Origin of the sequence: Kitasatospora sp. NPDC051853 (genome assembly GCF_044452665.1) — a bacterium.
Classification (GTDB): domain Bacteria; phylum Actinomycetota; class Actinomycetes; order Streptomycetales; family Streptomycetaceae; genus Kitasatospora.
Map to the genome: position 1 here is coordinate 173,015 of NZ_JBITBY010000007.1, position 55,554 is coordinate 228,568.

General features: G+C 73.4%; 53 protein-coding genes (2 of these 53 only partly in view). 28 read left to right on the forward strand and 25 right to left on the reverse strand.

Translation table 11 applies throughout. The features are described 5' to 3' along the window. Both ACIA8O_RS21200 and ACIA8O_RS21205 read right to left on the reverse strand, forming a co-directional pair. Nucleotides 1-363, reverse strand: the 5' portion of a protein-coding gene (locus tag ACIA8O_RS21200; protein WP_396295477.1) for an HAD family hydrolase. Its footprint begins 294 nt before the window's first position; only the first 363 of its 657 coding nucleotides appear in the window; it begins with the start codon at nt 361-363; the stop codon falls past the left edge of the window. Between the two features lie 67 nt (nt 364-430). Then, nucleotides 431-2,503, reverse strand: a complete 2,073-nt coding sequence (locus tag ACIA8O_RS21205; RefSeq protein WP_396295478.1) for a prolyl oligopeptidase family serine peptidase — start codon at nt 2,501-2,503, stop codon at nt 431-433. Nucleotides 2,504-2,586: 83 nt separating this feature from the next. On the opposite strand from ACIA8O_RS21205, the gene ACIA8O_RS21210 reads away from it, so the two are divergent. Then, nucleotides 2,587-3,756: an aminotransferase class V-fold PLP-dependent enzyme gene (locus ACIA8O_RS21210; RefSeq protein ID WP_396295479.1), complete on the forward strand. Its 1,170-nt coding sequence runs from the start codon at nt 2,587-2,589 to the stop codon at nt 3,754-3,756. Nucleotides 3,757-3,928: 172 nt separating this feature from the next. Here the strand turns inward: ACIA8O_RS21210 and ACIA8O_RS21215 are convergent, their stop codons facing one another. From ACIA8O_RS21215 to ACIA8O_RS21230, 4 genes are all read right to left on the reverse strand, one after another. Further along, nucleotides 3,929-4,261, reverse strand: a complete 333-nt coding sequence (locus tag ACIA8O_RS21215) for an ArsR/SmtB family transcription factor (RefSeq protein WP_396295480.1) — start codon at nt 4,259-4,261, stop codon at nt 3,929-3,931. A gap of 25 nt (nt 4,262-4,286) precedes the next feature. Beyond that, on the reverse strand, nt 4,287-4,664 hold the full coding sequence (locus ACIA8O_RS21220) for a hypothetical protein (protein ID WP_396295481.1): 378 nt from the start codon (nt 4,662-4,664) through the stop codon (nt 4,287-4,289). Between the two features lie 220 nt (nt 4,665-4,884). Beyond that, complete coding sequence (locus ACIA8O_RS21225) at nt 4,885-5,832, reverse strand: hypothetical protein (protein WP_396295482.1); 948 nt, start codon at nt 5,830-5,832, stop codon at nt 4,885-4,887. 32 nt (nt 5,833-5,864) lie between these two features. Beyond that, nucleotides 5,865-6,266 (reverse strand): peptidase inhibitor family I36 protein, encoded by a 402-nt coding sequence (locus tag ACIA8O_RS21230; protein WP_396295483.1) that lies wholly within the window; start codon nt 6,264-6,266, stop codon nt 5,865-5,867. 385 nt (nt 6,267-6,651) lie between these two features. Here ACIA8O_RS21230 and ACIA8O_RS21235 point away from each other — a divergent pair, with 385 nt between their 5' ends. Further along, entirely contained in the window at nt 6,652-9,525 is a 2,874-nt protein-coding gene (locus ACIA8O_RS21235) for a DEAD/DEAH box helicase (RefSeq protein ID WP_396295484.1), read from the forward strand. Between the two features lie 59 nt (nt 9,526-9,584). On the opposite strand, the gene ACIA8O_RS21240 is transcribed toward ACIA8O_RS21235, so the two are convergent. Beyond that, on the reverse strand, nt 9,585-10,502 hold the full coding sequence (locus tag ACIA8O_RS21240) for a 5'-3' exonuclease H3TH domain-containing protein (RefSeq protein ID WP_396295485.1): 918 nt from the start codon (nt 10,500-10,502) through the stop codon (nt 9,585-9,587). Nucleotides 10,503-10,553: 51 nt separating this feature from the next. Further along, the gene (locus ACIA8O_RS21245; RefSeq protein WP_396295486.1) at nt 10,554-11,564 is read right to left on the reverse strand and encodes a cation diffusion facilitator family transporter; all 1,011 of its coding nucleotides are present in this window, start codon (nt 11,562-11,564) and stop codon (nt 10,554-10,556) included. Between the two features lie 116 nt (nt 11,565-11,680). On the opposite strand from ACIA8O_RS21245, the gene chrA reads away from it, so the two are divergent. Further along, on the forward strand, nt 11,681-12,832 hold the full coding sequence (gene chrA, locus ACIA8O_RS21250; protein WP_396295487.1) for a chromate efflux transporter: 1,152 nt from the start codon (nt 11,681-11,683) through the stop codon (nt 12,830-12,832). A gap of 66 nt (nt 12,833-12,898) precedes the next feature. Here chrA and ACIA8O_RS21255 read toward each other — a convergent pair whose 3' ends face one another. Next, complete coding sequence (locus ACIA8O_RS21255; protein ID WP_396295488.1) at nt 12,899-13,606, reverse strand: gamma-glutamyl-gamma-aminobutyrate hydrolase family protein; 708 nt, start codon at nt 13,604-13,606, stop codon at nt 12,899-12,901. Nucleotides 13,607-13,795: 189 nt separating this feature from the next. Between ACIA8O_RS21255 and ACIA8O_RS21260 the strand changes: the two genes are divergently transcribed. After that, complete coding sequence (locus ACIA8O_RS21260; RefSeq protein ID WP_396295489.1) at nt 13,796-14,848, forward strand: DUF2510 domain-containing protein; 1,053 nt, start codon at nt 13,796-13,798, stop codon at nt 14,846-14,848. Between the two features lie 64 nt (nt 14,849-14,912). Here ACIA8O_RS21260 and ACIA8O_RS21265 read toward each other — a convergent pair whose 3' ends face one another. Genes ACIA8O_RS21265 through ACIA8O_RS21275 form a run of 3 tightly spaced genes read right to left on the reverse strand, consistent with a single transcriptional unit; the run spans nt 14,913 to nt 17,522 of the window. Beyond that, a complete protein-coding gene (locus ACIA8O_RS21265; RefSeq protein WP_396295490.1) occupies nt 14,913-15,278 on the reverse strand; it encodes a hypothetical protein in 366 nt (121 codons plus the stop codon). 59 nt (nt 15,279-15,337) lie between these two features. Continuing rightward, a complete protein-coding gene (locus ACIA8O_RS21270; RefSeq protein ID WP_396295491.1) occupies nt 15,338-16,549 on the reverse strand; it encodes an amino acid deaminase/aldolase in 1,212 nt (403 codons plus the stop codon). A gap of 43 nt (nt 16,550-16,592) precedes the next feature. After that, on the reverse strand, nt 16,593-17,522 hold the full coding sequence (locus tag ACIA8O_RS21275) for a serine hydrolase (protein WP_396295492.1): 930 nt from the start codon (nt 17,520-17,522) through the stop codon (nt 16,593-16,595). A gap of 95 nt (nt 17,523-17,617) precedes the next feature. On the opposite strand from ACIA8O_RS21275, the gene ACIA8O_RS21280 reads away from it, so the two are divergent. Then, complete coding sequence (locus ACIA8O_RS21280; protein WP_396295493.1) at nt 17,618-18,316, forward strand: SseB family protein; 699 nt, start codon at nt 17,618-17,620, stop codon at nt 18,314-18,316. 324 nt (nt 18,317-18,640) lie between these two features. Here the strand turns inward: ACIA8O_RS21280 and ACIA8O_RS21285 are convergent, their stop codons facing one another. Beyond that, a complete protein-coding gene (locus tag ACIA8O_RS21285; protein WP_345279502.1) occupies nt 18,641-19,006 on the reverse strand; it encodes a DUF1844 domain-containing protein in 366 nt (121 codons plus the stop codon). A gap of 467 nt (nt 19,007-19,473) precedes the next feature. On the opposite strand from ACIA8O_RS21285, the gene infC reads away from it, so the two are divergent. The 10 genes from infC (at nt 19,474) to ACIA8O_RS21335 (ending at nt 30,074) form a co-directional block, all read left to right on the forward strand. Continuing rightward, complete coding sequence (gene infC, locus ACIA8O_RS21290; RefSeq protein WP_396295736.1) at nt 19,474-20,226, forward strand: translation initiation factor IF-3; 753 nt, start codon at nt 19,474-19,476, stop codon at nt 20,224-20,226. Between the two features lie 115 nt (nt 20,227-20,341). Further along, nucleotides 20,342-20,536, forward strand: a complete 195-nt coding sequence (rpmI, locus tag ACIA8O_RS21295; protein WP_030286227.1) for a 50S ribosomal protein L35 — start codon at nt 20,342-20,344, stop codon at nt 20,534-20,536. A gap of 104 nt (nt 20,537-20,640) precedes the next feature. Beyond that, complete coding sequence (gene rplT / locus ACIA8O_RS21300; protein ID WP_345279500.1) at nt 20,641-21,027, forward strand: 50S ribosomal protein L20; 387 nt, start codon at nt 20,641-20,643, stop codon at nt 21,025-21,027. A 125-nt stretch (nt 21,028-21,152) separates the two neighbouring features. Next, on the forward strand, nt 21,153-22,019 hold the full coding sequence (locus ACIA8O_RS21305) for a TrmH family RNA methyltransferase (protein ID WP_396295494.1): 867 nt from the start codon (nt 21,153-21,155) through the stop codon (nt 22,017-22,019). 79 nt (nt 22,020-22,098) lie between these two features. Next, nucleotides 22,099-23,184, forward strand: coding sequence for an ATP-binding protein (locus tag ACIA8O_RS21310; RefSeq protein ID WP_396295495.1), 1,086 nt, complete (start codon nt 22,099-22,101; stop codon nt 23,182-23,184). A 227-nt stretch (nt 23,185-23,411) separates the two neighbouring features. Beyond that, on the forward strand, nt 23,412-24,533 hold the full coding sequence (gene pheS, locus ACIA8O_RS21315; protein ID WP_396295496.1) for a phenylalanine--tRNA ligase subunit alpha: 1,122 nt from the start codon (nt 23,412-23,414) through the stop codon (nt 24,531-24,533). Then, nucleotides 24,533-27,046, forward strand: coding sequence for a phenylalanine--tRNA ligase subunit beta (gene pheT, locus ACIA8O_RS21320; protein ID WP_396295497.1), 2,514 nt, complete (start codon nt 24,533-24,535; stop codon nt 27,044-27,046). Before pheS ends, pheT begins: the two co-directional genes overlap by 1 nt. A 472-nt stretch (nt 27,047-27,518) precedes the next feature. Continuing rightward, on the forward strand, nt 27,519-28,274 hold the full coding sequence (locus ACIA8O_RS21325; RefSeq protein WP_396295498.1) for a hypothetical protein: 756 nt from the start codon (nt 27,519-27,521) through the stop codon (nt 28,272-28,274). 102 nt (nt 28,275-28,376) lie between these two features. After that, complete coding sequence (locus ACIA8O_RS21330; protein ID WP_396295499.1) at nt 28,377-29,183, forward strand: chitosanase; 807 nt, start codon at nt 28,377-28,379, stop codon at nt 29,181-29,183. A gap of 96 nt (nt 29,184-29,279) precedes the next feature. Next, on the forward strand, nt 29,280-30,074 hold the full coding sequence (locus ACIA8O_RS21335) for a DUF4328 domain-containing protein (protein ID WP_396295500.1): 795 nt from the start codon (nt 29,280-29,282) through the stop codon (nt 30,072-30,074). Between the two features lie 62 nt (nt 30,075-30,136). Here ACIA8O_RS21335 and ACIA8O_RS21340 read toward each other — a convergent pair whose 3' ends face one another. Then, on the reverse strand, nt 30,137-30,772 hold the full coding sequence (locus tag ACIA8O_RS21340; protein ID WP_396295501.1) for an HNH endonuclease family protein: 636 nt from the start codon (nt 30,770-30,772) through the stop codon (nt 30,137-30,139). Nucleotides 30,773-30,964: 192 nt separating this feature from the next. Here ACIA8O_RS21340 and ACIA8O_RS21345 point away from each other — a divergent pair, with 192 nt between their 5' ends. After that, the gene (locus ACIA8O_RS21345; RefSeq protein WP_396295502.1) at nt 30,965-31,150 is read left to right on the forward strand and encodes an antitoxin; all 186 of its coding nucleotides are present in this window, start codon (nt 30,965-30,967) and stop codon (nt 31,148-31,150) included. Between the two features lie 62 nt (nt 31,151-31,212). Here the strand turns inward: ACIA8O_RS21345 and ACIA8O_RS21350 are convergent, their stop codons facing one another. Then, nucleotides 31,213-32,076, reverse strand: a complete 864-nt coding sequence (locus ACIA8O_RS21350; protein WP_396295503.1) for a 3-hydroxybutyryl-CoA dehydrogenase — start codon at nt 32,074-32,076, stop codon at nt 31,213-31,215. Nucleotides 32,077-32,371: 295 nt separating this feature from the next. Here ACIA8O_RS21350 and ACIA8O_RS21355 point away from each other — a divergent pair, with 295 nt between their 5' ends. Further along, nucleotides 32,372-33,190, forward strand: a complete 819-nt coding sequence (locus ACIA8O_RS21355) for an SDR family NAD(P)-dependent oxidoreductase (protein ID WP_396295504.1) — start codon at nt 32,372-32,374, stop codon at nt 33,188-33,190. Between the two features lie 24 nt (nt 33,191-33,214). Here ACIA8O_RS21355 and ACIA8O_RS21360 read toward each other — a convergent pair whose 3' ends face one another. Beyond that, entirely contained in the window at nt 33,215-34,855 is a 1,641-nt protein-coding gene (locus ACIA8O_RS21360) for an arylamine N-acetyltransferase (RefSeq protein ID WP_396295505.1), read from the reverse strand. A gap of 71 nt (nt 34,856-34,926) precedes the next feature. Beyond that, on the reverse strand, nt 34,927-35,439 hold the full coding sequence (locus tag ACIA8O_RS21365) for a GNAT family N-acetyltransferase (protein WP_396295506.1): 513 nt from the start codon (nt 35,437-35,439) through the stop codon (nt 34,927-34,929). A 109-nt stretch (nt 35,440-35,548) separates the two neighbouring features. Here ACIA8O_RS21365 and ACIA8O_RS21370 point away from each other — a divergent pair, with 109 nt between their 5' ends. Continuing rightward, nucleotides 35,549-36,706, forward strand: coding sequence for a methyltransferase (locus ACIA8O_RS21370; protein WP_396295507.1), 1,158 nt, complete (start codon nt 35,549-35,551; stop codon nt 36,704-36,706). A gap of 48 nt (nt 36,707-36,754) precedes the next feature. On the opposite strand, the gene ACIA8O_RS21375 is transcribed toward ACIA8O_RS21370, so the two are convergent. After that, nucleotides 36,755-37,597: an alpha/beta fold hydrolase gene (locus ACIA8O_RS21375; protein ID WP_396295508.1), complete on the reverse strand. Its 843-nt coding sequence runs from the start codon at nt 37,595-37,597 to the stop codon at nt 36,755-36,757. A gap of 89 nt (nt 37,598-37,686) precedes the next feature. Here ACIA8O_RS21375 and ACIA8O_RS21380 point away from each other — a divergent pair, with 89 nt between their 5' ends. Beyond that, a complete protein-coding gene (locus ACIA8O_RS21380; protein WP_396295509.1) occupies nt 37,687-38,157 on the forward strand; it encodes a MarR family winged helix-turn-helix transcriptional regulator in 471 nt (156 codons plus the stop codon). A 7-nt stretch (nt 38,158-38,164) separates the two neighbouring features. On the opposite strand, the gene ACIA8O_RS21385 is transcribed toward ACIA8O_RS21380, so the two are convergent. From ACIA8O_RS21385 to ACIA8O_RS21410, 6 genes are all read right to left on the reverse strand, one after another. Beyond that, nucleotides 38,165-38,467 (reverse strand): hypothetical protein, encoded by a 303-nt coding sequence (locus ACIA8O_RS21385; RefSeq protein WP_396295510.1) that lies wholly within the window; start codon nt 38,465-38,467, stop codon nt 38,165-38,167. A gap of 16 nt (nt 38,468-38,483) precedes the next feature. Beyond that, the gene (locus tag ACIA8O_RS21390) at nt 38,484-39,398 is read right to left on the reverse strand and encodes a RimK family alpha-L-glutamate ligase (RefSeq protein WP_396295511.1); all 915 of its coding nucleotides are present in this window, start codon (nt 39,396-39,398) and stop codon (nt 38,484-38,486) included. Further along, complete coding sequence (locus ACIA8O_RS21395) at nt 39,395-40,324, reverse strand: hypothetical protein (protein WP_396295512.1); 930 nt, start codon at nt 40,322-40,324, stop codon at nt 39,395-39,397. The genes ACIA8O_RS21390 and ACIA8O_RS21395 overlap by 4 nt, the downstream gene beginning before the upstream one ends. After that, nucleotides 40,321-42,219 (reverse strand): M6 family metalloprotease domain-containing protein, encoded by a 1,899-nt coding sequence (locus ACIA8O_RS21400; protein ID WP_396295513.1) that lies wholly within the window; start codon nt 42,217-42,219, stop codon nt 40,321-40,323. Before ACIA8O_RS21400 ends, ACIA8O_RS21395 begins: the two co-directional genes overlap by 4 nt. A gap of 184 nt (nt 42,220-42,403) precedes the next feature. Beyond that, the gene (locus ACIA8O_RS21405; protein WP_396295514.1) at nt 42,404-43,882 is read right to left on the reverse strand and encodes an alpha/beta hydrolase; all 1,479 of its coding nucleotides are present in this window, start codon (nt 43,880-43,882) and stop codon (nt 42,404-42,406) included. A 99-nt stretch (nt 43,883-43,981) separates the two neighbouring features. Next, on the reverse strand, nt 43,982-44,803 hold the full coding sequence (locus ACIA8O_RS21410; RefSeq protein WP_396295515.1) for a DUF1963 domain-containing protein: 822 nt from the start codon (nt 44,801-44,803) through the stop codon (nt 43,982-43,984). Between the two features lie 154 nt (nt 44,804-44,957). Here ACIA8O_RS21410 and argG point away from each other — a divergent pair, with 154 nt between their 5' ends. Continuing rightward, nucleotides 44,958-46,412 (forward strand): argininosuccinate synthase, encoded by a 1,455-nt coding sequence (gene argG, locus ACIA8O_RS21415; protein ID WP_396295516.1) that lies wholly within the window; start codon nt 44,958-44,960, stop codon nt 46,410-46,412. A gap of 109 nt (nt 46,413-46,521) precedes the next feature. On the opposite strand, the gene ACIA8O_RS21420 is transcribed toward argG, so the two are convergent. Then, nucleotides 46,522-47,631 carry a hypothetical protein gene (locus ACIA8O_RS21420; protein WP_396295517.1) on the reverse strand — a complete coding sequence of 370 codons (1,110 nt, stop codon included), beginning with the start codon at nt 47,629-47,631 and terminating at the stop codon, nt 46,522-46,524. 470 nt (nt 47,632-48,101) lie between these two features. Between ACIA8O_RS21420 and argC the strand changes: the two genes are divergently transcribed. The 8 genes from argC to argH all read left to right on the forward strand — a co-directional run. Further along, nucleotides 48,102-49,130 carry an N-acetyl-gamma-glutamyl-phosphate reductase gene (argC, locus tag ACIA8O_RS21425; protein ID WP_396295518.1) on the forward strand — a complete coding sequence of 343 codons (1,029 nt, stop codon included), beginning with the start codon at nt 48,102-48,104 and terminating at the stop codon, nt 49,128-49,130. Beyond that, complete coding sequence (gene argJ, locus ACIA8O_RS21430) at nt 49,127-50,296, forward strand: bifunctional glutamate N-acetyltransferase/amino-acid acetyltransferase ArgJ (protein ID WP_396295519.1); 1,170 nt, start codon at nt 49,127-49,129, stop codon at nt 50,294-50,296. The genes argC and argJ overlap by 4 nt, the downstream gene beginning before the upstream one ends. A gap of 76 nt (nt 50,297-50,372) precedes the next feature. Next, nucleotides 50,373-51,248, forward strand: coding sequence for an acetylglutamate kinase (argB, locus tag ACIA8O_RS21435; RefSeq protein WP_396295737.1), 876 nt, complete (start codon nt 50,373-50,375; stop codon nt 51,246-51,248). After that, complete coding sequence (locus tag ACIA8O_RS21440) at nt 51,245-52,435, forward strand: acetylornithine transaminase (protein WP_396295520.1); 1,191 nt, start codon at nt 51,245-51,247, stop codon at nt 52,433-52,435. Before argB ends, ACIA8O_RS21440 begins: the two co-directional genes overlap by 4 nt. A 24-nt stretch (nt 52,436-52,459) precedes the next feature. Then, the gene (locus ACIA8O_RS21445) at nt 52,460-53,008 is read left to right on the forward strand and encodes an arginine repressor (RefSeq protein ID WP_345283413.1); all 549 of its coding nucleotides are present in this window, start codon (nt 52,460-52,462) and stop codon (nt 53,006-53,008) included. A gap of 43 nt (nt 53,009-53,051) precedes the next feature. Continuing rightward, complete coding sequence (locus tag ACIA8O_RS21450; protein ID WP_396295521.1) at nt 53,052-53,471, forward strand: hypothetical protein; 420 nt, start codon at nt 53,052-53,054, stop codon at nt 53,469-53,471. Nucleotides 53,472-53,476: 5 nt separating this feature from the next. Next, nucleotides 53,477-54,193 carry an HAD family hydrolase gene (locus ACIA8O_RS21455; protein WP_396295522.1) on the forward strand — a complete coding sequence of 239 codons (717 nt, stop codon included), beginning with the start codon at nt 53,477-53,479 and terminating at the stop codon, nt 54,191-54,193. Nucleotides 54,194-54,272: 79 nt separating this feature from the next. Then, a protein-coding gene (argH, locus tag ACIA8O_RS21460) for an argininosuccinate lyase (RefSeq protein ID WP_396295523.1) crosses the window boundary here: on the forward strand, nt 54,273-55,554 show its 5' portion. The gene runs 143 nt beyond the window's last position; the window shows 1,282 of its 1,425 coding nt (coding positions 1-1,282); the start codon lies at nt 54,273-54,275; its stop codon lies off the right edge, out of view.

Consider the following 55,554-nt stretch of genomic DNA (forward strand, 5'->3'; position numbering starts at 1 on the left):
CTCCAGGGTGAGGTCGATCCAGGCGTGGTCGGAGGAGGAGGCCAGGCAGTACGGCACGCCCCGCTCCCGCAGCTCCCCGAGCACCGCCGCCGCGTCCGGCGTCGCCGTCAGTTCCTCCCGGAACGCGGCGAACACCCGCTCGTGGCACCGCTGCGCGAAGTCCTCCGGCAGGGTGCCGCCGAACCGTTGGGCCACCACCTGGTGGACGTTGCGCCCCGCGTTGCCGAGGAAGTCCCGGAGCGAGTCCTCCAGGGTCGTCGGGTACCCGAGCTCGGTCAGGTACCCGGACAGGATCCGGTGCGCGGTCGGCTCGCTGTCCACGAGCACGCCGTCGTTGTCGAAGATCACCAACTGGTAGGTCATCCGCGCAGGTTACCCAGCGGCCGGAGGCCCGGCGGAGGGGAGTCCGCCGGGCCTCCGTGACGGGGGGTCAGCCCAGGTGGGAGCGGAGGAAGGCCAGCTCCGCCTCGGCGACGAGCTCGTTCATGCCGTCCGGGGTCATGTGCGAGACGCCCGGGAGCGGGAGCACCGCGTGGCCGCGGCCGGCCGCGTGCAGGGCCTCGGAGAGCAGGAGGGTGTGGGAGGGGTGGACGTTGTCGTCGGCCAGGCCGTGGACGAGCAGGAGGGGGCGGGTGAGCGCCGGGGCGTCGTCGACCAGGCAGTCGGCGGCGTAGCCCTCGGGGTTCTCCTGCGGGAGGCCGAGGTAGCGCTCGGTGTAGGCGGTGTCGTAGAGGCGGAAGTCGGTGGGCGGGGCGCCCGCCGCGGCCGCGTGGAAGACGTCCGGGCGCCGCAGCACGGCGAGGGCCGCGAAGTACCCGCCGTAGGACCAGCCGCGCACGCCGACCCGGGTCAGGTCGAGGTCGGGGTGGGTCCCGGCGAGGGCCTGGAGCGCGGCCACCTGGTCGTCGATCGCGACCGCGGAGAACCGCCGGAAGATCGCCTTGACGAAGGCGGGCGAGACGAAGGGGGTGCCCCGGTTGTCGGTGGTGACCACGGCGAAGCCCTGGTCGGCCCACCACTGGCGGGCCTGCCAGCGGCGCGGCTCGTTGGCCACGGCCTGGAAGCCGGGGCCGCCGTAGACGTCGAGCAGCACGGGCAGCCGGGTGCCGGCCACGTGGTCGCGCGGGTAGACCACCGCGGTGGGCAGGCCGAGCTCGGTCACCCGGGCGAGCGCCGGGGTGACCACGTACGGCAGCGCGGCCGCGCGGTCCGGCAGGTCGAACTCCTCGCCGGAGAAGTGCAGTCGGCGCCGGATGCCGGTGGGGGTGGCGTGGGTGAACAGCAGGGTGTCGCCCGCCGCCACCACGGAGTGCACGCCGGTGCCCTCGGTCAGCCGGGAGAGCGTGCCGCTGTCCGGGTCGAGCAGGAAGACGTGCTGGTCGGCCGGGTCGTCCTGGCCGGCCTCGATCAGCAGGGAGCCCCCGTGCTGCCCGATCACCCGGCGGACCTGGGTGCGCTCGTCGGTGAGGATCTTGCCGTCCAGGGCCACCGCGCGGGCCTCGCCGCCGGGGGTGTCGGCGGAGGTGAGCAGCCGGCCGTCGGCCAGCCGGGCCGGCGTGCCGGGCAGGTCGTCGACCCAGAACTCGTCCACGGTGCGGGAGAGTTCGCGGGTCTCCCCGGTGGCCGGGTCGGCACTGAGCAGCAGCACGTTCTGCTGCAGGCGGTCGGCCACGGTGAGCAGCAGCTCGCCGTCGCCCTCCCAGCCGGCCGAGCAGACGTACGGGTACGCGTCCCGGTCCCAGGCCACCTCGGTGCGGGTGCCGTCCAGGCCGAGCACCCAGAGCCGCAGGTCGACGTTGGGCCCGCCGGCCTGCGGGTAGGCGAAGCTCTCGGGGGCCCGCTCGGGGTGGGCCGGGTCGGCGAACCACCGCAGCGGGAGGGCGGACTCGTCGATCCGGGTGGCCAGCACGGCGCGGCCGTCGGGGGACCACCAGTGGCCCCGGGTGCGGCCGAGCTCCTCGGCGGCGGCGAACTCGGCGACGCCCCAGACGGCGCCGTCGGCCGGGCTGAGCGGCCCGTCCCGGTCGGTCAGGTGCAGCGCGCCGCCGGCCACGTACGCGACGACCGAGCCGTCGGCGTTCGGGCGGGGGTCGAAGGCCGGCCCGGCGACCGGGAGTTCGGTGGTGGAGCCGTCGGCGACGGCGGTGCGGAAGATCCGGCCGTCGAGGGCGAAGACGGCCTGCGCGAGGTCGGCGGTGGCGGCGAAGGAGCCGATGCCGGGGGCCCAGAGCCGGATGCGCTCGCGCAGGCGGCGCTCAAGGACGGGCAGGTCGGCGGGGGCACCGGTGCGGCCGGGCAGCAGGACGGCGGGGTCGGCGACCAGGTGCTCCTGACGGGTGGTCAGGTCGAACAGCCAGAGTCGGTCCACCGGGTCCTCCGGGCCGGTGGAGCGGAGGAACAGCAGCCGGGTGCCGTCGGCGGAGAAGGCGACCGCGCGCGGGGCGCCGTAGGTGAAGCGGCCGGTGCGGGAGCTGAGGGCGAGGAACTGGTCGGTGTGCGTCACGGCCCGATGGTTGCCCCGGAGGGGGGATTTCGGCTAGAAGTATGCAGTGTGAAATGTCACACATCATCACCCGAGGGAGCCCCATGAGCGACGAACTGCCCCGCCAGATCCAGGGGGCGGCCTCGCTGTTCACCCTCGACCAGGGCGTGGCGCACCTGAACCACGGCTCGTACGGAGCGGTGCCGCTGCCCGTCCAGCGCGCCCAGGCCAAGCTGCGGGCCGAGCAGGAGCAGGACCCGGACGGCTGGTTCCTGGAGCTGCCCGACCGGATCGCCCGGGCCCGCGCCCGGGTGGCCACCGCCCTGAACGCCCGCCCCGACCGGATCTCCCTGGTCACCAACGTCACCGAGGGCGTGGCGGTGGTGCTGGACTCGATCCCGCTCGCCGAGGGCGACGAGATCCTGGTCACCGACCACGGCTACGGCGTGGTCACCCGCGCCGCCGAGCGCCGGGCCGACGAGAGCGGCGCCCGGGTCCGCACCGTCCGGCTCTCGGTGCACACCCCCGACCAGGAGGCCGTCCGGGAGCGGATCCTGGCGGCCGTGGACGAGCGCACCAAGGTCGCCGTGCTCGACCTGGTCACCTCGCCGACGGCCCGTCAGATCGCCGACCCGGTCCTGCTGGCCGAGCTCCGCGCCCGCGGCGTGATCACCGTGGTGGACGCCGCGCACGCCCCCGGCATGCTCCCGGTGGACCTCGGCGAGCAGGCCGGCGGCGCCGACTTCTGGATCGGCAACCTGCACAAGTGGGCCTACACCCCGCGGGCCGCCGCAGTGCTCGCGGTGGCCGGCGGCTGGCGCTCGCGGATCCGGCCGCTGATGTTCTCCTGGGAGCACGACCGCGGCTTCCCCGGCCGGGTGGAGTGGCGCGGCACCGCCGACTACACCCCCTGGCTGGCCGCGCCCACCGGCTTCGCGCTGCTCGACCAGCTCGGCGCCGAGCGGGTCCGCGGGTACAACGAGGCCCTCGCGGTGTACGGGCAGCGGCAGTTGGTGGAGCGCACCGGGCTGCGGTTCCTGCCGGGTACGGCCGGCGCGGCGATGCGGGCGGTCCGGCTGCCCCCGGGCTGCGCGGAGAGCGACCACACCGCCAAGGCGCTGATGGTGGCGATCCGCCGGCGGCTGAACGCCCGGGTGGCGATCCGCCCGTGGTCCGGCGGCGGGGTGCTCCGGGTCAGCGCCCAGATCTACAACCGCCCGGAGGAGTACCGGAACCTGGCGGCCGGCCTGGTGGAACTGCTGGACGGCCGCTGAGCCCTCGCCCCAGAGACCTCGGGGTCCCCGCTCCTGGGATCCCGAGCCCGGTGGGAGGGGATCGTGGCCCCCTCCCACCGCCCCCGTCGGAGGCCCGCTGTGCGGCCGGGCCTCCGACGGTCCCCTCCCGGGCTTCTCCCGGGCCCTTCCCCGGCGCTCCGTCAGCTCCCGGTCAGCTCCCGGCGGCCCGCAGCTCGGCGAGCAGCGCGTCCCGGTCGGAGATCAGCTCGGTGAGGATGCGCCGGGCCGCCCGCATCAGGTCGGCCACGTCGCCGCCCGCCAGGGCGTAGACCACCGTGGGGCCCTCCCGGGTGGCGGTGACGATCCCCGCCCGCCGCAGTACGGCGAGCTGCTGGGAGAGGCTGGACGGTTCGATCTCCAGGTCGGCGAGCAGGTCGCGGACCGGGGTCGGCCCGGCCTGGAGGAGTTCCAGCACCCGGATGCGGACCGGGTGCCCGAGCATCCGGAACAGCTCCGCCTTGGCCTGGTACAGCTGGACCGGCATGAGTCGTGACCCCCCTGGCGCGCCGTCAGAGTTCCAGGCCGGACTCGATCAGCCGCAGTTGGTGACGGGCCATCGCCATGTTCGCCCGGGCCCGGTTGAGCGCCAGGTAGAGGAAGAGGCCGCGCCCGTTCTTCGTGGTGAGCGGGCGGATCAGGTGGTACTGGGTGGTGAGCGAGATCAGCATGTCCTCGATCTCGTTGTCGTGCAGGTTGAGCAGTTGCATGGTGCGCATCTTGGCGCGGACCAGATCGGTGTTGGCCGCGGCGGCCACGTTCAGGTCCAGGTCGCTGCTGCCGTCGCTCAGGGTGCCGAGCGCCATCCCGCTGTCGTAGTCGACCAGGGCCACACCGATCGCACCGTCGATGCTCATGGCGTCCTTGAGCGCGCTGTCGAGATTTGCCACGGTGCCCTCCCGCTGTCGGTGGAGGCCGCGCCCCTACGGGCGGCCTCGGTGCACCGACTGTAGGAAGCGGGCCGCCCGCCGCAGGCGGTCTGCCCGGAACCGACCGAAGAACGACCGGGCCGGACCGGGTGTTGACGGGATGAAGACTTTCGAAACTGACAAGCTGATCCGAAGCTGACCACCCGGAGCTGATCCCCTGGAGCCGACCGCCCGGCGGAGGTCACCCGACGGAGGTCACCAGCCCGGCCGCCAGCCGCAGCGAGTCGTCCAACTGCCGCCGGGAGGACCGCAGCAGCTCGCCGTTGCGCTCGATCAGCTCCCGCTGGTACGCGGACTCCACCGCGAACCAGATCCCGACCAGGTTGGTCTCCCGCTTGCAGGCCACGTCCGCGGTGGCCGCGGTGATCCCCTCCGGCCCGGTGAACGCCTCGGGCCGCAGCCCGAGTTCGGGCTGCGGGCTGACCGGGTTCTGGGCCCGGTAGCCCCGGCCGGCCATGCACCTGACCCACCCCTCCCGGGCGGCGTCCACCCGGGCGTCCCGGCGCGAGCGGTCGTAGCCCTCGGCGTCCAGGTCCTGCACCTTGAGCGGGTCGGGCGCCCCGGCGGTCGGCACCCAGAGCTTCAGGTAGCCCTCCCGGACGCAGCCCCCGGGCGGGACCGGCAGGCCGTTCACCCGGCCCGAGCTCCGGCCGGACTTCTCCACGTCCGCCTGGTTGCCCGGCAGCGAGGCCGGGTCGGCGCCGTCCTCACCGCCGAGCACCAGCCGCTCGGCCGGGTCCATCGAGGGCTGCGCGGGCTTGGCCGGGCCGTCGGCGCCCAGCGTGCCGTAGCCGCCGGCGGCCGCCTCGGCCGGATCGGCCAGCCCGTACCGGCGGGTGTTGCCCGGCGAGCCCGCGGGCGGCAGCTCGGGCACCCGGTAGCGGAAGCCGTACCTGGCCATGCACTGGTCCGTCAGGATCCGCTGCGCCCGGCCCAGCCGCTCCAGCTCGCCGTCGTCCGGCAGGTACTCCTGCAGCGGCAGCCGCAGCGCCCCGGCGTCCGCCGGGGTCGGCACCGGGCCGGACAGCGCGGGCCCGGCGCCGGAGGCACCCCCCGCCCCACCGTCGGAACAGCCCGCCAGCAGCAGGACGGCGGCGGCGAGGGCGGCGGGCAGGACGGAGGAACGCAAGGGGGTGCTCCCGGTGGTGGCTTGACGGCGGGTCAGTTGTAGTAGGCGGAGGAGATCTGGTGCCAGAAGGTGCTGGTGGCGTTGGAGGCCACGCCCGCGTTGATCCAGCCGTGCCGGCCGCCGCGGTAGATGTCGCTGTAGACGTGCCAGGTGTAGCTGTCCCGGTTCCAGTAGGACTCGTTCTGGTCGTTCACCGCGCCGCCGTAGCGGGGCCAGGAGAGCTGGGTGAAGTCGCCCCGGGACAGGTAGAGGTCGAGCACCTCGTAGGTGGTGTTCGGCCCGCCGTAGATGGCGAACTCGCCCGGCTCGCTCACCCCGTCCAGCTCGGCCGCGCCGGCCGGGCCGGCCCCGGCCAGGACGAGGCAGGCGGCGGCGGTGAGACCGGTCGCGAAGGTGGTCAGGCGGTGCAGGAGCCGTGGTCGCTGGGCCGGCATGGCTGGGCCTCTCTGGGCTGGGGGACAGGGGACGCGGTACCCGGGTGCCTGGTGCTGATGGGTAAGTGGAGCACTGCCGTGACTCCTTGCACAGGCGTGATTGCGCCACGTTGTCATGGTCCGCTCCAACCCGGTACGCCCCGGTCCGCCCCCCTCTCCCGTCCCTCCCGGGCTCCCTCGAAAACGGTGCTGTTGATGTCGGTCCTGGCGGGTAATGTCTGGCTGAGATGCACGATCACCACACCAACCGCACCCGCTGCGCCCCCGCCCCGGCCCCGGCCGCGCGGGCCCCGCAGCCGCAGGCGTCGCCGTCTGCGTACCCGTCCCGCCCGGCCCTTCCCCGGCCCGGCATCCAGCAGTCCCACGGGAAGAAGAGGTGACGCCGATGAACAGCGCCGTGCCCGAGCGCCCCGAGAACCCGGCCGCTCCGGACACCGAGGAGCTCAGCCCCGCCGAGGCGTACGCCGCCTTCCGCCGCCGGGCCAAGGAGCAGGCCACCGTCCTGCACGGCTTCCGGCAGCTCTACGACTTCGAGTTGGACGAGTTCCAGCTGGAGGCCTGCCGCTCCCTGGAGGCCGGCGAGGGCGTGCTGGTCGCCGCCCCGACCGGCTCCGGCAAGACCATCGTCGGCGAGTTCGCCGTCCACCTCGCCCTGCAGTCCGGCCGCAAGTGCTTCTACACCACGCCGATCAAGGCGCTCTCCAACCAGAAGTTCGGCGACCTGGTGAAGCGCTACGGCGCCGACAAGGTCGGCCTGCTGACCGGTGACAACAGCGTCAACGGCGACGCCCCGGTGGTCGTGATGACCACCGAGGTGCTGCGGAACATGCTCTACGCGGGCTCCTCCGCGCTGGACGGCCTCGGCTACGTGGTGATGGACGAGGTGCACTACCTCGCCGACCGCTTCCGCGGCGCGGTCTGGGAGGAGGTCATCATCCACCTCCCCGAGTCCGTGGTGCTGGCCTCGCTCTCCGCCACCGTCTCCAACGCCGAGGAGTTCGGCGACTGGCTGGACACCGTGCGCGGCGGCACCAAGGTGATCGTCTCCGAGCACCGGCCCGTGCCGCTCTGGCAGCACGTGATGGCCGGAAACCGCATGTACGACCTGTTCGCCAACCCCGACCGGGACGGCCGCCCGAAGGGTTCGCTCACCAACCCCGCCAAGGCGGTCAACCCCGAACTGGTCCGGCTCTCCCGCTCCGAGGGCGACCGCAACCCGCGCGGCGACCGCTTCGGCCGCGGCCGGGGCCGCTCGATGCCCAACGGCCGCCCCAGCCGGGTCTGGACCCCGGGCCGGGTCGACGTCATCGACCGCCTGGACGCCGAGGGCCTGCTGCCCGCCATCACCTTCATCTTCAGCCGGGCCGGCTGCGAGGCCGCCGTCCAGCAGTGCCTCACCTCCGGCCTGCGGCTCAACCGCGAGGCCGACCGGGCCACCGTCCGCGAGATCGTCCAGGAGCGGTGCGCCGACATCCCCGACGAGGACCTGCACGTCCTCGGCTACTTCGAGTGGCTGGACGGGCTGGAGCGCGGCATCGCCGCCCACCACGCCGGCATGCTGCCGCGCTTCAAGGAGGTGGTCGAGGAGCTCTTCGTGAAGGGCCTGGTCAAGGCCGTCTTCGCGACCGAGACCCTGGCACTGGGCATCAACATGCCCGCCCGCTCGGTGGTGTTGGAGAAGCTGGTCAAGTGGAACGGCGAGACCCACGCCGACATCACCCCCGGCGAGTACACCCAGCTCACCGGCCGGGCCGGTCGCCGCGGCATCGACATCGAGGGCCACGCGGTCGTGCTCTGGCAGCGCGGCCTCGACCCGGAGGCGCTGGCCGGCCTGGCCGGCACCCGCACCTACCCGCTGCGCTCCTCCTTCCGCCCCTCCTACAACATGGCCGTCAACCTGGTCGGCCAGTTCGGGCGGCACCGCTCCCGCGAGCTGCTGGAGACCTCCTTCGCACAGTTCCAGGCCGACCGCGCGGTGGTCGGCATCGCCCGCCAGGTGCAGAAGAACGAGGACGGGCTGGCGGGCTACCGCGAGTCGATGACCTGTCACCTCGGCGACTTCGAGGAGTACATGGGCCTGCGGCGGCAGCTGAAGGACCGTGAGAACGAACTCGCCCGCGAGGGCACCGGCCAGCGCAGGGCCGCCGCCGTCGAGGCCATCGAGGCGCTCAAGCCCGGCGACGTCATCCACGTCCCCACCGGCAAGTTCGCCGGCCTCGCCCTGGTCCTCGACCCGGGCCTGCCCCCGGTCTCCCGCTCGCCGCGCCACCAGCGCCACCCCGACTACCAGGACGGGCCGCGCCCGGTCGTCCTCACCGCCGAGCGGCAGGTCAAGCGGCTGGCGATGATCGACTTCCCGTACCCGGTCACCGCCGTCGACCGCCTGCGGATCCCCAAGTCCTTCAACCCGCGCAGCCCGCAGTCCCGCCGCGACCTGGCCTCCGCCCTGCGCACCAAGGCCGGCCACCTCGAGCCCGAGCGCTTCCGCAAGGGCCGGGCCGCCGCGGCCGACGACGCGGAGATCACCCGCCTGCGCACCGAACTGCGCCAGCACCCCTGCCACGGCTGCTCCGACCGCGAGGACCACGCCCGCTGGTCCGAGCGCTACCACCGGCTCCAGCGCGACACCCAGGTGCTGGACCGCAAGATGCGCTCCCGCACCCACACCATCGCCCGCACCTTCGACCGCGTCTGCGGCCTCCTCACCGACCTCGGCTACCTCAGCGGCGACACCGTCACCGACGACGGCAAGCGCCTCGGCCGCCTCTACGGCGAGCTCGACCTGCTCGCCTCCGAGTGCATCCGTGAGGGCGTCTGGGCCGAACTCGCCCCGGCCGAACTCGCCGCCTGCGCCTCGGCGTTGGTCTACGAGTCGCGCCAGTCCGACGACGCTGCCGCCCCGCGGGTCCCCGAGGGCGCCGCCAAGGACGCCCTCGCCAGCATGGTCCGCATCTGGGGCCACCTCGACGCCCTGGAGGAGCAGCACCGCATCAACACCGCCGAGGGCGTCGGCCAACGCGAACCCGACCTCGGCTTCGCCTGGGTCGCCTACCGCTGGTCGCTGGGCCACAACCTCGACCAGGTCCTGCGCGACGCCGACCTCCCGGCCGGCGACTTCGTCCGCTGGACCAAGCAACTGATCGACGTCCTCAGCCAGATCCAGGACGCGGCGGGCGACGACACCAAGCTCCGCACCACCGCCCGCAAGGCGGTGGACAGCCTCCGCCGCGGCATCATCGCCTACAGCTCGGTCGGCTGACCGAAACGGCGGCGCCCGTACCCGACTCACCGTCAGTCCGGGTACGGGCGCCGCCGTGTTCACGCACCCAACGTCTCCACCAGGCGCTCCAGTGAGCTGCCGAGGCCCCAGCGGGTGGAGAGTTCCTCCAGGGTCATCGGGTCCAGCGGCTCCTTGGGGAGGGCCGGGTCGAAGTCCGGGAGGGGGGCGTCGGTGGCGACCCGGACGACGGTGGGGGCGACGTCGAGGTAGGGGGCGGCTTCGAGGAGGTTCTTGCGGCGGGCCGGGGTGAGCTTGGAGAGCGGGTCGGCGGCGGCGGCGCGGATGGCGGCGAGGTCGCCGTACTCGCGGATGAGCTGGGCGGCGGTCTTCTCGCCGATGCCCTTGACGCCGGGGAGGCCGTCGCTGGGGTCGCCGCGCAAGGCGGCCATGTCGGCGTACTCGGCGCCGGTGACGCCGTACTTCTCCAGCAGGGCGGCCTCGTCGGTCAGCTGGGCGTTGCCGACGCCCTTGAGGGGGTAGAGGACGGTGATCTGCCGGGCGTCGTCGACGAGTTGGAAGAGGTCGCGGTCGCCGGTGACGATCTGGACCGGGCCGGTGGCCCGGGCGGTCAGGGTGCCGATGACGTCGTCGGCCTCGTAGCCGGGGGAGCCGAGGCGGGCGATGCCGAGGGCGTCGAGGACCTGCTCGATGACGGGGACCTGGGGGGCGAGGGTGTCGGGGACCTCCTCCTCGCCGTCCACCGCCGCCTCGGCGACCCGGTGGGTCTTGTAGGTGGGGATCAGCTCGACCCGCCAGGCGGGGCGCCAGTCGGCGTCCATGCAGGCGACCAGCTGGTCGGGCCGGTGGTCCTGGACGAGGCGGGTGATGAAGTCGAGCAGGCCGCGCACGGCGTTCACCGGCTGCCCGTCGGGAGACTTGATGGACTCCGGCACGCCGAAGTAGGCACGGAAGTAGAGGCTCGCCGAGTCGAGCAGCATCAGCCTGGGTGCGGTCATGTCTCCGATCATGCCGTACCTCGCTGACGGAGCCTCACATCCGCGGGGGCGTCAGTGCTTGTGCGGCTCGCTGCGGTGCACCGGTCCGTGGACGTCGTCGCAGTGCTCGTCCCGGGCCTGGACGGCCGTCCGTCCGAGGGTCAGCAGGTCCTGGCCGAGCTGTTCGCCGACGTGGTCGACCTGGAGGGTGGTGTGGGTGATCCGGTACTCGTCCCGCAGGGTGCGCTGGAGGTCGCGGCGGACGGCGTGGCAGTCCCCGCCGGGGGCGACCAGGATGTGGGCGGAGAGGGCGGGTTCGCCGGAGGTGATCTCCCAGATGTGCAGGTCGTGGATCTCCTTGACCTCGGAGCCGGCGATCAGCCGGTCGGCGACCGCGTCCGGGTCGATGCCGGCCGGGGCGGCCTCCAGGAAGATCCGTCCGGAGTCGCGGACCAGGCCGGTCCCGGCCTTGAGCATCAGGGCGACCACGATCAGCGAGGCGATCGGGTCGGCCCGGGTGAAGCCGGTGGTCAGGATGACGGCGCCGGCCACCGCGGTGGCGATGAAGGCGTAGAGGTCGGTCAGCACGTGCTGGAAGGCGCCCTCGACGTTGAGGGAGCTGCGGTTGGCCTTGGACAGGCACCAGGTGGCCGCGACGTTCACCACGATGCCGACCAGCGCGGTGACCAGCACCAGCGAGCCGGTCACCTCCGGCGGATCGAGGAGCCGGACGACCGCCTCGTAGCCGAGCCAGGCGGAGAGCAGCAGCAGGGTGATGCCGTTGGCCTGGGCGGAGAGGATCTCGGCCCGCTTGAGCCCGTAGGTGTAGCCGCCGCGGGCGGGCCGCCTGGCGAGGGCCATGGCGATCAGCGCGAGCACGATGGAGACCGCGTCGGTCAACATGTGCGCGGCGTCCGAGATCAGTGCCAGCGACCGCGCGGCGAAGCCGACCACCACCTCGCCGAGCATGAAGACGACGATCAGCGCCAGGGCGGCGAGCAGCCACCGCCGGTCGGCGTCGGCGGAGACCCCGTGGGAGTGACCGCCCGATCCGTGCTGATGGTCGTGCTCGTGCTTCGCCATGCTGGTCCTCTTCCCGGCGGACGGGCTCCGCAACGGTTTCCGCCGGTTCATCAGCCGGTCGGCCGTCTGCGCTAGGGTTCCGCCGCCGAACAGTGATCACCGGGGAGAGCCGAGAAGTGCCGGAGCGTCAGGAACGGGTGTCCCTGGGCACCATCGCCGTCGAGTGGGGCCGGATCGGGTGCACCGGTTTCGGCGGGCCGCCGACCCACATCCTGCTGCTGCGCAGGCTCTGCGTGGAGCGGCGCGGCTGGCTGAGCACCGAGGAGTTCGAGGACGGCATCGCGGCGACCAACCTGCTGCCGGGGCCGGCCTCCACCCAGCTGGCGATCTTCACGGCCTGGCGGCTGCGCGGCGTCCCGGGGGCGCTGGTCGGCGGGGCCTGCTTCATCGTGCCCGGGCTGCTGCTGATCCTGGCCCTCGCGGTGCTCTTCCTGGCCGGTGACCCGCCCGCCTGGGTGCTGGGCGCGGCGGCCGGCGCGGGGGCGGCCGTCCCGGCGGTGGCGGCGCACGCCGCGGCCGCGCTGGTCCCGGGCAGCTGGGCCCGGGCCGCGGCGGGGGAGACGGGCGGCGAGCGCGCGGGCCGGGCCCGGTGGGTGGTGTACGCGGCGGCGGGGGCGGCGGCCGCGCTGCTCACCGGGCCGTGGCTGGTGCTGGTGCTGCTGGCCGCCGGGCTGGCCGAAGTCGCCGTCCGGCAGCGGAGCCTGACGCTGCCCCTGGTGCTCGGGGCGCTGCCCGCCACCGGCGGGCTGGGGGCGCTGGCCTGGGTCGCGTTCAAGGTCGGCGCGCTCTCGTACGGCGGCGGCTTCGTGATCATCCCGCTGATGCGGGCCGACGCGGTGGAGCGGTACGGCTGGATGACGGACGGTCAGTTCCTGAACGCGGTGGCGCTCGGCCAGATCACCCCGGGGCCGGTGGTGCAGACCGTCGCCGTGGTCGGGTACGCGGCCGCCGGGCTCGGCGGCGGGCTGCTGGCGGCGGCGGTCGCGTTCGCCCCGTCCTTCCTCTTCGTGCTGTTCGGCGCGAGCCGCTTCGACCGGCTGCGGGCCGACCGGCGCGTGCAGTCCTTCCTGACCGGCGCCGGCCCGGCCGTGGTCGGCGCCATCGCCGGTTCGGCCGTGCCGCTCGCCCTCGGGCTGCAGTACGGCTGGCAGGTCGCGGTGCTCGCCCTCGCCCTGGCCTGGCTGCTGGCCGCCCGCCGCTCCGTGGTGGCCTGTCTGCTGCTGGCCGGAGCGGCGGGCGCGCTGGTCGGCCCCTGGTACGGACTCTGACCGGCCGTCAGCCCCCGCGACCGGCCGTCGACCTCCGTGACCGGCCGTCGACCTCCGCGACCGGCGTCAGCCGACCGGCGTGGGCACCAGCGCCGCCGTCACCAGGGCCTCCATCACCCGCAGGTCGGTGCCCTGCTCCGGGTGCCACTGCACGCCGAGCACGAAGCCCTCGCCCTCGACCGCCTCCACGGTGCCGTCCTCGGCCCGGGCACTGACCGTCAGGCCCTCGCCGAGCCGGTCCACCGCCTGGTGGTGGAAGGTCGGCACCACCACCTCGGCCTCCGGCAGCAGCTGCGCCAGCCGGGTGCCCGGCAGCGGACGGACCGGGTGCGAGCCGTAGTGGTTGGGCGAGCCGAGGTGGGCCGCGCCCTCCTCCAGGTGCTGGATCAGCGTGCCGCCGCAGACCACGTTGAGCAGCTGCATGCCCCGGCAGATGCCGAGCACCGGCAGCCCGGCGGCCAGTGCGGCGCGCAGCAGCGCGGCCTCCCAGAGGTCCCGCTCGGGTGCGAAGGCACGGGTCCTGGGATGGGGCTGCTGTCCGTACAGCGAGGGGTTGACGTCGGGGCCGCCCGCGATGACCAGGCCGTCCACCCGGGCCAGCAGGTCGGGGGCGTGCTCCGCGGGCTGCGGGGGCAGCAGCAGCGGGACGCCGCCGGCCTCCTGCACCAGCAGCGGGTAGCGGTGCGGGAGCAGGACGGCGCGCTGGGCGTCCCAGTGGTCCCACTTGGCCTCGGTGAGGTAGGTGCTGATGCCGATCACTGGCTTGTTGGTCATGGCCGGGATTCTGCCGCGTCCGGGCCCTTCCGTACGCAGGTTTCGCAGCGGCCCCACCCGTACGCCCGAGGCTCCGTCAGGTGCCGGGAGCACGTCCCGGAGGGTTCTCAGCGGAATCTCATCGAAAAACGGACGGAAAGGGCCGCCAACTGATACCGCGTTTATCCGGGGCCCCTTACATTTTCTGGCGTGAGCGAGCAGATTCCCGCCGGGTGGTACCCGGACCCGCAGGACACCACGAGCGACCCGAGGCCGCAGCGCTGGTGGGACGGGCAGGGCTGGACGGCCTCCACCCGGCCCGCGCCGGCGGACGCCCCCGCCCCGGCCACCGCGGCGGACGACGCGGCGGACGACGCGCCGACGGTGCTGTCGGCCCCGGTCGCCGAGCCGACGCCCACGGTGCTGACCGGGGAGGTGCTGGAGAACGGCGCCGCCTACCGCTACCCGGAGCCGCCGCCGTTCGCCCACCAGCCGCAGCCGAAGAGCGGCCCGTCCAAGCCGGTGCTGATCGTCGCCGCGGTGGCGGCGCTGGCCGGCCTGCTGGTCGGCTCCGGCGTCACCTACCTGGCGATGGACGGCCGGGCCGACCGCCGCGCCTCCGAGCGGATCCGCCCCGACTTCCGTCCGGGCGGCGACGGCGCCGAGGGCCGCGGCGCCCCCGACGCACCGGGCTCCTCGGCCTCCCCGAAGTCCCCCGACGGCAAGGGCCCCGACGGCAAGGGCGGCAAGAACGCGGGCCTGGCCGTGGACGTGGTCAACAAGCTGAGCCTCTCCGTCCCCTCCGGCTGGAAGTCCGGCACCACCAAGGACGGCTTCGCCGCCATGTCGGTCGGCTCCTACACCTGCGCCAGCGGCGACGGCGAGTGCTCGCTCGGCGGGGCCAACACCGGGCAGCTCCAGGGCGGCGACCCCAAGCAGGCCGCCGAGCAGGACATCAACGCGGCCGCCGAGCAGGCCTACGGGAAGATCAAGTCCCACGAGCAGCTCAAGTCCGAGCCGATCGCGGTGGACGGCCGGGACGGCTGGCTGGTCCGCTGGAAGGTGGACGCGCCCGAGGGCAACGACGGCTACGTCCAGACGGTGGTCTTCCCGACCGCCGACGGCAAGGGCCTGGCCACCCTGCACCTGGGCTTCGACATCGCCGACAAGGCGCCCACGCTCAGCCAGATGGACAAGATCGTGGAGTCGGTCAAGGCCTTCAACGGCAGGATCGGCGAGGGCGGCCCCGGCACCGGCACCTGACGCCCCCTCACCCCGCAGACCCGGACGGCCCCGCACTCCTCCCCGCGGGGCCGTCCGTGCGTGCTCAGCCCTTGATGATCCCGATGTTCTGCGCCTGGATCACCTTGCCGTGGAAGGTCCCGCCGGTGATCACGTTCTCCGCGCCCTGGTGGATCTTCACGGTGGTTCCGCCGTGCTCCGAGACCAGCGCCCGCAGCTCCTCCGCGAAGGCCGGGTTCTCCTCCACCGCGCTGCGCAGCCACTCGGTCAGCGAGGTCCGGTCCCCGTACTGCTCGAACTCCTCGCGGGCGATCTCCAGCTCGGCCGTGACCACCTCCTCGCGGTCCCGCCCGAAGTACGCGGCCACCCGGTTGCGGACGGCCTGCCACGCGCTGGTGGTCATCGCACCCGTCAAGGTGGTGGCCACCGCGGTGATCAGCTCGGCTTCCATGTCCCTGCCCCCTGGCCTCGGTGATGTCCCGTCAGACTAGGACAGCGCACGGACGGCCGTCAGAGGAACGTCCGTCCCTCGCCCCGGTAGGTCGGCACGGTCGCCGTCACCCGGTCGCCCTCGACCAGGTGCAGCTCGGCGAAGCGCTCGCACAGCTCGCCCGCCTTGGCGTGCCGGAACCAGACCTTGTCCCCGATCCGCAGGTCGTCCGCGGCCGCGCCGAGCAGCGGGGTCTGCACCTCCCCGGCGCCCTCCTGCGGGTCGTACCGCAGCCCGGCCGGCAGGTACGGCACGGGGGAGCGGTCGGCACCCGCCGCACCCGAGGCCGGGTACCCGCCGCCGAGCACCGTGACCACCCCGAGCCCGGGCCGCCGCACCACCGGCTGGGCGAACAGCGCGGCCGGCCGCCCCTGGAACGAACGGTAGTTGTCGAACAGCCGGGGCACGTACAGCCCCGACCCGGCGGCCACCTCGGTCACCGCCCGCTCCGCCACCGTGGACTCCACGCTGCCGGTGCCGCCGCCGTTCACGAACTCCAGCTCGGCCACCTCGCGCAGCCGCCGCACCACCGCCGCCCGCCGCACCGCCAGCTCCCGCCGCGCCTTGGCCTGCATCGCCTGGATCACCTTGGACCGCACCGGCCGCCCGGCCAGCGAGTCGCCCACCCCGGCCACGTGGCCCTCGTACGCCATCAGCCCGACCACCCGGAAGCCCGGGCGGCGCTGCACCAGCTCGGCGAAGGCACCCAGCGCCTCCGGGGTGCGCAGCGGCGCCCGCCGGGCCCCGATCCGCACCTTGCCGCCCAGCAGCTGCAGCGAGGTGTCCAGCTCCAGGCAGACCCGGACCTCCTCGGTGCCCCCGCGGGCCGCGTCGATCAGCTCCAGCTGCGCCGGGTCGTCCACCAGCACGGTGACCTCGGCGGCCAGCTTCGGATCGGCCGTCAGTTCCGCGTACCCGGCCCGGTCGGCCGAGGGGTACGCCAACAGCACGTCCCGGAAGCCCTCGCGGGCCAGCCAGAGCGACTCGGCCAGGGTGAAGCTCATCACCCCCGCGAACCCCTCCACCGCCAACGCCCGCTCCAGCAGCGCCCGGCAGCGCACCGACTTGCTCGCCACCCGCACCGGCTTGCCGTTCGCCCGGCGGACCAGGTCGGCGGCGTTGGCGTCGAAGGCCTCCAGGTCCACCACCGCCAGCGGCGCGTCCAGGTGCGCGGTGGCCCGGTCGTACCGGGCCCGGTCGGCGGCGAGGCCGGGAGCCGAGAGCTTGGTCATGGCCGCAGACTGCCACAGCTCCGTACTCATGGGTAGGGGGTTGTCAGTGCGTCAACTCCCCGGTCAGCGCGCCCGCGGCGGCCTTCGCCAGCCCCTCGACGGTGGCGATCCCGGCCGCCTCGTCCGCCGACCCCTCGGTCAGCACCGCCAGCAGCAACTCCCGGCCGTCGTACGTCACCCGGCCGATGCTGTTCACCGCCCACCGGCCGGTGGCGCTGCGCGGCAGCCAGCCGTTCTTCAGGGTGTACGCGCCGTCCTGGTCGGCCGCCGAGACGCCCCAGTCCTGGTCCGCCTCGACCTGCCCCATCAGGGACTGCAGGTACGCCTGCGAGCCGGCGGTCAGCGGGGAGCCGGAACCGGAGCCCGAGCCGAAGACCACCTGGAGCAGCCTCAGCTGGTCGGCGGCCGTGGTGCTGGTCAGGCCCCAGGAGCCGTCCGTCCCGGCGGTGGTGGCGGTCAGGCCGAAGGCCGCGTTGGCCTCGTCCAGCCCGGCCGCGCCGCCGACGGCGCGCCACAGGGCGTCGGCCGCGTCGTTGTCGCTCTGCTCGATCATCAGGGCCGCGGTGGCCTTCTCGTCGGCGCTCAACTCCCGCCCGGCGCGCTGGCGTTGCCAGAGCAGGGCGGCCAGCAGATCGGCCTTGACGATGCTCGCGGTGACGAAGGAGCCGCCCCCGTAGACCGCGCTCGCCCCGCTCGCGGCGTCCAGCACCGCGACGGAGACCGCGCCCTCGGCGGGCACCTGCGCGGCGGCCGAGGCCAGCACGGCGTTCAGGTCCACCGGTGTCGGTGTCGCTGTGGGTGCGGGTGTCTGCGTCGGTGTCGCGGCCACCGCCTGCGCGTTGACCACCGCCGCCGTCGGGTGCCCGCTACCGCCGTCCGCCTGCGCCACCCACACCCCGCCCGCCGTCAGCGCCAGCACCGGCAGCAGCAGCGCACCCCCGATCCGGCTCCTGCTCCTGCGCGTCCCTGTCATGCCGTCGACCCTGCGCCGCGCCCATGGACGCGGCCTGAGCCGCCGATGAGCACCGGCTGAGAATGCGACCGCCCGGTTGGCATACCCTCAAGCGGGTGGAGCAGCAGAAGAACATCCCGAACCCCGGATTCGCCGCCGACGACGGCACCGCCGACCCCCGCCTGAGCGCGGCGCTGGCCGCCTGGCAGCAGAACGGGGCCGGAGAGCCGGAGCTGCTGGCCGCCCTGACGGGCAGTCGGCTGATGGTCCCGATCGTCGCCCTGCTCGGCGAGGTCGAGGTCGACGCCCACGGCCACAAGCACGAGAAGACCAGCGACATGGCCGTCCCCGTCATCGAGGCCCCCGACGGTCGTCGTGCCCTGCCCGCCTTCACCTCACTGGCGTCCATGGCCGCCTGGCGCGCCGACGCCCGCCCGGCCCCGGTGGCCGCCCCGCAGGCCGCGATGGTCGCCTACTCCGAGCGCGCCGACACCCTGCTGGTCGACCCGGCCGGGCCGGTCACCTACACGCTGAGCGGCGCCCGGCTGCGCGCCGTCGCCGAGAACCGCCCGTACCTGCCGCCGGCCGAGGACCCGGCTGTCCGGGCCGCCGTGCAGACGCTGATCGAGGCCGAGCCGGCCGTGCTCCGGGCCGAACTGCGCCCGGGCACCGAGACCGACGCCGTGCTCGCCCTCTCCCTCGCCGAGGGCACCGACGTCCCGGAGCTGGCCCGCCGCCTGGCCGCCGCCCTGGCCGCCGACGACACCCTCCGGCTCCGCCTCGACCGCGGCCTCGACCTGGCCCTGCTCGGCTGAGCCCCTGGCCGGCGGAATTGGTCACACCAGGGGCGCGAGGAACTGCGCGAGTCCGGAAGGCGGACCAGCGTGAGGTCGGGGCACGCGAGCCAGTTGCACGTGCTGCCGTTCCCCTGCGCGCAGTTCCCCGCGCCCCCGGTGTGACCACCTACGCGAGCTGGATGCCGCTGATGTGCGGCTCCGCCTCGGGGCGCGAGTCCGGAAGGCGGACCGGTGTGAGGTCGGGGCACGCGAGCCAGTTGCACGTGCTGCCGTTCCCCTGCGCGCAGTTCCCCGCGCCCCCGGTGTGACCGCCTACGCGAGCCGGGCGCTGCCGGCAGGCAGTCAGCTGTAGACCGGGCCGGTGAACTTCTCGCCCGGGCCGGAGCCCGGGGCGTCCGGCACCAGCGAGGCCTCGCGGAAGGCCAGCTGGAGCGAGCGCAGGCCGTCCCGGAGCGGGGCGGCGTGGAAGTTGGAGATCTCCGGCGCGCCGGCCGTGACCAGCCCGGCCAGGGCGGTGATCAGCTTGCGGGCCTCGTCGAGGTCCTTGTCCTTCTCGCCGCCCTCGGCGAGACCGCACTTCACCGCGGCGGCGCTCATCAGGTGCACGGCGACGGTGGTGATCACCTCGACGGCCGGGACCTCGGCGATGTCGCGGGTGAGGTCGTCGAAGCCGATCTCGTCGTCGTGCGGGGTGGTGTCGTCGCTCACGGGTGCTCACTTCTTCGATGGAGGCGTACACCAGGGAGCGTACCGAGCACCCGCCCGGTGACCGCCCCCCGGAGGCGGAATACCGCAGCTCCCGGAAACGCTGGTATGCTTCGAGACTGACCGGCCAGGAGGTCTTCGGACCGCCCGGCCAGCAAGTGGAGGCTCCACTCACAGGAGGCCCGAGAGGGCAACCGCGAAAGTCTCCCACCTGATCGGCCTAGCGGTCGACGGGTCCGGTCCGCGACACCTGAGCCGCAGGGCTCCAGCGAGTCGCCGCAGCGCCCCCGACGGGGTGCTGCCCCGGTCTGTGGAGCCCCGCTTGTATACCGAGCGGGGCTTTTTTCGTGCCGCGGTGCGTACGCCAGTGGGCAGCGCAGCACGAATGAAGCCCCGCCCAGTGGTCGAGTCCACTACGTGCGACCGCCGTCCGACGGCCGCATCGCAGAAGGTGCAACCGAGGAGGCCCCATCAGCACCGAGCCCCGCATCAACGACCGGATTCGCGTCCCCGAGGTGCGACTCGTCGGTCCCAGCGGCGAGCAGGTCGGCATCGTGCCGCTTGCCAAGGCGCTGGAGCTCGCGCAGGAGTACGACCTCGACCTGGTCGAGGTCGCGGCGACCGCCCGGCCGCCGGTGTGCAAGCTCATGGACTACGGCAAGTTCAAGTACGAGTCGGCCATGAAGGCCCGTGAGGCGCGCAAGAACCAGGCGCACACGGTCATCAAGGAGATGAAGCTCCGGCCGAAGATCGACCCGCACGACTATGACACCAAGAAGGGTCACGTCGTTCGGTTCCTCAAGCAGGGCGACAAGGTCAAGATCACGATCATGTTCCGCGGTCGTGAGCAGTCCCGCCCGGAGCTGGGCTTCCGACTGCTCCAGCGGCTGGCCTCGGATGTCGAGGACCTCGGCTTCGTCGAGTCGTCGGCCAAGCAGGACGGCCGGAACATGATCATGGTTCTGGGCCCGCACAAGAAGAAGACCGAGGCGATGGCCGAGGCCCGTGCGCTGGCCGACGCCCGCAAGGCCGAGCGTCAGGGCCGGAACATCGGTTCCGCCGACGCCGACGCCGCGGACGACGACGCCGCGCTCGAGGCCGAGAACGCCGCCCTCGAGGCCGAGGCCGACGAGGTCGAGGACACCGAGGTGGAGGCCGACGAGGCCGCCGCCGAGGAGACCGCCGAGGTCGAGCAGCCGGCCGAGACCGCCCAGGACGCCTGAGCGGTCCGGTCACCCAGGTAGTGGGGCGTCCCGCCCCGCTCACCAGATCAATCCGGCCCCGCCCGCGCGGAAACGCGCGGGCGGGAGTCCGGACCGACGAGGAAGAGACGGCGATATGCCGAAGCAAAAGACGCACAGCGGCGCCAGCAAGCGCTTCAAGATCAGCGGCTCCGGGAAGGTGCTGCGCGAGCGTGCCGGCCGTCGCCACCTGCTCGAGCACAAGCCCTCGACGCTGACCCGCAAGCTGGCCGGCACCGTCGAGATGGCCCCGGCTGACGCGAAGAAGATCAAGAAGCTTCTCGGCAAGTGATCGCCCGCCCGCGGCTGACGCCGCGGGAGTCCGGCTGATCCTTCCGACCCCATCGTTAACGGACCACGTGAAGTAGTCCGTGGTCCAACCCAAGGAGTAATGAAGTGGCACGCGTCAAGCGGGCAGTCAACGCCCACAAGAAGCGCCGGGTCATCCTCGAGCGGGCCAGCGGTTACCGCGGCCAGCGCTCGCGCCTGTACCGCAAGGCCAAGGAGCAGGTCACCCACTCGCTCGTTTACAACTACAACGACCGCAAGAAGCGCAAGGGTGACTTCCGCCAGCTCTGGATCCAGCGCATCAACGCTGCGGCCCGTGCCAACGGCATCACCTACAACCGCTTCGTGCAGGGCCTGAAGATCGCGAACGTCGAGATCGACCGCAAGATGCTGGCCGAGCTCGCCGTGAACGACCCGGGTGCCTTCGCCGCCCTCGTCGAGGTCGCCCAGAAGGCGCTCCCCGAGGACGTCAACGCCCCGCGCGTCGCCGCCTGAGGCCGATCCCCAGAGGATCCTTCAGCCGTGTAGCTGATCCACCCAGACCCGCAGGTTCGCCTGCGGGTCTGCGTGCTTCCGGGCCCCGCCCGGAAAACCTGACACCGTGTCACAGAGACGAGACCATGCAGAGCACCGAGACCCCCCTGCTCACCTCCCTGCGCTCGCCGCGGGTGATCGCCGCGCGCAAGCTCGCCCGGCGCAACCAGCGGAGCAAGGAGCGGCGCTTCCTGGCCGAGGGCCCGCAGGCGGTCCGTGAGGCGGTCGCGTACGGCCGCCCGGCCGGGTCGGACCAGCACGTGGTGGTCGAGGTGTACGTCACGCCCGAGGCGGCCGAGCGGCACGCCGAGATCGTGGCCGCGGCCGAGGACGCGGGCCTGCCGGTGCTCACCGCCACCGACGAGGTGATCGCGGAGATCTGCGACACCGTCACCCCGCAGGGCATCGTGGCGCTCTGCCGCTTCCTGGACACCCCCTTCGAGGAGGTGCTCAAGGCCCGCCCGCAGCTGGTCGCCGTGCTGGCGCACGTGCGCGACCCCGGGAACGCCGGGACGGTGCTGCGCACCGCCGACGCGGCCGGGGCGGACGCGGTGATCCTCACCGACGCCTCGGTGGACCCTTACAACCCGAAGGCCGTCCGGGCCTCGGTGGGCAGCCTGTTCCACCTGCCGTTCGCGGTCGGGGTGCCGGTCGAGGAGGCGGTGGCCCGGCTGCGCGAGGCCGGGGTGCGGGTGCTGGCCGCCGACGGGGCCGGTGACCGGGACCTGGACCAGGAGCTGGACGAGGGCACCCTGGGTGCTCCCGGCGCGTGGGTCTTCGGCAACGAGGCCTGGGGTCTGCCGGAGGAGACCCGCGCACTCGCCGACGAGGTGGTGCGCGTTCCCATCCACGGACACGCCGAGAGCCTCAACCTGGCCACGGCCGCCGCCGTGTGCCTGTACGCCTCCGCCCGCGCCCAGCGGTCCCCGGGAGGGTGTCGCGCGAAGGGGTAGGGGCGCTAGGGTCGGACAGTGGGGGAACGGACACGGTGGGTGAGATCCGCCGGGGATCTTCGCGGGGAGGGCGACCCAGATGGCCGGTGACGGCGCCGAGCTGGAGCTGGACGAGCTGCCGGACGGCCTCGTGGTCGCCGACGCGTCCGGTGCCGTGGTGCGGTTCAACCGGGCCGCGGCCCGGCTGACCGGCATCCGGCCGGAGGCGGTGCTCGGGCTGCCGCTGGAGCAGGCGCTCCCGCTGGAGGACCTGGACGGGCGCCGCTGGTGGCAACTGACCGACCCGTACGGCGGCCTGACGATCCGTACGGGGCAGCCCGAGCGGTACCTGCTGCTGCCCGGCGGCCGCGAGCTGCTGGTCTCCGCCCGCTACGTGCGCGAGCGGCGCGGCGGCGCGGTCCGGCGGGTGGTGGTGGCGCTGCGCGGCACCGAGGCGCGCCGGCGCACCGAGCGCAGCCACGCCGAGCTGATCGCCACCGTCGCGCACGAGCTGCGCTCGCCGCTGACCAGCGTCAAGGGCTTCACCCGGACCCTGCTGGCCAAGTGGGAGCGGTTCACCGACGGCCAGAAGCGGGTGATGCTGGAGACCGTCGACGCCGACGCGGACCGGGTCACCCGGCTGATCGCCGAGCTGCTGGACATCTCCCGGATCGACGCCGGCCGACTGGAGCTCTGCAAGCAGGTGGTCGACCTCCCGGCGGCGGTGCGCCGGCACGTGGAGGGCAAGGTGGCGGCCGGCATCCCGGAGGACCGCTTCGACATCCGGATCGAGCAGCCGCTCACCCAGCTCTGGGCCGATCCGGACAAGCTGGACCAGGTGCTGGCCAACCTGCTGGAAAATGCGGTGCGCCACGGCGAGGGGACTGTCACGATCGAGGTGGCGCCCGCCAAGGAACTGGTGGAGAGCGCCGGGCGCGAGTGGGTCCTGGAGGGGACGGCGGTGACGGTGAGCGACGAGGGCAGCGGGATCCCCGAGGAGTCGATGCCGCGCGTCTTCACCCGCTTCTGGCGCGGCTCCAAGCGCGGCGGCACCGGCCTCGGCCTCTACATCGTCAAGGGCATCGTCGAGGCCCACGGCGGCACCATCCGGGTGAGCCGCGCCCCCTCCGGCGGCGCCCGCTTCCGATTTATCCTGCCCGCCGGAGTGCCCGACTTCATGCTCTGAAAGAGCATGACCGACAACACAGCATGTTGTAGGAGTCGAGAGCCCGGCGGGCGGTTCGCAGGCTGCGACTACACTCGACCATTGCGTTGTGTGACGCCCTGCGCGGTTGTGCCGCGGACACCCCTCTCGACTCGTACGGGAGCGGCTGCCCGTGCCCCGGCCACGCAGTGCGTAGCGCAATGGGCGAGGCACCCCCCTTCACGAGCAGGAGCACGGGAAAGATAGCGATGTCGGCACCCAACAAGGACTACGACCCGGTCGAGGTCGAGGCACTCAAGCCCGAAGCGGTCGAGCAGGCCCGGGACGAGGCCGTCGCGGCCTTCGCCGCGGCCGGCTCGCTGGAGGAGCTGAAGCAGGCCAAGGTCGCCCACACCGGCGACCGCTCGCCGCTCTCGCTGGCCAACCGCGAGATCGGCGCGCTGCCCCCGCAGGCCAAGGCCGCCGCGGGCAAGCTGATCGGCCAGGCCCGCGGCGCGGTGAACCAGGCGCTGGCGAAGCGTCAGGTCGAGCTGGAGGCGGAGCGGGACGCCCGCGTGCTGGTCGAGGAGGCGGTGGACGTCACGCTGCCGTACGACCGGGCCCCGCGCGGCGCCAGGCACCCGCTCACCACGCTGGCCGAGCGGATCGAGGACACCTTCGTGGCCATGGGCTACGAGGTCGCCTCCGGCCCCGAGGTCGAGGCGGAGTGGCTCAACTTCGACGCGCTCAACCTGCACGAGGACCACCCGGCCCGCTCCATGCAGGACACCTTCTTCGTGCAGGCCCCGGACGGCTCCGCCGACTCCGGCGTGGTCCTGCGCACCCAGACCTCGCCGGTGCAGATCCGCACCATGCTCGACCGCGAGCCGCCGCTGTACGCGGTGAGCCCGGGCCGGGTCTACCGGACCGACGAGCTGGACGCCACCCACACCCCGGTGTTCCGCCAGGTCGAGGCGATCGCGGTGGACGAGGGCATCACCTTCGCCGACCTCAAGGGCACCATCGAGGTGCTGGTCGAGAAGCTGATCGGCAGCGGCCTCGAACTGCGCTGGCGCCCCTCGTACTTCCCGTTCACCGAGCCGAGCGCGGAGATCGACCTCCAGTGCTTCGTCTGCCGCGGTGAGAGCGTCGGCAACCCGGACCGCCCGTGCCGGACCTGCTCCTCCGAGGGCTGGATCGAGCTCGGCGGCTGCGGCGTGGTCAACCCGCGCGTGCTGGTCGCCTGCGGCGTGGACCCGCAGCGCTACAGCGGTTTCGCCTTCGGCCTCGGCCTGGAGCGGATCCTGATGAACCGTCACAACGTCGCCGACATGCGCGACATGGTCGAGGGCGACGTCCGCTTCACCCTCCCGTTCGGAATGGAGATCTGATGCGCGTCCCGCTTTCCTGGCTGCGCGAGTACGTCGACCTTCCGGCGGGCGAGACCGGCCGCGACGTGGCCGCCCGCCTGGTCCGGGCCGGCCTGGAGGTCGAGACCGTCGAGCAGCTCGGCGGCGACCTCAAGGGCCCGCTGGTGGTCGGCCAGGTGCTCTCCATCGAGGAGCTCACCGAGTTCAAGAAGCCGATCCGGTACTGCATGGTGAACGTCGGCGACGCCAACGGCACCGGCGAGCCGCAGGAGATCGTCTGCGGCGCCCGCAACTTCGCGGTCGGCGACAAGGTGGTCGTGGTGCTCCCGGGCGCCGTGCTGCCCGGCCCGTTCCCGATCGCCGCCCGGCAGACCTACGGCCGCACCTCGGCCGGCATGATCTGCTCGGCCCGCGAGCTCGGCATGGGCGACGACCACGACGGCATCATCGTGCTGCCGCCGGAGTACGAGCCCGGCACCGACGCGATCGAGCTGCTCCAGCTGGTCGACGAGGTGCTGGACATCGCCGTCACCCCGGACCGCGGCTACTGCCTCTCCATGCGCGGCGTGGCCCGCGAGGCCGCCGCCGCGTACGGGCTGCCGCTGGCCGACCCGGCGCTGCTCGACGTGCCCCCGGCCAACTCCTACGGCTACCTGGTCAAGGTCGCCGACCCGGCCGGCTGCGACCGCTTCGTGGCCCGCACGGTGACCGGCGTGGACCCGTCCGCGAAGTCCCCGATCTGGCTCCAGCGTCGGCTGCAGAAGTCGGGCATCCGCCCGATCTCGCTGACCGTCGACATCACCAACTACGTGATGCTCGAGGTCGGCCAGCCGCTGCACGCCTACGACCGCGACCGGGTGGACGGCCCGATCCAGGTCCGCCGCGCCACCGAGGGCGAGACCCTCACCACGCTGGACGGCACCAAGCGCAAGCTCTCCACCGAGGACCTGCTGATCTGCGACAACTCCGGCCCGATCGGGCTCGCGGGTGTCATGGGCGGCGCCTCCACCGAGATCCTCGACCCGGTGACCGACCCGGAGACCGGCATCACCACCGGCTCCACCGAGATCGTCATCGAGGCCGCGCACTTCGACCCGGTCGCCATCGCCCGCACCGCCAAGCGGCACAAGCTGCCCTCCGAGGCCTCCAAGCGCTTCGAGCGCGGCGTGGACCCGGAGGCCGCCCGGGCCGCCGCCCAGCGCGCGGTCGACCTGCTGGTCCTGATCGCCGGCGGCACCGCCGAGGCCGGTGTCACCGACATCGCCGCCCCGCACCCGGTGCGCACCATCGCCATCGACGCCGACCTGCCGGACCGCGTCGCGGGCACCGAGTACGGCCGCGAGACCGTCACCCGGCGGCTCCAGGAGATCGGCGCCACCGTGGTCGGCACCGACGTGCTGGAGGTCACCCCGCCGAGCTGGCGCCCCGACCTCACCGACCCGTACGACCTCGCCGAGGAGGTCATCCGGCTGGAGGGCTACGACAACGTCCCCTCCCGGCTGCCCTCGGTACCCCCGGGCAAGGGCCTGACGGAGGCCCAGCGCTTCCAGCGCCGGGCCGGCGTGGTGCTGGCCGGGGCCGGCTACGTCGAGATCAACGCCTACCCCTTCCTGGGCGACGCGGCCTTCGACGCGCTCGGCCTGGAGGCGGACGACGCCCGCCGACGGACCGTCAAGCTGGTCAACCCGCTCAACGACGAGGAGCCGGCGCTGCGCACCACGCTGTTGCCGGGCCTGCTCGGCGCGCTGCGGCGCAACATCGGCCGGGGCAACACCGACCTCGCCCTCTTCGAGCAGGGCACCGTCTTCCTGCCGAAGGCCGAGCTCAAGGTCGCCCCGCGCCTGCCGGTCGACCGCCGCCCGACCGACGGGCAGCTGGCCGAGCTGGACGCCGCCCTGCCCGACCAGCCGCGCCGGATCGCCGTCGCACTGGCCGGCGAGCGGCTCCCCTCCGGCTGGTGGGGCAAGGGCGCCGGCGCCTCCTGGGCGGACGCCGTCGAGGCGGCCCGCACGGTGGCCCGCGCGGCCGGTGTGGAGCTGACGGTCCGCCAGGCGCAGTACGCGCCCTGGCACCCGGGCCGCTGCGCCGAGCTCTCGGTGGACGGCCGGGTGGTCGGCCACGCCGGTGAGCTGCACCCGCGCGTCATCAAGGCGCTGCACCTGCCGGAGCGCACCAGCGCGATGGAGCTCGACCTGGACCTGCTGGGTGCCGAGAACGCCGACCGGGTCTCCGGCCCGCCGGTCTCCGCGTACCCCGTGGCCACCCAGGACGTCGCCCTGATCGTGGACACCGCCGTCCCGGCCGCCGAGGTCGAGACCGCGCTGCGGGAGGGCGCCGGCGAACTGCTGGAGGCCATCCGGCTGTTCGACGTCTTCACCGGCGAGCAGGCCGGCGAGGGCAAGAAGTCGCTGGCGTACTCGCTGCGCTTCCGCGCGGCCGACCGCACGCTGACGGCCGACGAGGCCACCGCCGCGCGCGAGGCCGCCGTCGCGGCCGCCGCCGCCCGTACGGGCGCGGTCCTGCGCGGCGCCTGACGCTCCGCCGGCCACAGGGGCCCGGTTCCGCCACCACGGCGGGGCCGGGCCCTTTTCACGTGATTGGTCATGCCTCCGGGGGCGCGAGGAACTGCGCGCGGGGGAACGGCAGCACGTGCAACTGGCTCGCGTGCCCCGATCTGGCTCTGGGCCGCCTTCCGTACTCGCGCAGTTCCTCGCGCCCCTGCGGGGCGCAGCCCGGTGCGCCGGCATCACGTTCACCCGGACGCCGTCGCGTCGTGGTGGGTCGTGTGCGGTGCGTCGTGCCTAGCCTCGTGGTGGGGCGTAGCGAGGAGGCGGTATGCGACGGGCCGGGGTGTGGTTGGCGGGCGGCTGTGCGCTGCTGGTGACGGCGTGCGGGGCCCAGGTGGAACGTTCCTCCCTGAGCGTGCCCGAGCCCTCCGTCAGTGCCACTCCCAGTCCCAGTCCCACCCCGGAGCCGTCCCCGAGCCCCGGGCCGGGGGAGTCCGACGTGGCCCCGCTGGCCGCGCAGATCGCCCTGGCCGCCCCGGTGCAGCCGCAGCGCCCGGACTGTGCGCGCGACCTGAGCCGCGGTCAGCTCCCACCGGCGTACGGCGAGGGCCCGGCGGTGTGGCTCAGCAGTGCGGCCAACGGCCCGGTGGAGCTGCGGCTGACCGAGCCGGTCGCGCTCTGCCTGCACGGCTTCCGCACCGGCGAGGAGGTCGTGGTCACGATCTCGGTCGGCGGCCGGGGCTTCCGTACCGCCGTCCGCCCCGAGCCGGCGGCCGCGTTGCCGGAGGGGGAGGAGCCCGCCGAGGCGCTGTTCACCGGAGCGGGGCCGGCGGTCTACGGGGAGGACGGCGGCGTGCAGGGCAGCCGGACGTGGCTGCTGGTACCGCCGAACGTGCCCCGGGAGGCACTTGCCAAGGCCGGCTCCTTCCAACTCACGGCCCAGCAGGGAACGTTGACGGCCGGTCACGGCCAGGGCATCGCGCTGCCGGACCGCCCGGCCGGGGTCACGCCGGCGAACGCCCCGCGTCAGCTGGTGGTCTCCGGTTACCACCCCGGTGAGCTGGTGCCGGTCGGGCTGTACCGGCGGAGCGAGGGCGGGGACGGGGCGCAACTGGTGAGCCGGGCGGGGGAGGTGGTGATGCCGGTCTCCCGGGTCGCGGTCTTCGCCCTCCCGGATGCGGCCGTGCCCGCCGACGGGGCGGCGTACTGCGTGATGGTGCCGACCGAGGTGCCCGGCAACTGCCCCAAGGTTTGAGTGAGTTGTGGTGCCCTTGCTCTTGCGGGCGAGGCGGAGGCACGGTTCAATCGGTCTCCGTTAGGAAAGTTTCCTAACCGCCGCATCCCCACGGAGTGTGCCATGTCTGTCGTGCGCCGCCGTACCGCGATCACCGGCCTGCTGGCCGCCGCCGTCTCCCTCACCCTGGTCGGCGGCACCACCGCCCAGGCCGCCGGGGCGGGCCTGGACGACCCGGCGAAGAAGGAGATCGCCATGAAGCTGGTCTCCAGCGCCGAGAACTCCTCGCTGGACTGGAAGGCCCAGTACAAGTACATCGAGGACATCAAGGACGGCCGGGGCTACACCGCCGGGATCATCGGCTTCTGTTCCGGCACCGGCGACATGCTCGACCTGGTCGAGCACTACACGGACCTCAAGCCGGGCAACGTCCTGGCCAAGTACCTCCCGGCCCTGCGCAAGGTGAACGGCACCGACTCGCACGCCGGCCTCGGCTCCGCCTTCGAGCGGGACTGGGCCACCGCGGCCAAGGACGCGGTCTTCCAGCAGGCCCAGAACGACGAGCGCGACCGGGTCTACTTCAACCCGGCGGTCAAGCAGGCCAAGGCCGACGGTCTGCGCGCGCTCGGTCAGTTCGCGTACTACGACGCGATCGTGATGCACGGCAACGGCGGCGACTCCACCAGCTTCGCCAACATCCGTAAGCGCGCCCTCGGCAAGGCCAAGACCCCGGCCCAGGGTGGCGACGAGACCGCCTACCTGAACGCCTTCCTGGACGCCCGGGTGTGGGCGATGAAGCAGGAGGAGGCGCACAGCGACACCAGCCGGGTGGACACCGCCCAGCGGGTCTTCCTCAAGGCGAAGAACTTCGACCTGAACCCGCCGCTGAAGTGGAAGGTCTACGGCGACAGCTTCAGCATCAACAGCTGAACATAACGTTTGGAAATCCGGTCGGCCGCTGTGGTCATATGGGCGTCCCGGTCCCCCGGGACGGTGGGGGCGCAGCGATATGGACATTTCCGACCAATGAATTCCGAACAGAACGAAACGGCGCAGCCGTCGCCGTGGCAGGCCCCGTCGGCCACTCCGGCCGGGGCGGCGTACCCGGCCCCGCCGGTGATGCCCGCTCCGGCCGGTGCGTACCGCTCGGCCAAGGGCCTGGGGATCGCGGCCGTGGTGATGCTCGTCCTGGTCGCCCTGACCGACGTGCTGAACGCGGCGATGTCGCTGGTGGTCCGGGGTGAGTACCAGAAGCAGGTCGACGGCTCGGCCGGCTCCTCGGACGAGGTGGTCGGCCCGGAGGCGGTGGCGGGGCTGACCTCGCTGCTCCAGCTGGCGGCGTTGGTCGCCTCGGGCGTGGTCTTCCTCTGCTGGTTCTGGCGGGTGCGCAAGAACGCCGAGGCGCTCGCGCCGCACTTCCCGCACCGCAAGCGGCGGGCCTGGGCGATCTGGGGCTGGATCGTCCCGATTGTCTCGCTCTGGTTCCCGCTGCAGATGACCCAGGACGTCCTGCGGGCCGGCTCCCCGCAGCAGGCCCCGGGCCGGGGCGAGGGGCTCATCGGGGGCTGGTGGGCGGCCTGGATCGTCTCGCTCATGCTGGGGCGGATCGACCAGAAGCTCTACCTCGACGCGGAGACCGACGAGGCGTACGTCACCAGCTTCACGGTGACCCCGCTGGCCGACCTGGCCGACCTGGTCGCGGCCGTGCTGGCGATCCTGATGGTCCGCCGGCTGACGGCCGCTCAGGAGGCCGCCGCGGCGCGGGCCCCGCAGCAGCAGGCGTACTGGCCGCAGCAGTACCCGGCCGGGCCGCAGGTCTGACGGAGGTACGGCCCGGAGCCCCGGTGCAGTGGTGGACGCCACCGCGCCGGGGCTCCGTCGCGTCAGCAGCCGTTCAGGACCGAGGAGAGCGCGGACTTCTCGGCGCTGTCCACCGAGAGGCCGTAGAAGTACTTCACCTGGACCCAGGCCCGGGTGTAGGTGCACTGGTAGGAGGCGCGCGGCAGCCAGGTGGACGGGTCCTGGTCGCCCTTGCTGCGGTTGCTGCTCGCGCTGACGGCGATCAGCTGGGGGCGGGTCAGGTCGTTGGCGAAGGCCTGGCGCTGGGCGGTGCTCCAGGCCCAGGCGCCGGAGCGCCAGGCCTCGGCGAGCGGCACCATGTGGTCGATGTCCAGGCTGCTGGAGCTGGTGAGGGTCACCGCGTCGTACTGGCTGTACCAGGAGCCGGAGACGGAGGCGCAGGCCGAGTCGGTGACCACGCCCGAACCGTCCCGCTTGAGGACCGTCTCGCGGGTGTTGCAGGTGCCCGAGACGGTGATCCAGTGCGGGAAGAGCGCCCGGTCGTAGGTGGACTCGTGGGACTCGGCGGCGACGGTCAGCGAGGCCAGGTAGCTCCGCGCGGTGGCGGCCGGGACGGGCGTGGGCAGGGCGGCCTGGGCCGGCGCGGCGGCGGTCAGCAGGGCGGCGGCGGCCAGCAGCGTGGCGCCGGTGGCGGCGAGGGCACGGCGGAATCGGGACATGGCGAACTCCAGCGTGGGAGGGGGGAGCTGACGGCCCGGAAGTCCGGGCGGCGGAGCCCCGCCATCATCGGGCAGCCCCTGTTTACGCGGGTAGACCCCGGAGGTGAATTTCTCCCGCCCGGTCTTCACAGCGGATGCGCGACCGGCGGCTGACGGTGACCATGAGGGAATCCGGCAGAAAGGACCCGGGCCATGTCGATGCTCGACAAGCTCAAGCAGATGATCCACGGCCACGAGGACACCGTCCGCAGCGGTGTCGACAAGGCGGGCGACGCGGTGGACGAGAAGACCGGCGGCAAGTACACGGGCCAGGTCGACACCGCCCAGCAGAAGATCAACGAACAGCTCGGCACCCAGGAGCCGCCCACCCAGCCGTGACGCGGAACGAGGAGGAGGCCGTGGCCCGTCACGGGCTACGGCCTCCTCCTCGTGGTGGTGCGTCAGGCGGTGTAGTCGTAGAAGCCCCGGCCGGACTTGCGGCCGAGCAGGCCCGCGTCGACCATCCGGGAGAGCAGCGGGGGAGCGGCGTACAGCGGCTCCTTGTACTCGTCGTACATCGACTCGGCGATCGAGACGATGGTGTCCAGGCCGATCAGGTCGCACAGGCGCAGCGGGCCCATCGGGTGGGCGCAGCCGGCCTCCATGCCCTTGTCGATGTCGGCCGCGGTGGCCACGCCGGACTCGAACATCCGGACCGCCGAGAGCAGGTACGGCACCAGCAGGGCGTTGACCACGAAGCCGGCCCGGTCACGGGCGCGGATCGGCTCCTTGCCGAGCACCTGGACGGCGAAGGCCTCGGCCCGGGAGGTGGTCTCGGCGGAGGTGGTCAGGGTCGGGATGACCTCGACCAGCCGCTGCACCGGGGCCGGGTTGAAGAAGTGCAGGCCGATGACCTGCTCCGGCCGGGAGGTGGAGGCGGCCAGCTTCACGATCGGGATGGAGGAGGTGTTGGAGGCCAGGATGGCGTCCCGGCGCTCGACCACCTGGTCCAGGGTCTGGAAGATCCTGGTCTTGATCTCCTCCTGCTCGGCGACCGCCTCGACCACCAGGTCGCGGTCGGCGAAGTCGGCGAGGTCGGTGGTGAAGGAGATCCGCGCCAGGGTCTCGTCCCGCTGCTCCTCGGTCAGCTTGCCGCGCCGGACGGCGGTCTCCAGGGAGTTGGTCAGACGGGTGCGGCCGAACTCCAGGGCCTCACCGGTGGCCTCGGAGACCAGCACGTCCAGCCCGGAGCGGGCGAAGACCTCGGCGATGCCCGAACCCATCAGTCCGCAGCCGACTACCCCGACGCGCGCGATGTCACTCACTCAGTTGCCCTTCACGGTGGAGCTGGGGGTGGCCCAGCGTGCTCTGACGGGTGGTGCGCCGGTGTCGTGGCCGTACGCGCCGCCCGGACGACCGTACTACCCGCCTACCAGCGAGTACATCTCGGTCCGTCATGTGACCTCGCCCTCGTCGCGCGGTGGACGGCGGCGGCGCGCGGTGTGCGCCGATCGGAGGACAAGCGGCCCGGTGATCCCCCGCGCCCCCGCGGCGGGCCCGAAGAATCGGCCGCAGGACAGGGCGCACGCCAGGGTGCGGTCGAGGAGGGAGCAGGTCACCATGCCGACCGGATCGCTGGTAGGGCAGGTCGCGCTGATCACCGGGGCCGGGCGGGGCATCGGGCGGGAGCTGGCCGTCGGGCTGGCCGCCGAGGGGATGGCGGTCGGGCTGCTCGGACGCAACCACGGCACCCTGACCGAGACGCTGCGGGAGTGTGTCAGACACGGGGCGCGCGGGGTCGCGGTGACGGCGGACGTCACCCGGCACGGTTCGGTGCGCGAGGCCGTCCGCGCGGTGGAGCGCGACCTCGGGCCGGTGGACTTCCTGGTCAACAACGCCGGGCAGGTGGACCGCGAGGAGGTGCCGCTCTGGGAGACCGACCCCAACCAGTGGTGGCAGGTGGTGGAGACCAACCTGCGCGGGCCGTACAACCTGCTGCGCACCGTGCTGCCCGGCATGGTCGAGCGGCGGCGCGGCCGGGTGGTCAACCTCAACTCCGGCTTCGCGCTGCGCCCCGACGGCCACTACACCGCCTACGCCACCTCCAAGGGCGCGCTGCTCAAGCTCTCCGACAACATCGCCGACTCGCTGGCCGAGAAGCACGTGGTGGTGCTCGACATCAGCCCCGGGGCGGTGGCCACCGAGATGACGGCCGGGATGCCGATGTTCCGGGACATGAAGGCCTGGGGCTCGATCCCGTACATGGTGGCCGTCACGGTGGACGCCGCCCGGGGCCGGTTCGACGCCCTGCACGGGCGGTTCATCCACGCCGGGCGGGACAACCTGGAGCTGCTCTGCGCCCGGGCCGGGCGGATCCGCGAGGCGGACGCCCGGACGCTGCGGCTGCGCCCGTACGGCGAGGACGACCCGATGGCCTGAGCACCGCCGGCCGGTGGCGCACCGTCAGGAGACGGGCGCCGTCCAGCCGGTGGCCTCCTTCCAGGCCGTGTGGTCGCCGTGGACCTTCGCCCACAGGCGGTCCCGCTCCGTCCCGTCCAGGCCCTCCGGGCCGTCCAGCACCAGGCCGAACCGCCCGGTCAGCAGGGCGAACCAGGCCTCCCGGTCGGCGACCTCGGTGACCGTGCGGCCGTCCGCGCCGGTGCGGACCAGCACGCAGCCGCGCAGCGCCTCCAGCGCGTCGGCCTCCCGGCGCAGCACGGTGGACACCTGGACGAAGGACGAGTCGGGCGAGGTGGAGAGGTGCTCGTGCTGCTCCAGGAAGTCCGCCGTCACGGCCGGGCCGGGGCGGAAGTCCATGCCGGTGAAGGAGCCCAGCGGGTCGTGCGCCAGCCGCCAGCCGCCGGGCTCGGCCGCCGAGGGCTCCAGGGTCAGGGCGAGCGGGGGCTGACGGTACGTCCCCTCGCGCAGCGGCAGCGGCTCGTGCAGCGCGTCGCCGAGGCCGACGTCCACCATGAACTCCCGGCCCTCGCAGCGCACGGTGAGCACCAGGTGGTTGGCGCTCGCCCCGGCCGGGTCCTCCGGCGCGTTCTGCACCCCGCCCACGTGCCGGCGGACGTCGTAGCCGAGCGAGGTCAGCAGTGCGGCGAAGGCGCCGTTCAGGTGGAAGCAGTAGCCGCCCCGGCCGGCCGCTATCCGGCGGGCCGAGTCCAGCGGGTCGATGGTGGTCGGGCGGCCGATCTGGATGTCCAGGGTCTCGTACGGGACCCGCTCGACGTGGGCCCGGTGCAGGGCGAACAGTGCGGCCACGGTCGGGTGCTTCGGGCGCTCCGCGCCGAGGTGCGCGAGGTAGCCGGTGACCAGGTGCTCGGGCAGGGCGGCGGGCTCCGGCCGGGGCTCGGCCGCCCGGGCGGGCGGGTTGGGCCCGGCCAGTGCCTCGGCGTCGGCCACCCGCCGGTAGCCCTCGCGCAGTGGGCCGCCGCAGAGCTCCAGCACCTCGGCCACCGCGGCGGCGAACTCCGCCCCGGCCCCGCCCGCGAGCAGCGCGCGGTAGCCGTCGAGCAGGCGCCCGCCGAGCCCGGGGTGGGCCGCGCGGAGCATCCGGGGCATCCACTTGCCCTTGCCCTGCCAGTGGCCGCCGGTGGAGAGCAGCAGCTCGGCGGCGCGCTCCAGCACCAGGGCGGCGACCACCGCCCGCTCGTCCTCGGGGCGCTCGTCCAGCAGGTCGTCGTACAGGTCGGTCAGCATGTACCGCCTGGTCTCCAGCGCCTCGGCCGGGACGGGCGCGGGCCCGGCGGCCAGCAGCCGGGCGGCCTCGGCACGCAGCTCGGAGGCGGTGCCGTCGGCGTCGAGCAGGGTCAGGCCGGTGGCGCACATCGAGATCAGCGAGGGCACCGCGTTGACCCGGTCCCAGTCGAAGAAGGCCCGGGTCGAGGACGGGGTCTGGACGAACAGCTCGACCGGCCAGCCCTCGTGACGGGTCGTCTCCCGGTAGACCTCGTACCCCTCGGGGCGGACCACGACCAGGTCGAGGTCGGAGCCGGCCGTCGCCTCGCCCCGGGCGGTCGAGCCGCCGAGGTAGGCGGCCACCGCCTCCGGGAACGCCGACTTGACCAGCTGCTGCGCCACTGCGATGGGATCGTCCATGGCGCAGATGATCGCTCAGGACCGGCCCGGCGCGCAGCCCATTTGGCGGTACACGGCGGGTTGACGGCGGATCAGGTCAGGTCGTCGGCCAGCAGGTCCATCAGCAGGCCGTCGTGCCAGCTCCCGTCGGCCCCGCGCTCGTACTGCCGCATCACGCCGACCGGGCGGAAGCCGACCTTGGCGTAGCAGCGGATCGCGGCCTCGTTGTCGGCCGCCGGGTCGATCACCAGGCGGTGGTGGCCGAGGGCGGTGAGGAGGTGGCGGGCCAGTGTGCGGACGGCGTCCGTGCCGAGGCCGCGGCCGTGGACGGCGGGGTCGAGGAAGACGTCGATCCCGGCGTGCCGGTACTCCGGGTCGTTCTCGGCGTACCACTGCACCGCGCCGACCACCCGGCCCTCGAACTCGACCGCGAACACCTCGGTCTCCGGGTCGGCCAGGTCCTCCGCGACCTCGGCGGCCAGGTCGGCCTCGCCCCGCCAGCGCGCCCGCACCTCGGGGGTGTCCCGGATCACGGCCAGCCGGGGCACGTCGTCGGGGGTGGCGGGGCGCAGGGTCACGGCGTCGCCGTTCAGGATGGTGGCCATGGGACGGACGATAGGGCCCGCTCCGGCGAGGGGCCAGGCGGCGGGCCGGGTGGGTGCGGGCCGGGCGGCGGCCCGGGCGCCGGGGCGGCTCGGATAGCCTGAGGGCACGATGGAAAGCTTCACGACGCCCTCGGGCGAGTTCGAACTCAGCCGCTTCCCGGAGGACCCGCGGGAGCGGCTGCGGGCCTGGGACGCGGCCGACGAGTACCTGCTGCGGCACCTGGCCGGGATCGACGGCGCGCCGCCGGTGGACCTGACGGGCCGTCCGGTGGTGCTCGGCGACCGCTGGGGCGCGCTGGTCACGGCGCTGGCGGAGCACCGGCCGGTGCAGGTCTCCGACTCGTACCTGGGCCGCGAGGCGACCCGGGCCAACCTGGCCCGGGCCGGGGTGGAGCCGGGCACGGTGGAGCTGCTCACCACCCAGGACCCGCCGCCGGAGCGGATCGACGTGCTGCTGGTGCGGGTGCCCAAGAGCCTGGCGCTGCTGGAGGACCAGCTGCACCGCCTGGCACCGGCCGTGCACGCCGGGACGGTGGTGGTCGGCACCGGCATGGTGACCGAGATCCACACCTCCACCCTGCGGCTCTTCGAGCGGATCCTCGGCCCGACCAGGACCTCGCTGGCCGTCCGCAAGGCCCGGCTGATCTTCTGCACCCCCGACCCGGAGCTCACCCGCGCGGCCAACCCCTGGCCGCTGCGGTACGAGCTGCCCGACGGCATCGGGCCGGTCTCCGGACGGACCGTCACCAACCACGCGGGCGTGTTCTGCGCGGACCGCCTGGACATCGGCACCCGCTTCCTGCTCGGCCACCTGCCGCCGACCCGCGGCCCGCTGCGGATCGTCGACCTCGGCTGCGGCAACGGCGTGGTCGGCACCGCCGCCGCCCTGGCGAACCCGGAGGCGGAGCTGTTCTTCGTCGACGAGTCCCACCAGGCGGTGGCCTCCGCGGAGGCCACCTTCCGGGACGCCCTGGGGGCGGGTGCCAAGGCGGAGTTCACCGTCGGGGACGCCCTCACCGGCGCCGAGCCCGGCTCGGTGGACGTGGTCCTCAACAACCCGCCCTTCCACAGCCACCAGGCCACCACCGACGCCACCGCCTGGCGGATGTTCACCACCGCCCGCCGGGCGCTGCGCCCGGGCGGCGAGCTCTGGGTGGTCGGCAACCGGCACCTGGGCTACCACGTCAAGCTGAGGAAGCTCTTCGGCACCTGCGAACTGGTCGCCGGCGACCGCAAGTTCGTGCTGCTGAAGGCCGTCCGGAAGTAGCGCGCCCCGCCGCACCCCCGTGGCGGCGGGGCCCGTCCTGAGGGCGGGTCAGACGCCGTACACCTCGGTGAGGAAGTCCTCGATGATCCGGGTGTAGACCTCCGGGCGCTCCATCGCGGGGATGTGGGCGGTGTCCGGGATGTCGGCGACCCGGCCCTTCGGGGCGGCCTGGGCGAACGGGGTGGCCAGCGAGATCAGGGCGGGGGAGTCCAGCGCGCCGCTGGCGGCCAGCACCGGGACGGTGACCTCGCCGGCCCGGCCCAGGGTGGCGGGGACCTGGACGTGGTTGTTCGGCTCGTCCGGGGTGTGCTTCATGATCGTGCGCAGCGCCATGTCCCGGCGGCGGCGCACCAGTTCCGGGTCGAGGTCGGCGACCTCGCGGTGCGGGCCGGCCTCCCAGAGGGCGAGCGAGTCGAGCCAGCCCTCGATGTCGCCGGACATCAGGGCGGTGCTGTTGATCCCGTGGGCCTCGTCGTTCCAGGCGTCGCTGACGGTGGGCTCGTGGGTGCCGCCGCCGCTGATCAGGATCCCGGCGACCAGCTCCGGGTGCTCCAGGACCGTCTCCACCGCGATGGTGCCGCCCATCGAGAGGCCGACCAGCACGGCCGGGCCCAGGTCGAGGTGGCGCAGCAGGGCGGCCAGGTCGTCGCACTGGCGGAAGGGCTCGGTGGCGTTGGCCGAGGCGCCGTGGCCCCGGGCGTCCGGGGCGATCACCCGGTAGCGGGCGGAGAGGGCGGCGACCTGCGCGTCCCACATGGTGAAGTCCATGAAGCCGCCGTGCAGCAGCACGACGGGGCGGCCGGAGCCCGCGTCACGGTAGGCGAGGGGGCCGTCCTCGGACTCGAAGGTGCGGACGGTGGCGGCGTAGGACTGCTCGGTGGCGTTCGTCATGACAACCAAGGTGCCATGTTCGAAGTGAGATGACAACCCAGTTGTCATCCTTCTCGGAAAATTGGCACCTCGGGTGTCATGATGGACGGGTGACCGACAACGACGCTCCCCGTGAACCCGACCTCGCCCCCCGGCTGATGGAGGTCTTCGCCCTGGTCGGCCCGCTCTACCGCCGGGTCCAGCGCAAGGTCGAGACGGACGTCCCCGAGCAGGGCCTGTCCGTCGGCGTCCGGGCCGTGCTCGACCTGCTCCGCGAGCACGGGCCGATGACCGTCCCCCAGATGGGCCGGGCCCAGGCGCTCAGCCGCCAGTTCGTCCAGCGGATGGTCAACGACGCGCTGGCGGCCGGGCTGGTGGAGGCCATCCCCAACCCGGCCCACCAGCGCTCCTCGCTGATCCGGCTGACCGGCGGCGGCCGCGCCGCCATCGCCGCCGTGCTGGAGCGCGAGCACGGGCTGCTGCGCCAGATCGGCGAGGACGTCACGGCGGCGGACGTCGAGACCACCGTCCGGGTGCTCGGCCGGATGCTGGAGCTCTTCGACGACGTGGACGTGAACTGAGGCCCCGTCAGAGGACGGGCCCGGCCCCCTCGACGGCGAAGTCGCCCGGGGCCGGCTCCTGCTCGGCGAAGGCCTCCCCGGCGGACAGCCGGGCGCGCAGCCGCAGCACCGTGCCCGGCGCCACCCCCGCCAGCTGCGCCGGGCGGACCGCCAGGTCGAGCGGCCCGCCCACCCGGGGCGAGAGCAGGTCGGCGAAGCCCTCCACCGGGGTGGCGGAGAGCAGCTCCACCCGGGCCAGCTGCCAGCCGGGCAGCCGGGGGTGCGGCGCGGCGCTCACCAGGCGGACCCGCAGCACGGTCAGGTTCTCCATCGACGCGACCATCGGCTCATGCCTCCACGGGGGTCCGGGCCCCGGCCAGCAGCGCGGCCAGGGCGGCGGCGATCGGCAGGCCGGTGTGCGATTCGTAGTAGCTGTAGGCGGGCATCGGATTCACCTCGAAGCACACCCAAGCACCGTCCGGCCGCCGCCGCAGGTCGATCCCGGCCAACGGCAGCCCCAGCGCGGCCGCCAGCGCCACCGACCGCTCCGCCACCTCCGCCGGCAGCCGGCACGCCGTCAGCTCGGCCTCCAGGCCGTCCTGGTGGGCGTAGCGGTAGTCGACGGCGGCGCTCTCCACCGCGGTCGCGAACACCTCCCGGCCGACCACGTGCACCCGGACGTCCCGCCCCGGCACGTACGCCTGGAACTGGGTCGGCAGGCCGCGCACCAGGTGCAGGCGTGACTCGTCGTCAGGGGTCAGCTCCCGCACGATCGAGCGGATGCCGCTGACCGACTTGTAGACCACCCGGCCGTGCTCGGCGCGGAACTCCCGCACCTCGTCCGGGTCGTCCGTCACCAGCGTCTCCGGCACCGGGAAGCCGGTGCGGGCGATCAGCTGGGCCTGGTACGGCTTGGACGCGTTGGACTCCATGGCGAGCGGGCGGTTGACCACCAGGGCGTCGGCCCAGTCCAGCCAGTCGGTGAACCAGCGGTGGAAGGCGGCCGCCCGGGCCAGCGCCGCCAGGTCGTCCCCCGGCGCGGCGGGCAGCTCCAGCGGACGGGCGTAGACGGCCGTGACCTCGTCGAGCCCCACCCGCCGCCCGTCCACCGACACCGACCCGGGCAGGCCCGTCCCGCAGACGAAGTCGTGCCGCGCCAGCCGGGCCTGGTCGACCACCAGGTGCTCGTGGCCCGCCACCCGGGCGGCCTCCACGGCGCGTGCCAGCGGCGGGTCGTCGAGCAGCCCGTAGAAGAGGATCACCGCGTCACCTCCGGAGTGCGGCCCTGCGGGGCGAGGGGTGCGGGGGATTGCGGGAGGCCGGCCGGGGCGGTGGGGAGGCCCGGTGCCCCTCCGTCGTTCTGGCGTGCCGTCGGTTCGCCGCGGGCCGTCCGGTGGAGCCAGTCGGCGACGGCGGTGCGGTGGGCGGCGGGGGACAGGGGCGGGTGGAGGTCGACCTCGGTGAGCAGGCCGGCGGGGGTGAAGCGGAGCTCCAGGAGGGTGGTGCCGAGGCGGTCGGCGAGGAGGCGGGCCCGCGGGCCGTAGCGGGCGGCGGCCGGGCCGAGGAGGCGGGGGCCGCAGAGGAGCAGGCGGGGGCCGGTGGCGGGGGCCGGGTGGAGTTCGGCCGGGACGGGGGCGCCGGGGCCGCCGGGCCAGTCCAGTTCGGGGAGGAGCAGCTCGCCGGGCCCGGCGGTGAGCAGGCCGGCCCGGGTGGCCCGGCCGGTGCGGGCGACCGGGAGGCCGAGCCGCCCGGCCAGGGAGAGGGCGGTGGCGGGGGAGAGGGCGCCGGGGGAGGTGCCGCAGGAGTGGTGCGGGCCGAGCACCCGGGGCCCGAGGCCGAGCAGCCAGCTGGCGAGCAGCGCGTACCGCTCGGCCCGGGCGTAGTCGTGGTCCTTGGCCGGGGCACCGGCCGCCCGGTCCGGCGGAAGGTGCGTCAGCCGGTGCAGCACCGCGCCCACCGCCTCGTCGGCGAGGCGCTCGCCGCCGGGCAGGGCGAGCACGGTGCGGGCGGCCCCCGCGGCGTCCACCCGGTGCGACCACCGGGCCCGGAGCAGGTCTCCGGGGCCGAGCAGCAGCACCCGGCCCCCGCCCGCCCGGCCGGCCAGCGCGCGGGCCACGGAGGCCGCGCCCAGGTCGGTCCGGTCGGCCAGGACGAGGACCGTGCGGGGCGCCGCGGGGGGCGCGGTCACTGCGGGGGCAGGTTGTCGAAGGCGCGCTTGGCCGCCGGGTCGCCCTCGGCCATGGCCTGCCGGAGCCCCTCGGTCTCCGGGTCGTAGACCGGCCCGCCCTGGAGGTCGGGGCGGAGCGAGGAGCCGATGAACGGCTCGCCGCCCCCGTCCTCGTACTCCGCTCCGCCCTGGCCGTCGTCCTCGCCGCCCTGACCACCCGTCAGGGCCTGCTCCACGGCGGTCAGCCGGGCCTGGAGGTCGAGCACCGCCTCGGTCAGCGGATCGGCGTCCGGGGCGCTGCGCTCGAAGGGGGGCCTGGGCCGCTCGGGCCGCTTGTGCTCGACCCGGTCCTTGATGTCCTTGCGCTCCTTGAAGGGCTCCTTGAGCTCCTTCCGGCCGTCCTTGCGGTCCTTGAACGGCTCCTTGAGGTCCTTGAGCCCGTCCTTCAGCTCCTTGCGGGCGTCCTTGAGCTCCTTGCCGCCGTCCTTCAGCTCCTTGAGCAGCGGCTTGCCGCAGGTGACCGAGACGGTGGCGGTCATGCTCACCGCCGGGGCGGGGATGCCGGTGACGGAGACGCAGGTGTCGGCGCCCGCGTAGGACTTGGAGTTCGGGGTGCTGGTGGAGGTGAACTCCGTCCGGTTCGCGCTGCCCGGGTACGGGTCGCCGCCGTCGCCGCGGTTGCGGGCCAGCTCCAGGTCGCGGCGGGCGTCGGCCTGGACCAGGCCGACCTTGTAGTGGCTCTCGTCGGTGTTGCCCGGCTTGCTCTCGTCCACGTGCCAGATCAGCAGGCCGGAGCCGGGCAGCGAGACGTCGTAGCCGCTCTGCTGGCGGTTCTCCACCAGGAAGTACTCGTTCCCCCCGGTGCCGTTCTTCCAGAGCCGGTGGACGGTGTGGCTGGACTTGACGTCCTCGAAGGTCACCGGGCCGCCGGAGGTGACCACGGTGGAGCTGGCCCAGCCCTGGTTGACCTTGCACCAGGCGGACGGGTGGGTCGGCACGTCGCCCCCGCCGCCCCAGGAACCGCCGCCCATCAGGCACCAGTTCCCCACGCCCTCGGAGGAGCCGTCGGTGTCGTAGAGGTCGGGGAAGCCGAACAGCAGGTGGCCCAGCTCGTGCGCGCAGACGCCGATCTTCGCGTCCTCGGGGATGGTGAGGTAGGCGAACACCTTGGTGCCGTCCACGTTCCGCACCTCGGGCAGGGTCCACTTGTGCGACCAGATGTCGCCCGGGGCGCCGGTGGCCTCGCCGCCGGAGCCGGCGTGCACCACGATGAAGGCGTCCACGAAGCCGTTGCCGTCGTTGTCGTACGGGGCGAAGTCCACCGTCGGGTCGGCGGCCAGCAGCGCGTCACGGGCCATCAGGTGGGCGCGGGGCTCGCCGGTGGGGCGGCCGATGCCGAAGTTCCCGTTGGCGTACCAGGCCAGCGTCTGGGGCAGCCGGAGCGGGCCGACCACCTCGCCGACGATGTCCACCAGACCGTGCGTCACCTCGCGGTAGTACTCCCGGACGGAGCCGTGCTCCAGCTCGCCGAGCGAGAAGAACAGCTTCTCGAAGTGCTCCTGATCGGCCGTCAGGGCCTTGTCGGAGAAGTCGGCCAGCACCACCACGACCCGCACCGCGCCGCGCAGCGGGGCCCGCTCGGCCGCCGCCTGCTTGATGGTGGTGTACGGGGTGCCGAGCGGGAACTCCTCGGGCGGGAAGATGGCGCCGTCGTCGAAGCCGAGCCGGTGCGGCGTGCGCCCCACCGTGAACTGGCCGGCCAGCTCGTCCGGGCCGGAGCGCAGCCGGGCCAGCTCCTGCTGGAGCCGGTCACGGAGCTCCGGGCTGGGTGCCACGGCGCAGAAGTCGGACCAGACGGCCCGGCCGCCGGGCGCGGCGCCGGCTCTGGCGGTGGAGGGGGAAGGGGACTGGGGCATGGCGGCTCCCTCGGCAGCGGGCTGCGATCTGCTGACTACGGATGGTAGTGAGCCGGGCGTGCGTGCGACACCGCCGTACGGGGGAGCCGCCCCGGTGGTCCCCCGGTGATCCCTTGGCGGCCCGGGGCTGTTCGACGGCGAATCGTTCCGCCCCGGCCCCGCCGGTGTCCGGGCCGGCCGGCGCCTACTCGGCGGGGCAGAGCACGTCCTCCGCCGGGCGGCTGCCGGTGGTCAGGAAGGCGGTCACCAACCGGTCGCCGCAGGCGTTGCCGTTGGCCGCGTAGACGTCGTGGCCGCCGGAGTCGACCGCGACCATCCGGGCCCGGTGGCCGAAGGCCTGACGGAGCTTCAGGGCGCCCGCGTACGGGGTGGCGGGGTCGCGCAGGTTCTGGGCCAGCAGGACGTTCGGCGGGCCGGCCGGGGCGATCCGGACCGGGGGCTCGGCGGGGGCGGGCCAGAACGCGCAGGGCATCACGTTCACCGGCATGCCCGCCGTGAGCGGGTGCTTCGCGCGGGACTCGGCGACCGCCCGGGTGTAGCCGGCCGGGTCGCGCGGCCAGGCCACGTCGTTGCAGAGCACCGCGGCCGAGACCGCCACGGTGTTCTGCAGCGCCGCGTCCGGCGGCAGCTGCGGCGCGGGCGGGGTGCGGCGCTCCAGCCCGGCCCGGACCAGGCGGGCCAGGGAGGGGAAGCGCTCGTCGTCGTAGAGCGTGTTGAGCAGCGCCTCGCGGAGCGCGTTCCCGTCCAGCACCTCGGGGTTGGCGCCCGGCCAGGGGACCGGCTCGCGGTCCAGCGCGGTGGCCAGCTCCAGGAAGAGCGGCCGCACCTGCTCCGGGCGCTCGGCCAGCCGCAGCGGGTTGTCCGGCGCGGCGGCCCAGCGGGCGAAGTCCGGGAACCGGTCCTCGGCGCCCGGCCCGAACGCGGCCAGCCAGCCGCGGCCGACCTTCGCCGGGTCCGGGTCGTCGTTGCTGTCCAGCAGCACGCGGTCGGTGCGGTTCGGGAACATCGTGCTGTACACCGCCCCGGCGTAGGTGCCGTAGGAGATGCCCCAGAGCGAGATCCTGCGCTCCCCGAGGGCCCGCCGGATCGCGTCCACGTCACGGGCCTCGTTGGCGGTCGACAGCGTGCGCAGCACCGGCCCGCCGTTGCGCAGGCAGGCCTCGGCGACCCGGCGGGCGGTCTCGAGGTTGGCGGTGACCGAGCCGTCCGGGGCGGGCCAGGGGCGCAGCTTCGTCATCGACAGGTCCTCGTGCGCCAGCCCGCAGCTCACCGGCGTGCTCCGGCCCACCCCGCGCGGGTCGAAGCCCACCAGGTCGTACATCTCCCGCACCTCGCGCGGCAGTTGCTTCGCCGCCCTGGTCGGCCAGTCCACCGCCCCGCCGCCCGGGCCGCCGGGCAGCATCAGCAGCACCCCGCGCCGCCGCTCCGGCCGCTCGGCCGGGATCCGGGAGACGGCCAGGGTGATCCGCGGCCCGCCCGGTTCGGCGTGGTCCAGCGGCACCTCGACGGTGGCGCACCGCTGCCGCGGGTCGAGGTCCTTGCCCGGGCAGCTGGTCCAACTTGGTTGCCGTGGGGCCGCGTCGGCCCGGGGGACGGCGAGTCCGAGGAGCGAGGCGGCCACGGCGGTCGCGGCGGCGAGGGTGGCGATGCGATGCGTTGTCATGCCCCGAAGTCTTCTCCGATCGCCGCTCCCGCCCCATGTGGCCACCAGGTCACTCCGGACTGGGGATTTCCCCACCCCCGGAGGGGAGTTGACCCCTCGTCAGGCGCAGTCGAAGCGCTGGGCGAACGGTCGGCCGGGACAGCGGCGGCACTCGAACAGGTAGACCCCGCCCAGGTCACCCAGCGTCAGGCCGGGGCCCTCCGCCCGCGGGCCCTCGTCGGCGGGCGTCCAGGCCGTGGACGACAGGGCGTCGCCCTCGGTGCTCTCGACGGTCAGCAGGTGCTCCATCGGCTGCCGGCAGACCGGGCAGCGCGGAACGTCGGGCTCCTGGCTCCAGCCCGGGTAGCCGCCCAGCTTGATGCCCGGTGCGGTGGAGAGGTGGTACTGGTAGGCCCAGCCGCGCTCCTCCTCCAGCCGGTCGAACCGCTCCTCCAGGGCGTCCCACAGCTCCTGCGGCAGGTCCCAGCTCGGGTACTCCGTCACGGCCTCCGGGTGCACGGTGCACGGCCGGGGCAGGTACTGCCGCACCGCCCCGGCGGGCGGCGGCGGGGCGGGGCGTACCCGCGCGCCCTTGGCCGGGGCCCGGCGCCAGACCACGAGTGGCTCGACCCAGCAGCCGTCGTGGTCGCGCGGGCACCAGAGCACCTGGAGCAGGTCGCACCCGTCCGGGAACGGCACCACCTCCTCCGGCAGGTCGATGAGCCGGAGTTGGAGCACCGCCACCATCGGCGAGCCGGGGTGGTCGGGGCAGGTCGGCCACGGCTCCTCGGCCGGCCAGAGCAGCGGCCCGCCCACCGAGCTGTCCCGGCGGCGGGGCGAGCCGGCCCTGGGATGGAGCCGGACGGTGCGGCGGCGGTAGGGCGCCACCTCGGGGAAGAGGGCCTCGACGTCGAGGGGGCGGCCGGGGGTCCGTGGGTTCACCGGCGCACGGTACGCCGCGCGGCGGTCGGGGCGCACCGGCAATTCGTGGCTGTCGGGGCGTCAGGTCGACTGGCAGGATGGCGGCTCGGGGACGGTTCCGCGAGGGCGATGAAACCGCGTTGCATGGCCATGCATGATGATGCATAATCTTCCCATGTCCAAGGTCCTCACCTCCCTCCCCACCGGCGAGCGCGTCGGTATCGCCTTCTCCGGCGGCCTCGACACCTCGGTGGCCGTCGCCTGGATGCGTGACAAGGGCGCCGTCCCCTGCACGTACACGGCCGACATCGGCCAGTACGACGAGCCCGACATCGCCTCGGTGCCCGGCCGTGCCGCCGCCTACGGGGCGGAGATCGCGCGCCTGGTGGACTGCAAGGCGGCCCTGGTCGAGGAGGGGCTGGCGGCGCTGGCCTGCGGCGCGTTCCACATCCGCTCCGGCGGCCGGGCGTACTTCAACACCACCCCGCTGGGCCGGGCCGTGACGGGCACCCTGCTGGTCCGGGCGATGCTCGAGGACGGCGTGCAGATCTGGGGCGACGGCTCCACCTACAAGGGCAACGACATCGAGCGGTTCTACCGCTACGGCCTGCTGGCCAACCCGCACCTGCGGATCTACAAGCCCTGGCTGGACGCGGACTTCGTGACCGAGCTGGGCGGCCGCAAGGAGATGTCCGAGTGGCTGGTCGCGCACGGCCTGCCCTACCGGGACTCCACCGAGAAGGCGTACTCCACCGACGCCAACATCTGGGGCGCCACCCACGAGGCCAAGACCCTGGAGCACCTCGACACCGGCATCGAGACCGTCGACCCGATCATGGGCGTCCGGTTCTGGGACCCGTCGGTGGAGATCGCCACCGAGGACGTCACCATCGCCTTCGAGCAGGGCCGGCCGGTCTCCATCAACGGCAAGACCTTCGCCTCCCCGGTCGACCTGGTGATGGAGGCCAACGCGATCGGCGGCCGCCACGGCCTCGGCATGTCCGACCAGATCGAGAACCGGATCATCGAGGCGAAGAGCCGCGGCATCTACGAGGCCCCCGGCCTCGCGCTGCTGCACATCGTCTACGAGCGCCTGGTGAACGCGATCCACAACGAGGACACCATCGCTGCCTACCACAACGAGGGCCGCCGCCTCGGCCGGCTGCTCTACGAGGGCCGCTGGCTGGACCCGCAGGCCCTGATGGTCCGTGAGTCGCTGCAGCGCTGGGTCGGCGCCGCGATCACCGGCGAGGTCACCCTGCGGCTGCGCCGCGGCGAGGACTACTCGATCCTCGACACCAAGGGCCCGGCCCTGAGCTACCACCCGGACAAGCTCTCCATGGAGCGCACCGAGGACGCGGCCTTCGGCCCGGTCGACCGGATCGGCCAGCTGACCATGCGCAACCTCGACATCGCCGACTCCCGCTCCCGCCTGGAGCAGTACGCCGCCCTCGGCCTGGTCGGCGAGGCCCCCGGCGGCCAGAGCTCGATCGGCGCCGCCCAGGCGGCCTCGACCGGTCTGATCGGCGCGATGGACCAGGGCGGCGCCAAGGCCATCGCCTCCACCGTCGAGCCCACCGCCGAGGAGGCGGCCCTGGACCGCGCGGCGATGGAGTCCGGCACCGACTGACCGTAGGCCGCCGCCGTCGGCGAACGGCGGTGTGGCGAACGGCCGTGAACGGGCGAGTGCCGGCCTCCGAGAGTTGCTCTCGGAGGCCGGCACTCGCCGTGTTCCGGTCCTACCTGGCGGCCCCGAAGCCCTGCGGCGGGTCCAGGTTCAGGCGGGCGGCGATGTTGCGCACCGCCGCGGTGAGTTCCTCGATCGCCCGCGCGGTCTGGTCGGCGGTGCGGGCCTCGGTGAGGTCACCCAGGGCGTGGCCGGTCGCGCCGGGGAACTGGGTGATCCGGGCCAGGTGCCCGCCGTCGAGCTCGGGGGGCAGGTGCGCGGTGCCGGCGTGGGCGGGGCGGTGGTGGTCCGGTTCGGGGGCCGGCCGGAGGCCGTCCCCGTGCAGGGGGGTGGCGGGGACGTTCGTGCTCGCGGGGTAGCTGCCGACCCGGGGGGCGATCTTCAGCGGGCGCCCGGGGTCCGCCGCGGACCTGGTCCTGGGAAGTGCCAGGATTTCCGCCCCCGTCTCGGAGAACAGGGGGTCGGGAATGAAGCGCGGGTCCTTGGCGTAAACCTGCCCCAGTTCCCTGCGGTAGCGGCTCACATGATCGGCGCAGCTGGTCCGGGCATGGAATGAAGCGCTTCCTTCGCCGAGTCCGGGATACCAGAGATTAGGGCCGGGGAAAGTGATGGAACGCGTTCTGGGTTTGATGAGTTCGGCACATCCGATGCAACAACCGAGCGGGACCATGAGTGGGGTCGGCTCGCCCTTCGCATTGCGCCTCGGCCCGCCGTTCCAGCGGTTCTCCCCATTGCGGCAGGGCGGCAGCTCGTCACATACCCGGCATGCCGCGTAGTGATCCGGGAGAATCTGCCAATCGTGACTGGCCGGTGCGCACCAGTGCTTCGGGGCCGACTTGGGGAGGTGTTCCTTGCCCAGGACGAGGACGACCGGGCGCTTGTAGAAGCCGGCCCAGTCGGGCGGTTCCGCCGCCCGGTAGCCGCCGTTCAGGTCCTCGGAGCGCCTCCAGAGCCGGAGGTGCTCGTGCCAGGACTGCTGGTACGACTCCGGCCATTGGCTGTAGGGGTATTCCTTGATCTCCAGGACTCGCCAGGGCTGGCGGTCCAGGACGACGGACTGCCCCGCCTGCAGACGTAGGGAGGCCCTGTCGCTCCGGGGCTCGGACCAGTCCACGCGGCCGATGTGGACCAGTTGATCGGGGAGCCACTCATGGACTGACACGGCAGTACTCCTCATTTCCTGGGCCATTCAACTGTCATTCAGACAGTCCGGAAAGTGTAAGCGTAGCCGATCTGCTGTACCTTGGTGTGCGAATACGCCGAGCCTCCACGCCATATGGCGCAATGGGAAAGTTTGTCCCCTCATTCGAACAGAGCAATGCTCATATCGTTGGGGGGACGGGATCACCGGCTTCGCGGGGCAGAACGTGGAGCTCCGCTGCTTTGACGTTACGACTGCCCGCCGCTCTCATCGGAAGCCACGCCGTAAGAGTGTCCGCGGGCTGCCGTCGTGGTGGGCCCGGGGCCGCCGGCGCCGGGGTTCCGGCGGGAAGCGCCCCGCGGACGTGGAAAACTTAGGGTCGCCTAAGTTGTCATGGTGCGTGCTCTGCCGTCGAGGCCGGTCCGCATGAGCTTCTTGCATGAATGTTCCGTACTGCGTATATTCATGCCTAGTCCTAGAGAGGAATCGTCATGGCATTGCGAGTGGCCGTCGCCGGAGCGAGCGGGTATGCGGGCGGCGAGGCGCTGCGCCTGCTGCTCGGCCACCCGGAGGTCGAGATCGGCGCGCTGACCGGCGGGTCCAACGCGGGGGCGCGGTTCGGCGAGCTGCAGCCGCACCTGCTGCCGCTGGCCGACCGGGTGCTGGAGCCGACCACCCCCGAGACGCTGGCCGGGCACGACGTGGTCTTCCTCGGGCTGCCGCACGGCCAGTCCGCCGCCGTCGCCGAGGCGCTCGGCGAGGACGTCCTGGTGGTGGACTGCGGGGCGGACTTCCGGCTCAAGGACGCCGCGGTCTGGGAGAAGTTCTACGGCTCCCCGCACGCCGGCACCTGGCCCTACGGTCTGCCCGAACTCCCCGGCCACCGGGCCGCGTTGAGGGGCACCAAGCGGATCGCGGTGCCGGGCTGCTACCCGACCGCGGTCACCCTGGCGCTCTTCCCGGCCTACGCCGCCCGGCTCGCCGAGCCGGAGGCGGTGATCACCGCCGCCTCGGGCACCTCCGGCGCCGGCAAGGCGGTCAAGCCGCACCTGCTGGGCAGCGAGGTGATGGGCTCGATGAGCCCGTACGGCGTGGGCGGCGGCCACCGGCACACCCCGGAGATGGCGCAGAACCTCGGCCCCGTCGCGGGCGAGGACGTCACCGTCTCCTTCACCCCCACCCTGGCCCCGATGCCGCGCGGCATCCTGGCCACCTGCAGCGCCAAGGCCAAGCCCGGCACTACCGCCGAGGGCCTGCGCCGCGCGTACACCGAGGCCTTCGCGGGCGAGCCCTTCGTCCGCCTGCTGCCCGAGGGGCAGTGGCCGCAGACCAGTTCGGTCTACGGCTCCAACGCCGCGCTGGTCCAGGTCGCCCTGGACGAGCACGCCGGGCGGATCATCGCGATCAGCGCGATCGACAACCTGGTGAAGGGCACCGCCGGCGGCGCGGTGCAGAGCATGAACATCGCCCTCGGCCTCCCCGAGGAGCTGGGCCTTCCCTTGATCGGAGTCGCACCGTGACCACCAGTCAGAACCTCGGCGTCACGGCGGCCAAGGGCTTCCGCGCCGTCGGCGTCACCGCCGGCATCAAGGCCAGCGGCACCCCCGACCTCGCCCTGGTGGTCAACGACGGCCCGCTGCTCGCCGCGGCCGGCGTCTTCACCTCGAACCGGGTCAAGGCCGCCCCCGTGCTCTGGAGCGAGCAGGTGGTGAAGGGCGGTCAGATCTCCGCGGTCGTGCTCAACTCCGGCGGCGCCAACGCCTGCACCGGCCCGGCCGGCTTCCAGGACACCCACGCCACCGCCGAGAAGGTCGCCGAGGAGCTCGGCCTGAACGCGGGCGAGGTGGCCGTCGCCTCCACCGGCCTGATCGGCGTCCGGCTGCCGATGGACATCCTGCTGCCCGGCGTGGAGCAGGCCGCCAAGGCGCTCAGCGAGGAGGGCGGCGAGGCCGCCGCCATCGCCATCAAGACCACCGACACCGTGCACAAGACCGCCCAGGTCAATCAGGGCGGCTGGACGGTCGGCGGGATGGCCAAGGGCGCGGGCATGCTCGCCCCGAGCCTGGCCACCATGCTCGTCGTCATCACCACCGACGCCGTGGTCGACGCCCCCGGCCTGGACGCCGCGCTGCGCTCGGCGACCAACGTCACCTTCGACCGGATCGACTCCGACGGCTGCATGTCGACCAACGACACCGTGCTGCTGCTCGCCTCCGGCGCCTCCGGCGTCACCCCGGACCCGGCGGAGTTCGCCGCCGCGGTGGCCACCGTCAGCGCCGACCTGGCCCGCCAGCTGATCGGCGACGCCGAGGGCGCCTCCAAGGACATCCGGATCGACGTGGTGAACGCGGCCACCGAGGCCGAGGCCGTCGAGGTGGCCCGCACCATCTCCCGGAACAACCTGCTCAAGTGCGCCCTGCACGGCGAGGACCCGAACTGGGGCCGGGTGCTGGCCGCGATCGGCACCACCGCGGCCGCCTTCGACCCGAACGAGCTGAACGTCGCGATCAACGGCGTCTGGGTCTGCAAGGACGGCGGCGTGGGGGAGGACCGCGACCTGGTCGACATGACGGGCCGTGAGATCGTCATCACCGCCGACCTGCGGGCCGGGGAGGCGAAGGCCAGCGTGTGGACCAACGACCTCACCGCGGACTACGTCCACGAGAACAGCGCCTACTCCACCTGAGCCGGGGGACACCCACACCGTGAAGATCGCACCCAAGGGCGAACAGGCCCGGAACAACACCGCGCTGCCCAAGGCGATGACCCTGATCGAGGCGCTGCCCTGGCTGGAGCGCTTCCACGGCAAGACCGTGGTCATCAAGTTCGGCGGCAACGCCATGGTCGACGACTCGCTGAAGGCGGCCTTCGCCCAGGACGTGGTCTTCCTGCGCTACGCCGGGCTGCACCCCGTCGTGGTGCACGGGGGCGGCCCGCAGATCAGCTCGCAGCTGGAGAAGCTGGGCCTGGAGTCCAGCTTCACCGCGGGCCTGCGGGTCACCACCCCCGAGACCATGGACGTGGTCCGGATGGTGCTGGCCGGCCAGGTCCAGCGCGAGCTGGTCGGGCTGCTCAACGAGCACGGCCCGTTCGCGGTCGGCATGACCGGCGAGGACGCCCACACCATGACCGCCGTGAAGCGGTACGCCGTGGTGGACGGCGAGCAGGTCGACATCGGCCTGGTCGGGGACATCGTCAACGTCGAGGCGGGCGCCGTGAAGGCGCTCATCGCCGACGGCCGGATCCCGGTGATCTCCTCGATCGCCCGCGGCACCGACGGCCACGTCTACAACATCAACGCCGACACCGCCGCCTCCGCGATGGCCGTGGCGCTGGGCGCCGAGATGCTGGTGGTGCTCACCGACGTCGAGGGCCTGTACGCCAACTGGCCCGAGTCGGACGACGTGATCAGCCAGCTCAGCGCCGGCGAGCTGGACAAGCTGCTGCCCACCCTGGCCAGCGGCATGCTGCCGAAGATGGAGGGCTGCCTGCGCGCCGTCCGCTCCGGCGTGGGCACCGCGCGCGTGCTGGACGGCCGCGTGCAGCACAGCCTGCTGCTGGAGATCTTCACCGACGAGGGCATCGGCACCATGGTGGTGCCGGACGAAGACGAGACGGTCCCGGGGGGCCTGGCATGACGAACGACCAACTCACCCAGCGGTGGCAGCACTCGCTGATGGACAACTACGGCACCCCCCGGCTCCCGCTGGTCCGGGGCGAGGGCTCGACCTTCTGGGACGCCGACGGCAAGGCCTACCTCGACCTGGTCGGCGGCATCGCGGTGAACGCGCTGGGCACCGCCCACCCCGCCATCGTGGAGGCCGTCACCGGCCAGATCTCCCGGCTCGGCCACGTCTCCAACCTCTTCATGGCCGAGCCCACCATCGCCCTGGCGGAGCGGCTGCTGGAGCTGGACGGCCGCCCCGGCCGGGTCTTCTTCTGCAACTCCGGCGCCGAGGCCAACGAGGCCGCCTTCAAGATCGGCCGCCTCACCGGCCGGACCCACGTGGTCTCGCTCCAGGGCGCCTTCCACGGCCGCACCATGGGCGCCCTGGCGCTCACCGCCCAGCCCGCCAAGCAGACCCCCTTCCTGCCGCTGCCCGGCGACGTCACCTACGTCCCGTTCGGCGACGTCGAGGCGCTGCGGGACGCCGTCACGGAGCAGACCGCCGCCGTCTTCCTGGAGCCCATCCAGGGTGAGAACGGCGCGATCCCGCTGCCGGACGGCTACCTGACGGCGGCTCGGGAGATCACCCGGGCCACCGGCACCCTGCTGGTGCTCGACGAGGTGCAGACCGGCATCGGCCGGACCGGCCGCTGGTTCGCCCACCAGGCGTACGAGGGCGTCGAGCCGGACGTCGTCACCCTGGCCAAGGGCCTCGGCGGCGGACTGCCGATCGGCGCGGTCCTGGCCTTCGGCGACGCGGCGGAACTGCTCCACCCGGGCCACCACGGCACCACCTTCGGGGGCAACCCGGTGGTCGCCGCCGCCGGGCTCGCGGTGCTCGACACCATCGCCTCGCAGGGCCTGCTGGAGCACGTCCAGAAGATCGGCGAGCAGCTGCGCACCGGCATCGAGGCGCTCGGCCACCCGCTGGTCAGCCACGTCCGGGGCGCCGGGCTGCTGCTCGGCATCGTGCTCAACTCGCCCGTCTCGGCGCAGGTCCAGGCCGCCGCCCAGGCCGCGGGCTTCCTGGTGAACGCGGCCGTGCCGGACGCGGTGCGGCTGGTCCCGCCGCTCGTGATCACCGAGGCGGAGGCCGCCTCCTTCCTGGCCGCACTGCCGGAGATCCTGAACAGCGTCACCCCTGACGCGAACGTCTGAGCGGACTCCGGGAGAATCTTCGTCATGACCGCATCCAGCTCCGACCAGTCCGCCGCCGGGCCGACGCCGCAGGTCCCGCAGACCCGCACGGCCCGGCACCGGAGGATCGTCGACCTGTTGACCCGTCAGCCCGTCCGCTCGCAGAGCCAGTTGGCCAAGCTGCTCGCCGACGACGGACTGGTGGTCACCCAGGCGACCCTCTCCCGGGACCTGGACGAGCTGGGTGCGGTGAAGATCCGCAACCGGGACGGCGCCCTGATCTACGCCGTCCCGGCCGAGGGCGGGGACCGCACCCCCCGCGCCCCCATGGGCGAATCCGCCACCGAGGGCCGGATGGCCCGCCTGGCCGGCGAGCTCATGGTCTCCGCCACCGCCTCCGGCAACCTGGTGGTCCTGCGCACCCCGCCGGGCGCCGCCCAGTTCCTCGCCTCCGCCATCGACCAGGCCGAGGTCTTCGAGATCATCGGCACCATCGCCGGCGACGACACCGTCCTCCTCATCAGCCGCGACCCCTTCGGCGGCCAGGCCCTGGCCGACCACCTGATGCAGCTCGCCCAGGCCAAGGCCCAGTGACCCCCACGCCCGTCCCGCCGCCCCGGTGGGGCGGGCGCGCCCGGTGACCGGTCAGACGGTGCGCATCCCCGCGCCGTGCGACTGCGGCGCCCTGGCGGTACGTCAGGTGAACCAGTTCGTCGAGCGCGGCGAACTGTGGTGGGACGCCGAGTTCCACTGCACCGCCTGCGGCGCCCACCTCTGCGAACACGCCGGTCAGGGCGCCCCGCCGGACGCCCACTGGCGCCCCGCCCTCCTGGCGGCCAACGGCCCCACCCACCTCCGGCTGACCGGCCCGGTACCCAGCCTCGTTCCGGTCCTGAAGACCTTCCGCGAACTCACCGGCGCCCCGCTCCCGGAAGCCCGCCGCCTCGCCGGGGAGCTGATCGGCGGCGGCACGACGGGCACCCTCGCCGAGATGGAGCTCCTGCGCACCCGGCTGCGGCACCACGGACTCCAGGCGGACCTCAGCCCGCCAGAATGACCGGCATGACGATCCGTGGGGTGCTGTTCGACGTCGACGGGACTCTGTACGACTACGAGGAGGCGGAGGAGGCCGGGCTTCACGAGCACTTGGTGGCCGAGGGGCTCTCCGCCGGGTTCGCGTCGCGGGCGGAGGCGCTGCGGGTGTGGCGGGAGGTCAGGGAGGCGGAGTACCCGCGTTTCCTGAGCGGTGAGTTGACGTTCGCCGCGCAGAAGGCCGCGCGGATACGGCGGTTCCTCGCGGCGGCCGGGGTGGCCGGCGCGACCGGGACGACGGACGAGGCGGCCGCGGCGTGGTTCGCGAGCTATGCGGTGCACAGGGACGCGGTCCGGCGGGCGTTCGAGGACGTGCGGCCGGCGCTGGGTGCGTTGGCGGGGCGGTTCCGGCTCGGCGTGGTGTCGAACTCGGTGACCGCGCACCAGCGGGCGAAGCTGGAGGCGATCGGCCTGCTCCACTACTTCACCGAACCGTTGGTCTGCTCGCAGGAGCACGGCGCGGCCAAGCCGGCGGCGAGCATCTTCCTGGCGGGCTGCGAGGCCCTGGGGCTGGCGCCCGCCGAGGTGGCCTACGTCGGGGACGACTACGAGAAGGACGCGGTCGGGGCGCGGGACGCGGGGCTGCGGGCCGTCTGGCTGGACCGCTCTGCCTCCGGAAGGCCGGATGCCGCGGCCGCCGGTATCCGGGTGATCGCCTCACTGGCGGAGCTGGCGACGGGTCCGTAACGGAAGGCGTTTGGTGTTCCATGCGATGCAGTGCATACTTATGCCAATCCTCGTACAGTCACCCGAAGGAGCCCACGCGATGACCGCCGACCAGAACGCCGACGTCCGCCTCTGGGGCGCCCGCTTCGCCGACGGCCCCTCGGAGGCGCTGGCCAAGCTGTCCGCCTCGGTGCACTTCGACTGGCGGCTCGCCCCCTACGACATCGCCGGTTCGAAGGCCCACGCCAGGGTGCTGCACAAGGCGGGCCTGCTCACCGACGAGGAGCTGGGCGGCATGCTGGCCGGCCTGGACCAGCTGCTCGCCGACGTCCAGGCCGGTACCTTCACCGGCACCGTCGCCGACGAGGACGTGCACACCGCCCTGGAGCGGGGCCTGCTGGAGCGCCTCGGTGCGGACCTGGGCGGCAAGCTCCGCGCGGGCCGGTCCCGGAACGACCAGATCGCCACGCTCTTCCGGATGTACCTGCGGGACCACGCGAAGATCATCGGCGGTCTGCTGCTGGACCTCCAGCACGCCCTGGTCGGCCTGGCCGAGGCGCACCCCGCCACCGCCATGCCGGGCCGCACCCACCTGCAGCACGCGCAGCCGGTGCTCTTCGCCCACCACGTCCTCGCGCACGTGCAGGCCCTCGGCCGGGACGCCGAGCGGCTGCGCCAGTGGGACGTCCGCACCGCCGTCTCGCCGTACGGCTCCGGCGCCCTGGCCGGGTCCTCCCTCGGTCTGGACCCGGAGCAGGTCGCGGCCGAGCTCGGCTTCGAGCGCGGTTCGGTGGGCAACTCGATCGACGGGACCGCCTCGCGGGACTTCGTGGCCGAGTTCGCCTTCGTGACCGCGATGATCGGGATCAACCTCTCCCGGATCGCCGAGGAGGTGATCATCTGGAACACCAAGGAGTTCGGCTTCATCACGCTGCACGACGCCTTCTCCACGGGCTCCTCGATCATGCCGCAGAAGAAGAACCCGGACATCGCCGAGCTGGCCCGGGGCAAGTCCGGCCGCCTGATCGGCAACCTGACCGGCCTGCTGGCCACCCTCAAGGCGCTTCCGCTCGCCTACAACCGGGACCTGCAGGAGGACAAGGAGCCGGTCTTCGACTCCTGCGACACCCTCGAGGTCCTGCTCCCGGCCTTCACCGGGATGATGGCCACCCTGACGGTGCACCGGGAGCGGCTGGAGGAGCTGGCCCCGGCCGGCTTCTCCCTCGCGACCGACATCGCGGAGTGGCTGGTCAAGCAGGGCGTGCCGTTCCGGGTGGCGCACGAGGTCGCGGGGGCCTGCGTGAAGGTCTGCGAGGGCCAGGGCATCGAGCTCTCGGACCTGACGGACCAGCAGTTCGCCGAGATCAGCGAGCACCTGACGC

Excerpts from the sequence above, each read along its gene's own strand:
- ACIA8O_RS21235 (WP_396295484.1), top strand. The coding sequence starts at position 6,652 with ATGAACAGCGCCGTGCCCGAGCGCCCCGAGAACCCGGCCGCTCCGGAC.
- ACIA8O_RS21340 (WP_396295501.1), bottom strand. The coding sequence starts at position 30,772 with ATGTCCCGATTCCGCCGTGCCCTCGCCGCCACCGGCGCCACGCTGCTG.
- ACIA8O_RS21335 (WP_396295500.1), top strand. The coding sequence starts at position 29,280 with ATGAATTCCGAACAGAACGAAACGGCGCAGCCGTCGCCGTGGCAGGCC.
- pheT (WP_396295497.1), top strand. The coding sequence starts at position 24,533 with ATGCGCGTCCCGCTTTCCTGGCTGCGCGAGTACGTCGACCTTCCGGCG.
- ACIA8O_RS21385 (WP_396295510.1), bottom strand. The coding sequence starts at position 38,467 with ATGGAGAACCTGACCGTGCTGCGGGTCCGCCTGGTGAGCGCCGCGCCG.
- ACIA8O_RS21370 (WP_396295507.1), top strand. The coding sequence starts at position 35,549 with ATGGAAAGCTTCACGACGCCCTCGGGCGAGTTCGAACTCAGCCGCTTC.
- ACIA8O_RS21375 (WP_396295508.1), bottom strand. The coding sequence starts at position 37,597 with ATGACGAACGCCACCGAGCAGTCCTACGCCGCCACCGTCCGCACCTTC.
- ACIA8O_RS21445 (WP_345283413.1), top strand. The coding sequence starts at position 52,460 with ATGACCGCATCCAGCTCCGACCAGTCCGCCGCCGGGCCGACGCCGCAG.
- pheS (WP_396295496.1), top strand. The coding sequence starts at position 23,412 with ATGTCGGCACCCAACAAGGACTACGACCCGGTCGAGGTCGAGGCACTC.
- ACIA8O_RS21355 (WP_396295504.1), top strand. The coding sequence starts at position 32,372 with ATGCCGACCGGATCGCTGGTAGGGCAGGTCGCGCTGATCACCGGGGCC.
- ACIA8O_RS21400 (WP_396295513.1), bottom strand. The coding sequence starts at position 42,219 with ATGCCCCAGTCCCCTTCCCCCTCCACCGCCAGAGCCGGCGCCGCGCCC.
- ACIA8O_RS21345 (WP_396295502.1), top strand. The coding sequence starts at position 30,965 with ATGTCGATGCTCGACAAGCTCAAGCAGATGATCCACGGCCACGAGGAC.
- ACIA8O_RS21240 (WP_396295485.1), bottom strand. The coding sequence starts at position 10,502 with ATGACCGCACCCAGGCTGATGCTGCTCGACTCGGCGAGCCTCTACTTC.
- argC (WP_396295518.1), top strand. The coding sequence starts at position 48,102 with ATGGCATTGCGAGTGGCCGTCGCCGGAGCGAGCGGGTATGCGGGCGGC.
- ACIA8O_RS21210 (WP_396295479.1), top strand. The coding sequence starts at position 2,587 with ATGAGCGACGAACTGCCCCGCCAGATCCAGGGGGCGGCCTCGCTGTTC.
- ACIA8O_RS21245 (WP_396295486.1), bottom strand. The coding sequence starts at position 11,564 with ATGGCGAAGCACGAGCACGACCATCAGCACGGATCGGGCGGTCACTCC.
- ACIA8O_RS21215 (WP_396295480.1), bottom strand. The coding sequence starts at position 4,261 with ATGCCGGTCCAGCTGTACCAGGCCAAGGCGGAGCTGTTCCGGATGCTC.
- rpmI (WP_030286227.1), top strand. The coding sequence starts at position 20,342 with ATGCCGAAGCAAAAGACGCACAGCGGCGCCAGCAAGCGCTTCAAGATC.
- ACIA8O_RS21360 (WP_396295505.1), bottom strand. The coding sequence starts at position 34,855 with ATGGACGATCCCATCGCAGTGGCGCAGCAGCTGGTCAAGTCGGCGTTC.
- ACIA8O_RS21330 (WP_396295499.1), top strand. The coding sequence starts at position 28,377 with ATGTCTGTCGTGCGCCGCCGTACCGCGATCACCGGCCTGCTGGCCGCC.
- ACIA8O_RS21230 (WP_396295483.1), bottom strand. The coding sequence starts at position 6,266 with ATGCCGGCCCAGCGACCACGGCTCCTGCACCGCCTGACCACCTTCGCG.
- argG (WP_396295516.1), top strand. The coding sequence starts at position 44,958 with ATGTCCAAGGTCCTCACCTCCCTCCCCACCGGCGAGCGCGTCGGTATC.
- argB (WP_396295737.1), top strand. The coding sequence starts at position 50,373 with ATGACCCTGATCGAGGCGCTGCCCTGGCTGGAGCGCTTCCACGGCAAG.
- ACIA8O_RS21440 (WP_396295520.1), top strand. The coding sequence starts at position 51,245 with ATGACGAACGACCAACTCACCCAGCGGTGGCAGCACTCGCTGATGGAC.
- ACIA8O_RS21255 (WP_396295488.1), bottom strand. The coding sequence starts at position 13,606 with ATGACCAACAAGCCAGTGATCGGCATCAGCACCTACCTCACCGAGGCC.
- ACIA8O_RS21275 (WP_396295492.1), bottom strand. The coding sequence starts at position 17,522 with ATGACAGGGACGCGCAGGAGCAGGAGCCGGATCGGGGGTGCGCTGCTG.
- ACIA8O_RS21305 (WP_396295494.1), top strand. The coding sequence starts at position 21,153 with ATGCAGAGCACCGAGACCCCCCTGCTCACCTCCCTGCGCTCGCCGCGG.
- ACIA8O_RS21310 (WP_396295495.1), top strand. The coding sequence starts at position 22,099 with ATGGCCGGTGACGGCGCCGAGCTGGAGCTGGACGAGCTGCCGGACGGC.
- ACIA8O_RS21265 (WP_396295490.1), bottom strand. The coding sequence starts at position 15,278 with ATGGAAGCCGAGCTGATCACCGCGGTGGCCACCACCTTGACGGGTGCG.
- ACIA8O_RS21365 (WP_396295506.1), bottom strand. The coding sequence starts at position 35,439 with ATGGCCACCATCCTGAACGGCGACGCCGTGACCCTGCGCCCCGCCACC.
- ACIA8O_RS21455 (WP_396295522.1), top strand. The coding sequence starts at position 53,477 with ATGACGATCCGTGGGGTGCTGTTCGACGTCGACGGGACTCTGTACGAC.
- ACIA8O_RS21270 (WP_396295491.1), bottom strand. The coding sequence starts at position 16,549 with ATGACCAAGCTCTCGGCTCCCGGCCTCGCCGCCGACCGGGCCCGGTAC.
- ACIA8O_RS21405 (WP_396295514.1), bottom strand. The coding sequence starts at position 43,882 with ATGACAACGCATCGCATCGCCACCCTCGCCGCCGCGACCGCCGTGGCC.